This window comes from uncultured Bradyrhizobium sp. (genome assembly GCF_936928535.1).
In the GTDB taxonomy this organism is placed as follows: Bacteria; Pseudomonadota; Alphaproteobacteria; order Rhizobiales; family Xanthobacteraceae; genus Bradyrhizobium.
Map to the genome: position 1 here is coordinate 1 of NZ_CAKZHY010000142.1, position 43667 is coordinate 43667.

Annotated in this window: 45 protein-coding genes; 25 read left to right on the forward strand and 20 right to left on the reverse strand. The window is 64.2% G+C overall.

The genetic code is table 11. The features are described from left to right. Positions 1–62: 62 nt before the first annotated feature. A complete protein-coding gene (locus Q0687_RS27780) occupies positions 63–977 on the reverse strand; it encodes a DMT family transporter (protein ID WP_298884211.1) in 915 nt (304 codons plus the stop codon). 119 nt (positions 978–1096) lie between these two features. On the opposite strand from Q0687_RS27780, the gene Q0687_RS27785 reads away from it, so the two are divergent. After that, complete coding sequence (locus Q0687_RS27785; protein ID WP_298884214.1) at positions 1097–1576, forward strand: MaoC family dehydratase; 480 nt, start codon at positions 1097–1099, stop codon at positions 1574–1576. Positions 1577–1603: 27 nt separating this feature from the next. Here the strand turns inward: Q0687_RS27785 and Q0687_RS27790 are convergent, their stop codons facing one another. Next, the gene (locus Q0687_RS27790) at positions 1604–2602 is read right to left on the reverse strand and encodes an ABC transporter substrate-binding protein (protein WP_298884216.1); all 999 of its coding nucleotides are present in this window, start codon (positions 2600–2602) and stop codon (positions 1604–1606) included. Positions 2603–2758: 156 nt separating this feature from the next. Between Q0687_RS27790 and obgE the strand changes: the two genes are divergently transcribed. After that, positions 2759–3799 (forward strand): GTPase ObgE, encoded by a 1041-nt coding sequence (obgE, locus tag Q0687_RS27795; protein ID WP_298884218.1) that lies wholly within the window; start codon positions 2759–2761, stop codon positions 3797–3799. A gap of 145 nt (positions 3800–3944) precedes the next feature. Then, positions 3945–5579: an alkaline phosphatase family protein gene (locus tag Q0687_RS27800; protein WP_298884219.1), complete on the forward strand. Its 1635-nt coding sequence runs from the start codon at positions 3945–3947 to the stop codon at positions 5577–5579. 132 nt (positions 5580–5711) lie between these two features. Here the strand turns inward: Q0687_RS27800 and Q0687_RS27805 are convergent, their stop codons facing one another. Next, positions 5712–6677, reverse strand: a complete 966-nt coding sequence (locus Q0687_RS27805; protein WP_298884221.1) for a Bug family tripartite tricarboxylate transporter substrate binding protein — start codon at positions 6675–6677, stop codon at positions 5712–5714. A 185-nt stretch (positions 6678–6862) separates the two neighbouring features. On the opposite strand from Q0687_RS27805, the gene proB reads away from it, so the two are divergent. From proB to Q0687_RS27855, 10 genes are all read left to right on the forward strand, one after another. After that, a complete protein-coding gene (gene proB, locus Q0687_RS27810) occupies positions 6863–7984 on the forward strand; it encodes a glutamate 5-kinase (protein WP_298884224.1) in 1122 nt (373 codons plus the stop codon). A gap of 229 nt (positions 7985–8213) precedes the next feature. Continuing rightward, the gene (locus tag Q0687_RS27815; RefSeq protein WP_298884230.1) at positions 8214–9509 is read left to right on the forward strand and encodes a glutamate-5-semialdehyde dehydrogenase; all 1296 of its coding nucleotides are present in this window, start codon (positions 8214–8216) and stop codon (positions 9507–9509) included. A 23-nt stretch (positions 9510–9532) separates the two neighbouring features. Continuing rightward, positions 9533–10177, forward strand: a complete 645-nt coding sequence (locus tag Q0687_RS27820) for a nicotinate-nucleotide adenylyltransferase (RefSeq protein WP_298884233.1) — start codon at positions 9533–9535, stop codon at positions 10175–10177. A gap of 213 nt (positions 10178–10390) precedes the next feature. Continuing rightward, the gene (gene rsfS, locus Q0687_RS27825; RefSeq protein ID WP_298884235.1) at positions 10391–10747 is read left to right on the forward strand and encodes a ribosome silencing factor; all 357 of its coding nucleotides are present in this window, start codon (positions 10391–10393) and stop codon (positions 10745–10747) included. A gap of 106 nt (positions 10748–10853) precedes the next feature. Further along, entirely contained in the window at positions 10854–11336 is a 483-nt protein-coding gene (rlmH, locus tag Q0687_RS27830; protein ID WP_298884239.1) for a 23S rRNA (pseudouridine(1915)-N(3))-methyltransferase RlmH, read from the forward strand. 31 nt (positions 11337–11367) lie between these two features. Further along, entirely contained in the window at positions 11368–12735 is a 1368-nt protein-coding gene (locus tag Q0687_RS27835; RefSeq protein WP_298884241.1) for a peptidoglycan DD-metalloendopeptidase family protein, read from the forward strand. Beyond that, the gene (locus Q0687_RS27840; protein WP_298884244.1) at positions 12732–14096 is read left to right on the forward strand and encodes a S41 family peptidase; all 1365 of its coding nucleotides are present in this window, start codon (positions 12732–12734) and stop codon (positions 14094–14096) included. Before Q0687_RS27835 ends, Q0687_RS27840 begins: the two co-directional genes overlap by 4 nt. A gap of 141 nt (positions 14097–14237) precedes the next feature. Then, a complete protein-coding gene (locus Q0687_RS27845) occupies positions 14238–15458 on the forward strand; it encodes a divergent polysaccharide deacetylase family protein (RefSeq protein ID WP_298884246.1) in 1221 nt (406 codons plus the stop codon). Positions 15459–15523: 65 nt separating this feature from the next. Next, a complete protein-coding gene (locus Q0687_RS27850) occupies positions 15524–16027 on the forward strand; it encodes an RNA pyrophosphohydrolase (protein ID WP_298884249.1) in 504 nt (167 codons plus the stop codon). A 107-nt stretch (positions 16028–16134) separates the two neighbouring features. Beyond that, complete coding sequence (locus tag Q0687_RS27855; protein WP_298884252.1) at positions 16135–16635, forward strand: RNA pyrophosphohydrolase; 501 nt, start codon at positions 16135–16137, stop codon at positions 16633–16635. Positions 16636–16696: 61 nt separating this feature from the next. Here the strand turns inward: Q0687_RS27855 and Q0687_RS27860 are convergent, their stop codons facing one another. The 6 genes from Q0687_RS27860 to Q0687_RS27885 all read right to left on the reverse strand — a co-directional run bounded on the left by Q0687_RS27860 (position 16697) and on the right by Q0687_RS27885 (position 23684). Continuing rightward, positions 16697–18388, reverse strand: coding sequence for an adenylate/guanylate cyclase domain-containing protein (locus Q0687_RS27860; RefSeq protein WP_298884255.1), 1692 nt, complete (start codon positions 18386–18388; stop codon positions 16697–16699). Positions 18389–18529: 141 nt separating this feature from the next. Next, the gene (locus tag Q0687_RS27865; RefSeq protein WP_298884259.1) at positions 18530–18937 is read right to left on the reverse strand and encodes a F0F1 ATP synthase subunit epsilon; all 408 of its coding nucleotides are present in this window, start codon (positions 18935–18937) and stop codon (positions 18530–18532) included. Between the two features lie 90 nt (positions 18938–19027). Beyond that, complete coding sequence (gene atpD / locus Q0687_RS27870) at positions 19028–20461, reverse strand: F0F1 ATP synthase subunit beta (protein WP_298884261.1); 1434 nt, start codon at positions 20459–20461, stop codon at positions 19028–19030. 86 nt (positions 20462–20547) lie between these two features. Next, complete coding sequence (locus Q0687_RS27875) at positions 20548–21420, reverse strand: F0F1 ATP synthase subunit gamma (RefSeq protein WP_298884264.1); 873 nt, start codon at positions 21418–21420, stop codon at positions 20548–20550. Between the two features lie 174 nt (positions 21421–21594). Continuing rightward, positions 21595–23124: a F0F1 ATP synthase subunit alpha gene (gene atpA / locus Q0687_RS27880; protein WP_298884266.1), complete on the reverse strand. Its 1530-nt coding sequence runs from the start codon at positions 23122–23124 to the stop codon at positions 21595–21597. Beyond that, complete coding sequence (locus Q0687_RS27885; RefSeq protein ID WP_298884271.1) at positions 23124–23684, reverse strand: F0F1 ATP synthase subunit delta; 561 nt, start codon at positions 23682–23684, stop codon at positions 23124–23126. The genes atpA and Q0687_RS27885 overlap by 1 nt, the downstream gene beginning before the upstream one ends. A 658-nt stretch (positions 23685–24342) precedes the next feature. Here Q0687_RS27885 and Q0687_RS27890 point away from each other — a divergent pair. Beyond that, positions 24343–24849 carry a septal ring lytic transglycosylase RlpA family protein gene (locus Q0687_RS27890; RefSeq protein WP_298884273.1) on the forward strand — a complete coding sequence of 169 codons (507 nt, stop codon included), beginning with the start codon at positions 24343–24345 and terminating at the stop codon, positions 24847–24849. Between the two features lie 231 nt (positions 24850–25080). Here the strand turns inward: Q0687_RS27890 and Q0687_RS27895 are convergent, their stop codons facing one another. After that, a complete protein-coding gene (locus tag Q0687_RS27895; RefSeq protein ID WP_298884275.1) occupies positions 25081–27291 on the reverse strand; it encodes a primosomal protein N' in 2211 nt (736 codons plus the stop codon). A gap of 124 nt (positions 27292–27415) precedes the next feature. Between Q0687_RS27895 and Q0687_RS27900 the strand changes: the two genes are divergently transcribed. Then, positions 27416–28381: a tyrosine recombinase XerC gene (locus tag Q0687_RS27900; protein WP_298884277.1), complete on the forward strand. Its 966-nt coding sequence runs from the start codon at positions 27416–27418 to the stop codon at positions 28379–28381. Positions 28382–28505: 124 nt separating this feature from the next. Further along, positions 28506–29099 carry a DUF4337 domain-containing protein gene (locus tag Q0687_RS27905; RefSeq protein ID WP_298884279.1) on the forward strand — a complete coding sequence of 198 codons (594 nt, stop codon included), beginning with the start codon at positions 28506–28508 and terminating at the stop codon, positions 29097–29099. Between the two features lie 202 nt (positions 29100–29301). Here Q0687_RS27905 and Q0687_RS27910 read toward each other — a convergent pair whose 3' ends face one another. Together Q0687_RS27910 and Q0687_RS27915 are read right to left on the reverse strand one after the other, a co-directional pair. Then, positions 29302–30126 (reverse strand): aspartate dehydrogenase, encoded by an 825-nt coding sequence (locus Q0687_RS27910; protein ID WP_298884280.1) that lies wholly within the window; start codon positions 30124–30126, stop codon positions 29302–29304. Between the two features lie 38 nt (positions 30127–30164). Further along, positions 30165–31082 (reverse strand): LysR family transcriptional regulator, encoded by a 918-nt coding sequence (locus Q0687_RS27915; RefSeq protein ID WP_298884282.1) that lies wholly within the window; start codon positions 31080–31082, stop codon positions 30165–30167. 289 nt (positions 31083–31371) lie between these two features. Here Q0687_RS27915 and Q0687_RS27920 point away from each other — a divergent pair, with 289 nt between their 5' ends. Beyond that, complete coding sequence (locus Q0687_RS27920; protein ID WP_298884285.1) at positions 31372–32445, forward strand: tartrate dehydrogenase; 1074 nt, start codon at positions 31372–31374, stop codon at positions 32443–32445. A 164-nt stretch (positions 32446–32609) separates the two neighbouring features. Here Q0687_RS27920 and Q0687_RS27925 read toward each other — a convergent pair whose 3' ends face one another. Then, on the reverse strand, positions 32610–33563 hold the full coding sequence (locus tag Q0687_RS27925; protein WP_298884288.1) for a LysM peptidoglycan-binding domain-containing protein: 954 nt from the start codon (positions 33561–33563) through the stop codon (positions 32610–32612). A gap of 263 nt (positions 33564–33826) precedes the next feature. Between Q0687_RS27925 and Q0687_RS27930 the strand changes: the two genes are divergently transcribed. From Q0687_RS27930 to Q0687_RS27940, 3 genes are all read left to right on the forward strand, one after another. Beyond that, entirely contained in the window at positions 33827–34708 is an 882-nt protein-coding gene (locus Q0687_RS27930; protein ID WP_298884291.1) for an NmrA family NAD(P)-binding protein, read from the forward strand. A gap of 42 nt (positions 34709–34750) precedes the next feature. Then, positions 34751–35464, forward strand: a complete 714-nt coding sequence (locus tag Q0687_RS27935; RefSeq protein ID WP_298884294.1) for an SDR family oxidoreductase — start codon at positions 34751–34753, stop codon at positions 35462–35464. An 89-nt stretch (positions 35465–35553) separates the two neighbouring features. Continuing rightward, complete coding sequence (locus tag Q0687_RS27940) at positions 35554–36012, forward strand: MarR family winged helix-turn-helix transcriptional regulator (protein ID WP_298884338.1); 459 nt, start codon at positions 35554–35556, stop codon at positions 36010–36012. A gap of 141 nt (positions 36013–36153) precedes the next feature. On the opposite strand, the gene Q0687_RS27945 is transcribed toward Q0687_RS27940, so the two are convergent. Continuing rightward, positions 36154–36777 (reverse strand): ABATE domain-containing protein, encoded by a 624-nt coding sequence (locus tag Q0687_RS27945; RefSeq protein ID WP_298884297.1) that lies wholly within the window; start codon positions 36775–36777, stop codon positions 36154–36156. A 117-nt stretch (positions 36778–36894) separates the two neighbouring features. On the opposite strand from Q0687_RS27945, the gene Q0687_RS27950 reads away from it, so the two are divergent. Both Q0687_RS27950 and Q0687_RS27955 read left to right on the forward strand, forming a co-directional pair. After that, positions 36895–37590 carry an alpha/beta hydrolase gene (locus Q0687_RS27950; protein ID WP_298884300.1) on the forward strand — a complete coding sequence of 232 codons (696 nt, stop codon included), beginning with the start codon at positions 36895–36897 and terminating at the stop codon, positions 37588–37590. Positions 37591–37661: 71 nt separating this feature from the next. After that, entirely contained in the window at positions 37662–38513 is an 852-nt protein-coding gene (locus Q0687_RS27955) for an alpha/beta hydrolase (protein WP_298884302.1), read from the forward strand. A 107-nt stretch (positions 38514–38620) separates the two neighbouring features. Here Q0687_RS27955 and Q0687_RS27960 read toward each other — a convergent pair whose 3' ends face one another. Next, a complete protein-coding gene (locus Q0687_RS27960) occupies positions 38621–39340 on the reverse strand; it encodes a hypothetical protein (protein ID WP_298884304.1) in 720 nt (239 codons plus the stop codon). 277 nt (positions 39341–39617) lie between these two features. Between Q0687_RS27960 and Q0687_RS27965 the strand changes: the two genes are divergently transcribed. The 3 genes from Q0687_RS27965 (at position 39618) to Q0687_RS27975 (ending at position 41738) form a co-directional block, all read left to right on the forward strand. After that, a complete protein-coding gene (locus tag Q0687_RS27965) occupies positions 39618–40544 on the forward strand; it encodes an ABC transporter ATP-binding protein (protein WP_298884307.1) in 927 nt (308 codons plus the stop codon). Further along, positions 40541–41302 (forward strand): ABC transporter permease, encoded by a 762-nt coding sequence (locus Q0687_RS27970; protein ID WP_112716691.1) that lies wholly within the window; start codon positions 40541–40543, stop codon positions 41300–41302. The genes Q0687_RS27965 and Q0687_RS27970 overlap by 4 nt, the downstream gene beginning before the upstream one ends. 292 nt (positions 41303–41594) lie before the next feature. Continuing rightward, the gene (locus Q0687_RS27975; RefSeq protein ID WP_162708682.1) at positions 41595–41738 is read left to right on the forward strand and encodes a hypothetical protein; all 144 of its coding nucleotides are present in this window, start codon (positions 41595–41597) and stop codon (positions 41736–41738) included. Between the two features lie 13 nt (positions 41739–41751). Here Q0687_RS27975 and Q0687_RS27980 read toward each other — a convergent pair whose 3' ends face one another. The 5 genes from Q0687_RS27980 to Q0687_RS28000 form a co-directional block, all read right to left on the reverse strand. After that, on the reverse strand, positions 41752–41910 hold the full coding sequence (locus Q0687_RS27980; RefSeq protein WP_298884323.1) for a hypothetical protein: 159 nt from the start codon (positions 41908–41910) through the stop codon (positions 41752–41754). A 40-nt stretch (positions 41911–41950) separates the two neighbouring features. Beyond that, positions 41951–42400: a hypothetical protein gene (locus Q0687_RS27985; RefSeq protein WP_298884325.1), complete on the reverse strand. Its 450-nt coding sequence runs from the start codon at positions 42398–42400 to the stop codon at positions 41951–41953. Positions 42401–42432: 32 nt separating this feature from the next. After that, on the reverse strand, positions 42433–42642 hold the full coding sequence (locus Q0687_RS27990) for a hypothetical protein (RefSeq protein ID WP_130278143.1): 210 nt from the start codon (positions 42640–42642) through the stop codon (positions 42433–42435). Positions 42643–42714: 72 nt separating this feature from the next. Beyond that, entirely contained in the window at positions 42715–43416 is a 702-nt protein-coding gene (locus Q0687_RS27995) for a TIGR02281 family clan AA aspartic protease (protein WP_298884330.1), read from the reverse strand. Beyond that, positions 43413–43622 (reverse strand): DUF1289 domain-containing protein, encoded by a 210-nt coding sequence (locus Q0687_RS28000; RefSeq protein WP_298884333.1) that lies wholly within the window; start codon positions 43620–43622, stop codon positions 43413–43415. Before Q0687_RS28000 ends, Q0687_RS27995 begins: the two co-directional genes overlap by 4 nt. Positions 43623–43667 lie beyond the last annotated feature (45 nt).

Here is a 43667-nt window from a genome sequence, read left to right on the forward strand (position 1 = left end):
GCTCTTGTGCCACGGGGGCCGTCCACATATGGGTCCCGGCCTTCGCCGGGACGACGGTGGGGCTACACCGGCGGAGTCACATCTCCGCCGGTGCGGCCAAGATCGCGCTCACGCAGATAGATGTAGAAGCCGGCGCCGATGATGATCGCGGCGCCGACGATGGTCGCGATGGAGGGCACATCGCCGAACACGACGAAGCCGAAGATCACCGCCCAGACGATCATCGAATATTGATACGGCACCACCACGCTCGCCGGCGCGAGCTTGAGCGAGCGGTTGACGCAGAACAGCGCCGTCACCGAGATGCATCCCGCCAGCGCGAAGAACACCAGGCTGCCTGGGGTCGGCGGCACCCAGTGGAAGGCCGACAGCACGGCGCCAAGCGAGAACGTGCCGATGAATTGCGAGGACGCCATCACGATGTCGGGCGTTTTGCGCAGGCTGCGGGTGATCAGCATCAGGGTTGCGAAGGAAAGACTTCCGCCGAGCGCGATCAGCGCCGGCAGGCTCACCGTCTGCGCCGAGGGCCTGAGCGCGATCAGCACACCGCAGAACCCGATCAAAATCGCCGTCCAGCGCCGCCAGCCGACCTTCTCGCCCAGAAAGATCGCCGACATCGCGGTGACGAAGATGGGGCCGGCAAGATAATAGGTGATGACGTCAGCGAGCGGCAGATAGACCGCCGCAAGGAAGAAGGCCGCGACCTCCAGCGTCGACAGCACGACACGAAACAGCTGCAGGCGCGGCCGCTCCAGATGCAGGAACTGATGACGCTGCCGCCAGATCAGCGGCGACAGCAACAGCAGCGCCGCGCAGGCGCGCAGGAACAGGAGCTGCCCGACCGAATAAGTCCCGACCAGGAATTTGCCCGTGGCGTCACCGAACGAGAACATGAAGATCGACAGCACCATCAAGCCGATGCCGGCGAGCCGTGCCGAGCGGTCGTCATAGGCGGAGATATTCTTGAAGAAGGGCATCGAACGCCGTTTTAATGAGGCGGGCGCGCGCGACAAGCCCGCGCAAGCCGATTGAGCGGATTGTCGCACTCTTCGCGCCGCGGTAGCGATAGTCACTTCACCGAGAAAAGAGCATCGACATGACCGACTTCGACCCGGCCCAGCACCGCATGATGTCAGCGCAACGCTGGTTTGAGGATTTCGTGGTCGGCGAACGCTTCGTGCTGCCGAGCCGGACCCAGACGACGGCGGTGTTCGCGGCGTTTCAGACCGCGAGCGGCGACACTCACCCGGTGCACTACGATGTGGAATATTGCCGCGCCCGCGGCATGCCGCATCTGCTCGCCCACGGCTTCCAGACGCTGATCCACACCGCGCCCGGCGCGGGCCTGTTTCCGTTCATGGTCGAGGAGTCCCTGGTCGGCTTCCTGGAGCAGTCGAGCCGGTTCCTCAAGCCCGTCTTCGCCGACGACACCATTTATCCGGCCCTCGAGGTGATCGAACTCGTGCCGGGCCGAACCACCGGCACCGTGACGCTTCGGAGCACGGTGTTCAACCAGCGCAAGGAGCTGGTGCTGGAAGGCATGCAGAAATTCCTGATCCGGCGCCGGCCGGCGTAAGGATCACGCGAACGAACCCACGCGGCTTCATTCGACCACCCGATCCGCGCTCGCGAGCAGGGTTGCAGGCACATCGAGCGACAGCGCCTTGGCTGCCTTGAGGTTCAATGCCAGCTCGAATTTGGAGGCCTGATAGAACGGGATCTCGCCGGGCGATGTGCCGCGCAGGATCGCATCGATGTTGTTGGCCGCGCGCTTGTTCAATTCGACAAGGTCGAACGAATAGGTCATGAGACCACCGACATCGACGAAATCGGCCAGAGGGTAGATCGCAGGAAGCGCAATCGAAGCGATCTTGGCGGTGATGATGGCGCGCTTGGTCATGACATCAGGACTGTCGCCGACCATGATGGCGTCGGCCCCATCGGAACCGATCCGGTCGATGAGATCCTGATAGCTCGCCTCGGTCGTTGGGAAGTCGACCAGAAACGGAGTGACCTCGACGCCCGCGGCAGATGCAGCCGCGCGGACGCTCGGACCTTGAGGGCCCTCCCATGCCCCGCGCAGGGTGATGAAGGCGAGCCGGCCAAGCTTCGGAGACATCTCGCGCAACAGCGCGATGCGCTTGCCGTGGATCGACGGACCGGTATCGACGCTGACGCCAGTGAAATTCCCGCCCGGCCGCGCGAGACTGGCGGCAAGCCCCTGCGCCACCGGATCGGCCGTCAGCGCCACGACCGGGATCGTCGAGGTCGCCCGCTTGAACAGCAATGCGCCGAGGCCGACAACATAAATCACGTCGGGATTGCTGCGGACCACCTCCTCGACCAAAGCCGGAGCACCGGCGCCGGCCTTCTCCGCGCCCCAGCGTTCGACGATGAGATTGTCATCGACGATCTGGCCGAGCCGCCGCAACTCGGCGAACAGCGCCCGGTAATAGCGGTTCTCGCTGTCCTCCTGCATCTGCGCCGACGGTTCCGAAGGACTGTAGATCGCAAGGCGCTTCCTGCTGGCGGCGGGCTGCGCACCGGCGCGCGACAATAACGCGGCCGCAATCGTGCCCCCGATGAACTCCCGTCGCCGCATCCGAACGCCACTCCCCAATTTGGCCCCGCTATATCACATCAGGCCGACGCGAGAGCGTGCCGGCTGGTTAAGCACGGGACGAAATCGCTTAAATTTCGGCCGATTTGCGGGCAAACCCGGGTTGCCGCGGGTGTCCGGCTGGCCTACCTATGGCCCATGAAATTCCTTGACGAAGCAAAGGTCTATATCCGCTCCGGTGACGGCGGGAACGGCTGCGTGGCGTTCCGCCGCGAGAAGTTCATTGAGTTCGGCGGTCCCTCCGGCGGCAATGGCGGCCGCGGCGGCAATGTGATCATCGAGGTGGCCGATGGCCTCAACACGCTGATCGACTACCGCTACCAACAGCACTTCAAGGCGCAGAAGGGCGAGAACGGCCAAGGCTCGGACCGCCATGGCGCCAACGGCAAGAACATCGTGCTGAAGGTCCCCCTGGGCACGCAGATCTTCGACGAAGACCGCGAGACGCTGATCCACGACTTCACCAATGTCGGCGAAAAGTTCGTGCTGGCTGAGGGCGGCAATGGCGGCTTCGGCAACGCTCATTTCAAATCCTCGACCAATCGCGCGCCGCGCAACGCCAATCCCGGCCAGGTGGGCGAAGAGCGCTGGATCTGGCTGCGGCTGAAGCTGATCGCGGACGCCGGCCTCGTCGGCATGCCCAATGCCGGCAAGTCGACGTTCCTGTCCAAGGTCAGCGCCGCGCGGCCGAAGATCGCGGACTATCCCTTCACCACCCTGCATCCGCAGCTCGGTGTCGTGAATGCCGACGGCCGCGAATTCGTGCTCGCCGACATTCCCGGCCTGATCGAGGGCGCACATGAAGGCACCGGCCTCGGCGACCGCTTCCTCGGTCATGTCGAGCGCTGCCGCGTGCTGCTGCATCTGGTCGACGCCACCTGCGAACATGCGGGCAAGGCCTACAAGACCGTCCGCAAGGAGCTCGACGCCTATGGTGGTCAGCTCACCGACAAGATCGAGATCGTCGCGCTCAATAAGATCGACGCCGTCGAGCCGGACGAGCTGAAGAAGCAGAAAGACCGGCTGAAGCGCGCGGCGAAGAAGACGCCGCTGCTGCTCTCCGGCGCCACGGGCCAGGGCGTCAAGGAAGCGTTGCGCGCGCTGGTCGAGGTGATCGGTGAAGCCCCTGTTTCGGCCAAGGCCAAGAGCGCGGCCGAAGCGGAGCCCTGGTCGGCTTAGTTGTCGTCCCGGCCTAGTGCGCAATTGCGCACGGGGGGCCGGGACGACGCTTGAGAGTGTGGCGCAACCTCACGCATCTCCTGCAGTTGCCATCGCGCCCTCGATAGCGCAGCATCAGGCAATCAAGAAACGACAGGGATGACGCATGGCGCGCGCGAAGAACGTTCTCTGGATCATGTGCGACCAGCTTCGCTATGATTATCTCGGCTGCACCGGCCATCCCACGCTGAAGACGCCGAACATCGACGCCATGGCGAAGCGCGGCGTGCTGTTCACGAAGGCGTATGTGCAATCGCCGATCTGCGGCCCGTCGCGGATGTCGTTCTACACCGGCCGCTACATGCGCTCGCACGGCTCGCATTGGAATGGCTGGCCCTTACGCGTCGGCGAGCCCACGCTCGGCGATCACCTCAACAAGATCGGCGTGCGCAACGTGCTGGTCGGCAAGACCCATATGGCGCCCGATCTCGAAGGCATGAAGGCGCTCGGCATTCCGCCGGAATCCGTCATTGGCGTGCATGTCGCCGAATGCGGCTTCGAGCCCTATGAGCGTGACGACGGATTGCATCCGACCGGCCGGCCACGCCCGAAATACGACGAATATCTGCGCCGGCAGGGATTTGAGGCAACCAATCCCTGGGAGCATTGGGCCAACTCAGGCGCGGACGAAGACGGCTCGCTGCAGAACGGCTGGCTGCTGGTGCACGCCGACAAGGCCGCGCGCGTGCCTGACGAGCATTCCGAGACACCCTATATGACGCGGCGCGCGATGGACTTCATCAGCGAAGCCGAGACCGACGGCCGGCCGTGGTGCCTGCATCTGTCCTACATCAAGCCGCACTGGCCCTACATCGCGCCAGAACCCTACGCCAGCATGTATTCGACCGAGGACATGATCCCGGTGATCCGTTCCGAGCGTGAGCGGCAGAATCCGCATCCGGTGTTCGGCGCCTATATGGACATGCGCTACTCTCGCAACATGGCGCGCGACGAGGCGCGTGAGAAGGTGATCCCGACCTATATGGGCCTGATCACCCAGATCGACGACCAGATGGGCGTGCTGATGAAGTTCTTAGGTGAACGCGGCCTCCTGGAAACAACCATGATCGTGTTCACCTCGGATCACGGCGATTATCTCGGCGATCACTGGATGGGCGAGAAGGACCTGTTCCACGAACAGTCTGCAAGAATTCCCCTGATCATCATCGATCCATCGAAAGAGGCCGACGCCACGCGCGGCACGCGCAGCGATGCACTGGTCGAAGGCATCGATCTCGCACCGACCTTCGTCGATTATTTCGGCGGCAAGGTGCCGGGCCACATTCTCGAAGGACGTTCGCTGCTGCCGCTGCTGCGCGGCGAGAGGCCATCGGATTGGCGCAAGGTGGCGTTCTCCGAATATGACTATTCGATGCAGGATGTCAGGCTGAAGCTGAACCAGCCGATCGAGCGCTGCCGCCTGTTCATGGTGTTCGACGGCCGCTGGAAATACATCCACGCCTCCGGCTTCCGCCCGATGCTGTACGACCTCGAGACCGACCCGGACGAATATGTCGATCGCGGCGATGATCCAGAATGCGCTGCGATCATCGCGCGATTGCAGGCCGAGCTGTTTGACTGGGCGCTGCATCCGAACGACCACATCACCACGCCGCGCGAGAAGATCGCGAATTATGCGGACAATCAGTTGCAGGTGAAGGGCGGAATCCTGATCGGCATCTGGGACGAGAAAGAGCTCGCCGCGATCAAGGATGGGATAGCGCAGCGCGCGAAGATGTGAGTGAGCGGAGCGCGGCGCTCTCAGTTCGTCATGGCCGGGCCTGACCTGGCTTGACCCGGGCATTCACGTCGATGCACGTGGATGGCGGGGACATGCCCGGCCATGACGGCGAGTGTGGAGCACAAGCGAAGCCTAATTCTCGATCTTGTATCCCGTTGCCTTCACGATCGGCTGCCAGAACGCCGTGTTCGCCGCGAGCTCCTTTGTCAGTCCGTCCGCGCTGCTGCCGACCGGTATCAGCCCGATCGCCGTGAGCTTCTCCTTCACGTCAGGCTTGGCAAGCGCAGCGCTCACAGCCGCACCCAATTTGCTGGCAAATTCCGGCGGGCTACCGGCGGGAAGCCACATGCCGTACCAGGCGTCCGCCACGAGATCGATGCCGCTCTCCTTCAGCGTGGGCACCTCAGGCGCGAACGGCGAACGTTCCGCGCTCGAGACCCCGATGATCTTCACGTTCTTGGCGCGGTGCTGCGGCAGCGCATCTGCCAACGTCACGATCCCGAAAGAGATGTGGCCGCCGACGAGGTCGTTGAGGATCGGTGCGCTGCCGCGATAGGGCACGCGGGTCAGGGGAATGCCGAGGTCCTTTTCGAGCTTCGAGCCGGCGAAGTGGGGAATGGTACCGTTGCTCGGCACGCCGAACGAGGTCTTGTCGGGATGCGCCTTCAGCCACGCGACGAATCCCTTGAAGTCGGCGACATCCATGGCCGGGCCGACAACCAGCGCGAACTCGAACCGCGCCAGCAGCGACACCGGCATGAAATCCTTCGCCGTGTCGAAGCTCGGCGTCGTCTCCACCATCGGCAGCAGATACATGGTCGGCCCTGTCGTCACCAGCACCATGCTGCCGTCGGGGCTTGCGCCCTTCACCGATTTGATGCCGATCAGGCCGTCACCGCCGGTGCGGTTCTCGACCACCATGGTCCGTTGCAGCATCGGCGCGATCTCCTGGGCGATCAGCCTGCACAGCGTATCGCCGCCGGCGCCCGCCGCGAACGGGAAGATGATTTTGCTCAGCCCGGCCTGCGCTTGAGCTTCACCCGCCTGCGCAAGGAGCGGCAGGCCGAGACATCCGGCCATGAATTTGCGGCGATCCATTGGTTTCCTCGTTCAGCCCGTTATTGATTGGGGGCATTAGAGCCCGGCTGGCCGGCAAGACAAGACCGACCTTCGCCTTTACCAGGCCTGCCGCCTTGCGCCGGCCATCGTCCTGCTGCAAAAGCAGGCCTGATCGGCGCGGCCCGTCGCTCCGCCGTCTCCCAGAACAATTCGTCGCACGCAACATGGCCAGCCCCGAACTCAGTCAATTCCGCCGCATCGTCGTCAAGGTCGGCTCCGCGCTGCTGGTCGATTCCGACAGGGGCGAGGTGCGGGCGTCCTGGCTGGCCGCGCTCGCCGACGACATGGCGAAGCTGCACAAGGAGGGCCGCGACGTCCTCGTGGTGTCCTCGGGCTCGATCGCGCTCGGCCGCAGCCGCCTCAAATTGCCGCGCGGGCCACTGAAGCTGGAGGAGAGCCAGGCCGCGGCCGCCGTCGGCCAGATCGCGCTGGCGCGGATCTGGTCGGAAGTGCTCGGGGCACACGACATCGGCGCGGGCCAGATCCTGGTCACGCTGCAGGACACCGAGGAGCGCCGTCGCTATCTCAATGCGCGCTCCACCATCGGCAAGCTGCTGGAGTGGCGCGCGATTCCCGTGATCAACGAGAACGACACGGTCGCGACCACCGAGATCCGCTACGGCGATAATGACCGCCTCGCCGCGCGCGTCGCCACCATGGCGAGTGCCGATCTCCTGGTGCTGCTCTCCGACATCGACGGGCTCTACGACGCCCCGCCGAAGAACAATCCGAACGCCAAGCTCATTCCTGTGGTCGAAAGCATCTCCTCCGAGATCGAGGCTGTCGCCGGAGATGCCGAGTCCGAACTGTCGCGCGGCGGCATGCGCACCAAGGTCGAGGCGGCCAAGATCGCCACGACCGGCGGCACGCATATGCTGATTGCGTCAGGCAAGATCGAGCACCCCCTGCAGGCGATCGCCGATGGCGGCCGCTGCACCTGGTTCCTGACGCCGGCCAACCCCGTCACCTCGCGCAAGCGCTGGATCGCGGGCTCACTGGAGCCGAAGGGGACGCTGACGATCGATGCAGGCGCAGTGACGGCGCTGCGCGCCGGCGCCAGCCTGCTGCCCGCCGGCGTCATCAAGGTCGAGGGCCAGTTCGCCCGCGGCGATGCCGTGATCGTCCGTGGCCCCGACACCAGCGAGGTCGGCCGCGGCCTGATCGCCTATGACGCCGAGGTCGCCGAAAAGATCAAAGGTCGCTCCTCCCCTGATGTGATGACCATCCTCGGCATCAGCGGGCGATCGGAGATGATCCACCGCGATGATCTGGTGGTGGGCGGGTAGCCGGCCCCACAGTCATTCCGGGGCGGTGCGCTAGCACCGAACCCGGAATCTCGAGATTCCGGGTCTGGTCCTTTGCACCGTCCAGGAATGACGACGCAGTTGGGAGCGGGAGTAAGCCACTGACCCACCCCCGAAGTCGCCAATCGAAGCCCAGCCATACCCTACCCGCCCTTCGCAAAAGCGGGATTTCCGTGCTAGGACACCGCCTTAGCAGAAGGTTTGAACCCCTATGGCCGCCCCCCTCAAAGCCGTTGACGGCAATGCCGATCTTCAGGCGCTGATGTCCGATCTCGCCACCCGTGCCCGCGCTGCCGCGCGCGTGCTGGCGCTGGCGTCGCCGGAGCAGAAGAACCGGGCGCTGGAGGCCATGGAGCGGGCGATCCGCGCGAATTCTGCCGCGATCCTCGCCGCCAATGCCGAAGATGTCGCGGAAGCGCGCGCCTCCGGCAATGCCACCTCGTCCTTCATCGACCGCCTGACGCTGACCGAGGGGCGCGTCGGAGGCATGGCCGACGGCATCGCCATCGTGCGCGACATCGCCGATCCCGTCGGCATCGTCACCGAGAGCTGGCAGCGGCCAAACGGCATGACCATCGAGCGCGTGCGCGTGCCGCTCGGCGTCGTCGGCGTGATCTTCGAGAGCCGGCCGAATGTCGCCGCCGATGCCGGCGTGCTCTGCCTGAAGTCGGGTAATGCCGTGATCCTGCGCGGCGGCTCCGACAGTTTCCGCTCCTGCCGCGCGATCCATGAATGCCTGGTGCAGGGCCTGCGCGAAGCCGGACTGCCCGAGGCCGCGATCACGCTGGTGCCGACGCGCGACCGCGCGGCGGTCGGCATGATGCTCTCAGGTCTCAACGGATCGATTGACGTGATCGTGCCGCGCGGGGGAAAAAGTCTCGTCGCGCGCGTCGAGCAGGAGGCGCGCGTGCCCGTGTTCGCGCATCTCGAGGGCGTCAATCACGTCTATGTCGACGGCAGTGCCGACCTCGCCATGGCGAAGGAGATCGTGCTCAACGCCAAGATGCGCCGCACCGGCGTCTGCGGCGCAGCCGAAACGCTGCTGGTCGATCGCGCTGCGGCCGGCAAGGCTCTGAAGCCGCTGATCGAGATGCTGCTCGAGGCGGGCTGCGAAGTGCGCGGTGACGATACCGTGCAGAAGACTGACGCACGCGTAAAGGCCGCCAGCGAAGACGATTGGGACACCGAATATCTCGACGCGATCATCGCGGCGAAGGTGGTCGACGGCGTCGACGGCGCAATCGCACACATCGGGGATCACGGCTCGCACCACACCGATGCGATCGTGAGCGAGAACAATGCCGCCGCGAAGAAATTCCTCAGCGAAGTCGATTCCGCGATCGTGCTGCATAACGCCTCGACGCAGTTCGCCGATGGCGGCGAGTTCGGCTTCGGCGCCGAGATCGGCATCGCCACCGGACGCTTCCATGCCCGCGGTCCTGTCGGTGCCGAGCAGCTGACCAGCTTCAAGTACCGCGTTCATGGCACGGGGCAGACGCGGCCGTAAGGCATGGCGCGGGGCGTGGGGCATTGAGTAACAATTTCGTCGCGCCACGTTTCTTCGCGCAGGCCATACCGCCCTACACGGAAGGCATGCGCATCGGCCTGCTCGGCGGCTCATTCAATCCCCCGCATCAGGCCCATCGCGCGATCAGTCAGTTCGCGCTGAAGCGCCTCCAGCTCGACCGCGTCTGGTGGCTGGTGACCCCAGGGAATCCGCTCAAGGAGAACGGCAATCTGCATGAGCTCGGAGAGCGCATGCAGGCGGCGCGCGATGTCGCCAACGATTCCAGGATCGAGGTGAGCTGTCTCGAATCCGTCATTCGTACCCGCTATACTATCGACACGATCAACACCTTGCGCCGCCGTCTCAGTGGCTTGCGCTTTGTCTGGATTATGGGCGCCGACAACCTCGCTCAATTCCATCGTTGGCAGCATTGGCGGCGCATCGCCGACCAGGTGCCGATTGCGGTTATCGATCGCCCGCCACAGAGTTTTCGCGCCCTCGCTTCGCCCGCCGCCCAGGCGCTCGCGCGCTATCGCGTGCCGGAGAATGAGGCAGCCTTGCTTGCGGATCGGCCGGCGCCGGCCTGGGTCTTCCTGACCGGATTGAAGCTCAACCTCTCCTCGACGGGCTTAAGGAACCCGGACGGGAGCTGGAAAGGTACGAAGTGAGACTGAGTGTGGGGATTTACGGGCTCTCTGGCATATTGAAACCCTTAACCCCACATGATGTAGTGTAACCAGCGAAGGCCGGATTCGGTCTTCGCGATACAGTGAAAGGAATGGTCCCTGGCCACGTCTGTATTGTCCAAGTCGACTTCATCGAAGTCTGTTTTACCCAAGGCTACGAAACCGACGCGTAAAACATCGACCAAAGCTGCGGCCTTGAAGGCGCAACCCGACGCCGACAAGACGCTGAGCCTGATCCTCTCCCGCCTCGAGGACATGAAGGCGGAAGAGACGGTCACCATCGACCTTCGCGGCAAATCGGCATACTCCGACTACATGATCGTCACCACGGGCCGTGTGAACCGGCACGTTGGCGCGATCGCGGAGAACGTGACGAAGAGCCTCAAGGAAACCGGCATCAAGAACATCCATGTCGAGGGCATGCCCAATTGCGACTGGGTGCTGATCGATTCCGGCGATGTGATCGTGCACGTGTTCAGACCCGAGGTCCGTGAGTTCTACAATCTCGAGAGATTGTACACGCAGGGCCCAGGGGCGGCGAAGGCGATCTAGGCTCGACTTGGTCGGCCTGTCTGGCCGATTTCGAATCGGCTGTCGCGCATGCTAGCGTCGTGCGCGCGCGGGATGCGCGCGGTCATGAAAGCACGACTCTGAACTCATGCGTGTTGCAGTCATTGCGGTGGGCCGGCTGAAGCAGGGTCCCGAACGGGAGCTTGCCGACCGCTATTTCGAGCGGTTCGAAGAGGCCGGCCGCAAGCTCGGATTTCGCGAGCTGACCATCCACGAAATCCCCGAGAGCCGCGCACGCGACACCGCCACGCGCATAACCGAAGAGGCCGCGGCAATCTCGGCGCTCATTCCGGAAAAATCGATTCTGGTGGCGATGGACGAGCGCGGGCAAAATCTCGATTCCACCGTATTCGCACGGAATCTCGGACGCTGGCGCGACGAGGGCGCGGGTCATACTATCTTCGTGATCGGAGGGGCGGACGGACTTTCGCCCGAATTGCGCCGTAAGGCCAAGCTCGCGATCGCGTTCGGCTCTGCGACCTGGCCGCATCAAATGGTCCGCGTCATGCTTCTGGAACAGTTGTATCGGGCCGCCACCATTCTGGCCGGCCACCCCTATCATCGCGCGTGATTCGCGCCACAACGAGCACCTTGCCCGACTGATGCGAGCGCCTGTCCTCAATTTGCTGCTGATCGCGAGCGTTTCGGGCGCAAGCTTCGCGCAAGGTTACGCAAGCCTCGCGCAAGCCCAGACGGCGGCACCGGCGCCCCAGACCGCGGCCATCTCACCCGACGCGATCAAGCAGCGCGAGCAGGAGCTGGAAGCCGCGCGCGCGAGCCAGAAGAGCGCGGCGGAGGCGCAGGCCAAGCTGAAGGCCGAGATCGCCTCGCTCGGCCAGGACCGCACCCAGCTCAATCAGCAATTGATCGACACCGCCGCCAATGTCCGCACCGTCGAGACCAAGATCGACGAGGCCGAGGCGCGACTGAAGACACTGAACGGCCGCGAGCAGCAGGCGCGCGCTTCGCTCGATTCGCGCCGCGCCGACATCGTCGAGGTGCTGGCGGCATTGCAGCGCGCCGGACGGCGCACGCCGCCGGCGCTGCTGGTGCGGCCCGAAGATGCGCTGCAATCGCTGCGCACGGCGATGCTGCTCGGCGCCGTCGTGCCGGAATTGCGCAGCCGCGCGGAAAAGATCGCCGGCGAGCTTGGCGAACTCGTCGCCTTGCGCAAGACCATCGCGAGCGAACGCGACCAGCTCGCCTCCGACCGCGACAGGATCCGCAGCGACCAGACCCGGCTCACCGCGCTGGTCGACGAGCGGCAACGCCAGCAGGCCTCGCGCGAAAAGGACCTCGATGCCGAGAATTCGCGCGCCATCACGCTGTCAAAGCAGGTCGGCGATCTCCAGGGGCTGATCGCCAAGATGGAGCAGGACCTGCAAAGCGCCGCCAAGGCGGCCGAGAAGGCCGCCGAGGCCGCCAGGCAGGCCGAGGCCAAGGCAGCCAAGGAGGCCGCAGCGAACGCGGCCAACACCAAACCCGGCCCGGCCGTATTCAAGGACCGCTCCCGGACCAGCCCGGCCATCCTGTTTGCCTCGGCCAAGGGGCTCCTGCCGTTGCCGGTTAACGGTAACAAGATCAGGGACTTTGGCGGTTCCGACGGAGTCGGCGGGGTCCAGAAGGGTATTTCGCTGGCCACCAAGCCCGGCTCCCAGGTCACGACGCCCTGCGACGGCTGGGTGGTCTATGCCGGCCCGTTCCGGAGCTATGGACAACTCTTGATCCTCAATGCCGGGGGCGGGTATCATGTCCTGATCGCCGGGATGGAGCGCATTTCGGTAAACATCGGACAGTTTGTGCTCACGGGGGAGCCGGTCGCGACCATGGGGTCGACATCTCAAGTCGCCTCCATTCTCGCCACCAACGCGAGTCAACCTGTGCTGTATGTCGAGTTCCGCAAAGACGGCACTCCAATCGATCCAGGCCCATGGTGGGCCGCAAATGAAGGCGAGAAGGTTCGCGGATGATGCGCAAGACTTCAGTTATCCTCCTCAGCGCGGCCACCGGTGCGGCGCTGACGCTGTTCGTGACCCAGCCGCGCGCGGTGTTCATGGGCTCAAGCGCGCGAGCTGCGACCGCTGACACCTATCGCCAGCTCAACCTGTTCGGCGACGTGTTCGAGCGCGTGCGCTCCGACTATGTCGAGAAGCCCGACGACACCAAGCTGATCGAATCCGCCATCAGCGGCATGCTCTCGGGTCTCGATCCGCATTCGAGCTACATGGACGCCAAGAGCTTCCGCGACATGCAGGTGCAGACTCGCGGCGAGTTCGGCGGCCTCGGCATCGAGGTCACGATGGAAGACGGCCTGATCAAGGTGGTCTCGCCGATCGACGACACGCCCGCCTCGCGCGCCGGCGTCATGGCCAACGACATCATCACCAATCTCGACGATGAAGCGGTGCAGGGCCTGACCCTGAACCAGGCCGTCGAGAAGATGCGCGGGCCCGTCAACACCAAGATCAAGCTCAAGATCATCCGGAAGGGCCAGGACAATCCGATCGACGTCACGCTGGTGCGCGACAACATCCGCGTACGTTCGGTGCGCGCGCGCGTCGAGGCCGACGACATCGCCTATATCCGCATCACCACCTTCAACGAGCAGACCACCGAAGGCCTGAAGAAGGAGGTCGCCAACCTCTCGAGCCAGATCGGCGACAAGCTCAAGGGCTACATCATCGATCTGCGCAACAATCCGGGCGGCCTGCTCGAAGAGGCCGTCACCGTGTCCGACTCGTTCCTGGAGAAGGGCGAGATCGTCTCGACCCGCGGCCGCAATGCCGAGGAGACCCAGCGCCGCACCGCGCATGCGGGCGACCTCACCAAGGGCAAGCCTGTCATCGTGCTCGTCAACGGCGGTTCGGCCTCGGCTTCGGAAATCGTCGCCGGCGCGCTGCAGGACCACAAGCGCGCGACCATCGTCGGCACGCGTTCGTTCGGCAAGGGCTCGGTGCAGACCATCATCCCGCTCGGAAGCGGCAACGGCGCGCTGCGCCTCACCACGGCGCGCTACTACACGCCGTCGGGCAAGTCGATCCAGGCCAAGGGTATCGTGCCCGATATCGAAGTGCTGCAGGACGTCCCGGATGAGCTGAAGTCGCGCACCGACACCAAGGGCGAAGCGTCCTTGCGCGGCCACCTCAAGAACGACGGCGACGAGAAGACCGGTTCGCAGTCCTACGTCCCGCCGGATGCCAAGGACGACAAGGCGCTCAAGATGGCCGACGACCTGCTCCACGGCATCAAGAACAGCGCCTCCGCAGCGCCGGCGCCTGGCAGCGACAACAAGGCCGCGCCCGCCGCGGACAAGCCGAAAGCGGCGAACTAGAGCGTTTCATCCGATCGGGCGAAAGGGCGGCTCCAGGAGCCGCCCTTTTTGCTTGGGAACTCTTGATCCCCCGGCCTATCCCGGCCTGCCGCCACTTGACCTCGGCGTGGTATCGTCGGCTTGAGTGATTCGGGATCTCGCATGACTGAAACGGCCGATGATCTGAGCGCCCCGCTCGGACAGGACAAGCCGCGCCGGAAACGGCGGCTGCGGCTGCCGTTCACCGTCATGCAACTGCTGGCGGTGATGCTCGGCCTGTTCCTCGTCACCTTTGCCGGTTTTGCCATCTTCAACAAGGACCCGCTCGGCGGCGAGCCGATGACGCGGATCGCGATTCGCGATCCCAAGGGCGCTGACAAGGCGACCGAGGAAAAGCCCGCCGCCGGCCACAGCGAAGACAGCAAGCACGCAACCAAGGAAGCGCCGAAAGAGAGCGCCTCCGGCGACCAAAAGACCGTCACCATGATCGACGGCTCGACCGGCGCACGCCATGACGTGGTGATCGGCGCGGGCGATGCTGCCGACAAGGGCGAGGCGGCTTCCGCGCCGCCGCCCGTCATGAACGGGATCGATTCAAAGCTGCTGGAGAAATCCCGCTACGGCATGATCCCCGCGATGTCAGGCGACCTCAAGCCATTCAACGTCTATGCAGGCGAGGCCGACCGCGCCAAGGCCGCGAAAATGCCCGTGGTGGCGATCGTGATCGGCGGCCTCGGCGTCGGCGCGGCCAAGACGACCGACGCGATCATGAAGCTGCCGGGCGCCGTGACGCTGGCCTTCACGCCTTATGGATCCGATCCCGGAAAGCTTGCCGAGCGCGCCCGGGCCCAGCGCCACGAGATTTTCCTGCAGATCCCGATGGAGCCCTACGACTTCCCGGACAACGATCCCGGCCCGCAGACGCTGCTGACCTCGCTCACGTCAGACCAGAACATCGACCGCCTGTACTGGCACCTCAGCCGGATGCAGGGCTATGCCGGCCTCGCCAATTTCATGGGCGCCCGCTTCATCGCGACGGATGCGGCGATGCAGCCGATCATCCGCGAGGCCTCCAGACGTGGGCTCGGATTCTTCGATGACGGCTCCTCGCCCCGCAGCATCGCCTCGCAGGCGGCCGGAAGCTTCGCGGTGCCGTTCGGCAGGGGCGACATCGCGCTCGACGCGGTGCCGACGCCGGCCGAGATCGACCGCGCCCTGAACAAGCTGGAATCGACGGCACGGGAACGCGGCGTCGCCATCGGCACGGCCTCGGCCCTGCCGGTTTCGATCGAGCGGGTCAGTGCCTGGATCAAGACATTGAACGACCATGGTATCCTATTGGTGCCATTGACAACCGCGATGCTGAAATCAAAATCCAGCTAAATCAAAGAATTGGTACGGCACGGCGCCCGATAGCCCGGCCGGCAGCACGCGAGAGGTTTGGCGGCATGGCGCGTTATGAGGATCTGCCCTACCGAACCTGCGTCGGGGTGATGTTGCTCAACACGGAAGGACTGGTGTTCATCGGTCGCAGAGCCGGTGGTATCGAGCATGTCGACGACAGCCATGTCTGGCAGATGCCGCAGGGCGGGGTCGATCCCGGCGAGGACAATTGGGAAGCCGCCAAGCGCGAGCTCTATGAAGAGACCAGCGTGCGCTCGATCGAGCGGCTCGGCGAGGTGCCGGAGTGGCTGATCTACGATATCCCGCGCACGGTCGCGGGACGCGCCTGGAAAGGCCGCTACCGCGGCCAGCGCCAGAAATGGTTCGCGGTGCGCTTCACCGGCAAGGACAGCGAGATCAACGTCGCCAATCCCGGCGGCGGCCACAAGGCCGAATTCGTCAGCTGGCGCTGGGAGCCGATGAAGAACCTCCCCAAGTTGATCATCCCGTTCAAGCGTCCGGTCTATGAGCGCGTGGTGCAGGAATTTTCTGCGCTCGCGGATGACTAAATGATTTGCCGTCGCTCCGGAGCGATGCGACAGCATCGCATCCGGAACCTCGAGATTCCGGGTTCGCGCTTCGCGCGCCCCGGAATGACGACGAGAGATATTTCCACATGACCAACGAAAAGCCCTACCGTCCCAATGTCGGGATCGCGCTGTTCGATGCCGACGGCCGCGTGCTGGTCGGGCATCGCTTCAAGGGCGACGGCCCCGAGATCATCCTGCCCGGGCTCGATTGGCAGATGCCGCAAGGTGGCGTCGATGCGGGCGAGAACCTGCGCGATGCGGCGATGCGCGAGCTCTGGGAGGAAACCAATGTCGTCAGCGCCACCTATCTCGGCGAGACCGATTGGTACACTTACGAATTCCCGCCCTATGACGGACCGCAGACGCATCGGCTGGCGAAATTCCGCGGCCAGCGCCAGAAATGGTTCGCGCTACGCTTCACCGGCAAGGAGGACGAGATCGATCCGCTGACGCCGCGCAACGGCCAGCCTGCCGAGTTCGACGCGTGGCGCTGGGAGCGGCTCGACCGCGTCGCCGACATCGTCGTGCCGTTCCGCCGCGAGGTCTATCGCGCGGTGGCGGAGCAGTTCGCGACCTTCGCTGGCTGAGACGACGAAAACAACCCCATGCACAGTAGAACGGGGGGTGAGATGATTGGAGAATTTCGCGCTAATTGATCGGCCCGACCGTGAACGGCCCGACCGCGATCACGTGGCATTCGCTGTCGTGCTTGGCGCAGTCGGCGAGCGCGCCGTTGATCGCAGTCTGCTCATCGGCCGCCTTCAAGCCGAGGCCGGGGCGGCCGGCGGTGCCGACCGCAACCGCATTCCAGCCCGCGGCGTCGCCGAGCTTGCGCACGACCTCCTCGCGCGCATCGGCCACGATCGAGGGATTGGTCGCGGCGTGGAACAAGCCGTTGGGCCTGAGCAGGGTCGGGATCGGCACGACGAAGGCATCGTCAACCGCCACGATCATGCAAGCCGCGCCCGCGAACGCGCCGCAGGACTCCAGCGATCGCCGCGCTGCATCGTCCACCGACGTCCCTCCCAGCCCCATGAAATATTGTCCGCCCGGACCAAGCGCGACCGTGCGCGACTTTGCCGCCGACGCGTAGATGTTTTCGAGCCGGGTCCTGGCCTGTTCGCGCACCAACGGAACGTCTTTCGGCGCGAACGCACGCTCCGTGACCGGGTCATGCCGAAACCAGGGCTTTGGCGGTATCGGCGGATTGCCATGGCTGTAGACCACCTTGTTGCCGACCGCATAGAGCTCGCATCGCCGCGGATTTTGCACAGATTCAGCGCGCTTCTGGCATTGATCGATCGCGGCGTTGCGCGCGGCCTCCTCGGTCTGCTGATTGAGCGCGGAGCCGCTGATGCCGCCGATGTTCAGAGCGTAAGCCTTGTAATCGCCGGCGGGCGTATATTCGTTGCTGAGGAAGCCACGCTGGCGCTCGCCGATGAACGGCACCGCCTCCACCACGATCTTGCCGTCTGAGGCCGCCGGCGGCGACGGGATTGGCGTCGGTGTCGCTGCAGCCGTTTGGGTCGGCGTCGATGTCGGCATCGGCGAAGCTGCCGGCGCCTTTGTCGCCATCGTGGGCGTCGGGCTGGGTGACGGCGCAGTCACCGGGCCAGGCGCGGGTGCAGCGGCCGTGGAGGTTGCCGGGCTGGACGTTGCCGGGCTGGAGGTGACCTGTGCGGTCTCGAGTTTGGTGAAATAGAGGAAGCCGCCGACGCCAATGGCGACGACGGAGACCACGCCGACCACCAGCGGCCACATCCAGTTCGGCGCAGGCGCAGCCTTGACGACTTTCTTCACCTGCGGCGTCGCGTAGGTGCCGTCCTCGCGCCGCATCGCGACCATGTAGGCGTGCACCGGCGTCGGAATGTTCTTCACTTCCTGTGCGCCGATATCGGCGAACTGCACCGACAGCTTGTTGGCAACCTGCTCATGCACGGCCCGGGAGACGCAGATGCCGCCGACTTCAGCGAGGCCTTCGAGCCGGGCTGCGATGTTGACGCCATCGCCAAGCAGATCGCCGTCGCGCTCGACGACGTCGCCGATGGTGATGCCGATGCGGAACGACATCTGCCGGCTCGGCGGATAGGCCATGTTCCGGGTTCGCAAGCTCTCCTGGATGTCGATCGCGCAGCGCACCGCTTCCACCGCGCTCGGGAATTCCGCGAGCACGGCATCACCGGCGGTGTTGAAGATGCGACCGCTTGCCTTGGCGATGAAGTCGTCGATGACCAAGCGATAGGAGGCCAGACGCCGCAGCGTCTCTTCCTCGTCTTCCGCAACGAGCCTCGAGTAGCCGGCAATATCGGCTGCGAAAATCGCTGCGATCTTGCGTTTCATCTGCACCCAGCCCTGGAACAAATTCGCGGGCGCAGAATGCCGCTATCAGCGGCGCGGTGCAACAAAATCAGCGCCCGCCACTGATAGTGGCGAGCGTTGATTTTGTTGCGATTTGTTGAACGTCCGGCGACTTACGCCGGACTAATGCATCGCGGTCGAATTGACCTGCTGCTGAATGCTCTTGTAGTGGTCGAGCCGCTCGATGGCCTGATCGAGCTCGTTGCCTTCGTGCTCCTTCAGCCCCTCTTCCATCTCCGAGACGGTCTCGGCGAACTGGGCGCGGTCGAGCTCGGCCAGCGAGGTCGCGACGTCGGCGAGCACAGTCAGGCCCTTTTCAGAGACTTCGGCGAGACCGCCGAGCACGATGATCTTCTCGTGCTTGCCGCCCGTGGTGATGGTGAGGATGCCGGGGCGGATCGCAGCGACAACAGGCGCATGACCAGCCAGCACGCCGAAGTCACCTTCAACGCCGGGAATGTCGACCTGATCGACCTCGCCCGAGAAGGCGAGCTTTTCCGGAGAGACGAGATCGAAGTGGAAGGTGGCCATGGAAAGAACCTGCGAATAGCGAGTGGCGAATAGCGAGTGGCGGTCGGGAGCTGCGGACTATCCGCTACTCCCTATTTCGCCATTCGCCTCTTAAGCCGCTTCAGCGGCCAGCTTCTTGCCCTTTTCGACCGCCTCTTCGATGGTGCCGACCATGTAGAAGGCGGCTTCCGGCAGGTGGTCATACTTGCCTTCCACCAGGCCCTTGAAGCCCTTGATGGTGTCGGCCAGGTCGACGAACTTGCCCGGCGAGCCCGTGAAGATTTCAGCGACGTGGAACGGCTGCGACATGAAGCGCTCGATCTTGCGAGCGCGGGCCACCGCCAGCTTGTCCTCTTCCGAAAGCTCGTCCATGCCGAGAATGGCGATGATGTCCTGGAGCGCCTTGTAGCGCTGCAGCACCTGCTGGACCTGACGGGCGACCGCGTAGTGCTCCTCGCCGACGACAAGCGGGGAGAGCATGCGCGAGGTCGAGTCGAGCGGGTCCACCGCCGGATAGATGCCCTTTTCAGCGATCGAGCGCGACAGCGTGGTGGTGGCGTCAAGATGCGCGAACGAGGTCGCGGGCGCCGGGTCGGTCAAGTCGTCGGCCGGAACGTAGATGGCCTGCACCGAGGTGATCGAGCCCTTCTGCGTGGTGGTGATGCGCTCCTGCAGCGCGCCCATGTCGGTGGCGAGCGTCGGCTGATAACCCACCGCCGAAGGAATACGGCCGAGCAGCGCCGACACTTCCGAGCCGGCCTGGGTGAAGCGGAAGATGTTGTCGACGAAGAACAGCACGTCCTGGCCCTTGTCGCGGAAATCTTCCGCGATGGTCAGACCCGTGAGCGCGACGCGGGCGCGGGCGCCGGGCGGCTCGTTCATCTGGCCGAACACCAGCGCGCACTTCGACTTCACGCTCGGATCCGGGTTCTTGGGATCGGCGTTGACCTTGGATTCGATGAACTCGTGATAGAGGTCGTTGCCCTCGCGGGTACGCTCGCCGACGCCTGCGAACACGGAGTAACCACCGTGCGCCTTCGCGACGTTGTTGATCAGCTCCTGAATCAGCACGGTCTTGCCGACGCCGGCGCCGCCGAACAGGCCGATCTTGCCGCCCTTGGCATACGGAGCAAGCAGGTCGACGACCTTGATGCCGGTGACGAGAATTTCAGCCTCGGTCGACTGGTCGGTGTAGGTCGGCGCTTCCTGATGGATCGCGCGCAGCCCTTCGGTCTTGACGGGACCCGCTTCGTCGATCGGCTCGCCGATGACGTTGATGATGCGGCCGAGCGTGCCTTCGCCGACGGGAACGCGGATCGGCGAACCGGTGTCGGTCACTTCCTGGCCGCGGACCAGACCTTCGGTGGTGTCCATCGAGATGGTGCGGACGGTCGACTCACCGAGATGCTGGGCGACTTCGAGCACCAGGCGGTTGCCGCCGTTCTTGGTCTCAAGCGCGTTGAGAATGGCCGGGAGGTGGCCTTCGAACTGCACGTCGACGACGGCCCCGATGACCTGGGTGACGCGACCGGACTGGGCTGCCATTGAATGTCTCCTTCGATCCGAATTTTTAGACCACGGTCAGCTTGTCGACCGGGATGCTGCGTTTGACGGGTACTGACGCGCCTTGATCAGACGGCCTCGGCACCCGAGATGATTTCGATCAGTTCCTTGGTGATCTGCGCCTGACGCGTGCGGTTGTAGACCAGCGTCTGCTTGCGGATCATCTCACCGGCGTTGCGCGTCGCATTGTCCATCGCGCTCATCTGGGCGCCGTAGAACGAGGCGTTGTTCTCGAGCAGCGCGCGGAAGATCTGGACCGCGAGGTTGCGCGGCAGAAGACGGGTAAGAATCTCGTCCTCTTCCGGCTCGTATTCATAAGACGTCGCGCTGGCGGCAGCGCCCTCCTCGACCACCAGCGGGATGATCTGCTGGGCGGTGGGGATCTGCGCGATCACGGACTTGAAGCGCGAATAGAACAGCGTGCAGACGTCGAACTCGCCGGCCTCGAAGCGCGCCAGAACCTTTTTGGCGATGTCCTCGGCGTTGACGAAGCCGAGCTGACGCACGCTGCGCAGGTCGAGATGCTCGACGATCTGCTTGTCGAACAGGCGGCGGAGCTGCTCGTAACCCTTGCGGCCGACGCAGAAGAATTTCACTTCCTTGCCCTGGTTCATCAGGGCCAGCGCACGCTCGCGGGCGAGACGTACGATCGACGAGTTGAACGCGCCTGACAGGCCGCGCTCTCCGGTGCAGACCAGCAGCAGGTGAACCTGATCGCGGCCGGTACCGGCCAGCAGCGCCGGCGCGCCGGGCGAACCGGCCGCGGCGCTGGCGATGTTGGAGATCACCGCGCTCATCTTCTCGGCATAAGGACGTGCAGCTTCCGCGGCAGTCTGCGCGCGGCGCAGCTTGGAGGCCGCGACCATCTGCATGGCCTTGGTGATCTTTTGCGTCGCCTTGGTCGAGGCGATGCGGACGCGCATGTCTTTAAGTGACGCCATTCTTCGTTCACCCCGGCGATCAGCCTATGGCTGGACCGCGACCCTATCCTGTCGTCATGCCCGGGCTTGTCCCGGGCATCCACGTCTTCGTCTTCCACGCGGTAGCACGTGGATGGCCGGGACCTTAATTGCGAAGACGCGCTTCGCGCTCTAGCCCGGCCATGACGTTCTTTTTTACGCGAAGCTCTTCGCGAAACCTTCGACCACCGACTTCAACTTGGCAGCGGTGTCGTCGGAGAGGTCGCGGCTGTCGCGGATCGAATTGAGAATGTCGACGTGCTTGCCGCGCAGCAGCGAGAGCAGACCGTCCTCGAAGGCGCGCACCTTGTTGATCGGCAGCGGATCGAGATAGCCGTTGGTGCCGGCCCAGATCACGCAGACCTGCTCTTCCATCTTCAGCGGCGAGAACTGCGGCTGCTTCAGCAGTTCGGTCAGACGCGAGCCACGGTTGAGGAGGCGCTGGGTGGAGGCGTCGAGGTCGGAGCCGAACTGCGCGAACGCCGCCATTTCGCGGTACTGCGCGAGCTCGCCCTTGATCTTGCCGGCGACCTTCTTGGTGGCCTTGGTCTGCGCCGACGAACCGACGCGCGACACCGACAGACCGACGTTCACCGCAGGACGGATGCCCTGGAAGAACAGGTCGGTTTCCAGGAAGATCTGGCCGTCGGTGATCGAGATGACGTTGGTCGGGATGTAGGCCGACACGTCGTTGGCCTGGGTTTCGATGACCGGCAGCGCCGTCAGCGAGCCCGAGCCCTGGTCCTTGTTCAGCTTCGCCGCGCGCTCGAGCAGGCGGGAATGCAGATAGAACACGTCACCGGGATAGGCTTCGCGGCCCGGCGGGCGGCGCAGCAGCAGCGACATCTGGCGGTAGGCGACGGCCTGCTTGGACAGATCGTCATAGATGATGACCGCGTGCATGCCGTTGTCGCGGAAGTACTCGCCCATGGTGCAGCCGGTGAACGGCGCGATGTACTGCATCGGTGCCGGATCCGACGCGGTGGCGGCGACGATGATCGAATATTCGAGCGCGCCCTGCTCTTCCAGCACCTTCACGAACTGGGCGACGGTCGAACGCTTCTGGCCGACCGCGACGTAGACGCAGTACAGCTTGATGTTCTCGTCGGGCTGCGCGTTGAGCGGCTTCTGGTTCAGGATGGTGTCGAGCGCGATCGCGGTCTTGCCGGTCTGACGGTCGCCGATGATCAGCTCGCGCTGGCCGCGGCCGATCGGGATCAGGGCGTCGATCGCCTTGAGGCCGGTCGCCATCGGCTCGCTCACCGACTTGCGCGGAATGATGCCGGGCGCCTTGACGTCGACGCGCATGCGCTTGTCGGCCTGGATCGGCCCCTTGCCGTCGATGGGATTGCCGAGCGCGTCGACGACGCGGCCGAGCAGGCCCTTGCCGACAGGCGCGTCCACGATGGCGCGGGTGCGCTTGACGGTCTGGCCTTCCTTGATCTCGCGGTCGGCGCCGAAAATAACGACACCGACGTTGTCGGTTTCGAGGTTCAGCGCCATGCCGCGGGTGCCGTTCTCGAACTCGACCATTTCACCGGCCTGGACGTTGTCCAGACCGTAGACGCGGGCGATACCGTCGCCGACGGACAGCACCTGTCCGACTTCGGAGACTTCAGCTTCCTGGCCGAAATTCTTGATCTGGTCCTTGAGGATCGCGGAAATTTCCGCGGCGCGGATGTCCATCAGCCTGCCTCTTTCATCGCGTGCTTGATCGAATTGAGTTTGGTGCGAAGCGAACTATCGATCATGCGGCTGCCAAGCTTCACGACGAGGCCACCGATGATCGAGGGATCGATCTTCACGTTGAGCGCGACGTCCTTGCCGGTCACCGACTTCAGGGCAACCTTGAGAGCGTCGAGATTCTTGTCCGAGAGCGCTTCCGCGACCGTGACATCCGCGGTCGCCTCGCCCTTGAACTTGGCGACGAGGGCGCGGTAGGCGCGGATGACGTCAGCCACCGCGAACAGGCGGCGGTTGGCGGTCAGCACTTTGAGGAAATTGGCGGAGATGCCGGCGATACCGGTCTTGTCCAGCACGGCCGAGAGGGCCCTGGACTGGGCCTCGGCCGCAAAAACCGGACTGCGAACGAGGCGCTTCAGATCGGCGCTTTCATTCAGCAGACCCTCGAACCTCTCGAGGTCGGCCTTGACCTCGTCGACCACTTTCTGGTCGCGGGCCAGTTCAAACAAGGCCGTTGCATAACGGCCCGACACACCGGAAACGGACGTATCTTCTGCAGCCACAGACGCGCTCTTTGTGCTGTCAAATTCGCAAGGGAAAAACCGTCGCCACAAAGCGGCGCCTAGCGATCCAAGCCCTTGGAATTCAAGCGGGACTTCGATTTTCGGCCGACACGGGACGTGCCGGGTCCGTTAAAATCGCGGCTTTGCTAACATAGCAGGCGCGCACGTGCAACATGACGCCAGATTAAAGGCACGAGGTTCTGTCGCCAGTTCGTCGCACTTCGGCGACACCTCATCGCGATCGCTGCGCCGACTTGGCCTAGCCTTCCTTGCCATGGAATTGCCGCGAGCCTCTCGTCGGCAACCTGCCCCTTCGTTCCTGCCCTCAGCGCATAGCCGCCATGAACACAGATCGCTGAGGCGTGACTCCAGCTTTGCCGATCGCGACCGGCGAATACTTACCCAATTCTAAATGCGAAGAGTAACAACTTCGCTTTTCAGTATTCGTAAGTAATTAATCAGTTAATGAATCGTTAAAGCAAAAGATTACGGAACATCGGCCGAATATCGATTCAGATCACAAGATATTTCATGACGACATGGATCGGATTTACTGCCCAATTCATGCCTCATTAGGAATCGAAACGCCAACCCGCTCGCAAACTGATGGGGGCTCCACTTGCCACATATGTGGCATTACTAGCGTAGGGACCACTAAATGCTGTCTTTGAAGACGCTGGGCACTATGACCCGGCCGCGTACGGCGATCGCTTTCGTCGCTGCAACTCTCCTCGTCGGTGGAACTGCCACTGAAGCTTCCGCCAAATCCAGGCATCACCACCGGGCCTCTCACCACCACCGCCACCACGCCCAGGCTGACACGAACGCGAATTCCGGTTGGCTCAACGCCAATGCGTCGATGACGCCGTCGTCGGGCACCGGCCACAGCTTCTCCGGCATGGCCTCCTATTACGGCAACGAATCCGGCAGCCGCACCGCCTCGGGCGCGCGCTTCAACCAGAACGCAATGACCGCGGCGCACCGGACCCTGCCGTTCGGCACCAAGGTCCGTGTGACCCATGGCGGCCAGAGCGTCATCGTCACCATCAACGACCGCGGCCCGTTCGTGCGCGGCCGCGTGCTCGACCTCTCCACGGGCGCAGCCCGCGCCATCGGCCTCACCGGTGCCGGCGTCGGCCGCGTCACCGCGGAAGTCGTCTCTTAACGGCGCGACCAGCGCCTCAGCCACACGCGCAGTTTTCATCATCGTCCAGAAGGACGTGAGCAGTTTGATGCGCGCGTGAAACAAGCCCGCGGTCTTGGGGGACCGCGGGCTTTTTGTTTGGGCCGTCATTCCGGGGCACGCGCAGCGTGAACCCGGAATCCATCGGGCCTCAGAGTCGGTGGATGAATGGATTCCGGGCTCGCGCTTCGCGCGCCCCGGAATGACAGAGACTTACAAAAAGCTCTGCGGGTCGACATCCACTTCGAGCTTCTGGTTACCCTTCGGCTTCGGGCACACTGCGAGCCAGTTGCGCAAATAATCCGAGAGATCGAAACCGCGCGCCGATTTCACCAAAATGCGGAAGCGGTAGCGGCCCTTGATGACGGCGAGCGGGGCTTCCGCGGGGCCGAGCACGACCACGCGCTCGTCGCGCGGCGCGCGTGCCACGATCTGGCGGCCGAGGCCTTCGGCGCTCGGACGATCGCCGGCGGAGATGATGAGGCTCGCAAGGCGGCCGAACGGCGGATAGAGCGTGCGCTCGCGCAAATCGATCTCGCTGTCGTAGAAGGCCTCGCGGTCGCAGGCGATCAGCGCCTTCATCACGGGATGATCGGGCTGATGCGTCTGCAGATAGCCGACGCCGCGGCCCTGCTCGCGCCCGGCGCGGCCGATCACCTGGTTGAGCAATTGCCAGGTGCGCTCCGCCGCGCGCGGATCGCCATTGGAAAGGCCAAGATCCGCATCGACCACACCGACCAGATTGAGCCGCGGGAAATTGTGGCCTTTGGCGACGAGCTGCGTGCCGATGATGATGTCGACGCGGCCTTCGGCGATCTCGTTGAGCTCGCTGCGCATCGTCTCGATCGAGGTGATGAGATCGCTCGACAGCACCATGATGCGGGCATCCGGGAACAGCGCAGCCGCCTCTTCCTGCAGGCGCTCGACGCCGGGGCCGACCGCCACAAGTGATTCCTCGGCTGCGCAATGCGGGCAGGTCGGCGGCCGCGGCATCGAGAAGCCGCAATGGTGACAGACCAGGCGCTGGCGAAAGCGATGATCGACCAGCCAGGCATCGCAGATGGTGCAGGCGAAGCGATGACCGCAAGCACGGCACAGTGTCAGCGGCGCATAGCCGCGGCGGTTGAGAAACAGCAGCGCCTGCTCGCGCTTCTCGATCGCCTTTCTGATCTCGCCAGCCAGCCGCGGCGAGATATAGCGGCCGCGCGCAGGCGGCTCCCGGCGCAAGTCGATGGCTTCAATATGCGGCATGTGCTGGCCGCCGAAGCGCGAGGGCAGCGCGATGCGCTGGTAGCGGTTTTTGCGCGCGTTGACTTCGGACTCGACCGAGGGTGTGGCCGAGGCCAGCACGATCGGGATTTTTGCGATATGCGCGCGCACCACCGCCATGTCGCGGGCGTGATAATGCACGCCCTCGTCCTGCTTGTAGGCCTGGTCGTGCTCTTCATCGACCACGATGAGGCCGAGATTGGCGTAGGGCAGAAACAGCGCCGAGCGCGCGCCGACGACAACAGGCGCAGTGCCCTCCGAGATCGCCGCCCAATTGCGCGCGCGGGTGCGGGGCGTCAGCTCGGAGTGCCACTCGATCGGCCGCACGCCAAAGCGCTGTGCGAAACGGTCGAGGAACTGGCCGGTCAGCGCGATCTCCGGCATCAGGATCAGCGACTGCTTGCCGCGACGGATGGTTTCCGCGACCGCCTCGAAATAGACCTCGGTCTTGCCGGAGCCAGTGACGCCGTCGAGCAGCGCGACGTGGAAGGTGCCGTTGGCGGCAAGCGCACGCATCGCATCCACGCCGGCGCGCTGCAGCGGCGAAAAGTCCGGCCGGCCGAAGTCCGGATCGGGTGCCGGCGGCGGTGGCGGCGGCGGCATCGGCTCGACCGTGAGCGTGCCTTCGTCGACGAGCCCGTCGATCACGCCGGCCGAGACGCCGGCTTCCTTCGCCGCTTCGGACTTGCCATGCAGCAGCCGGTCCGACAGCACTTCAAGCAGGCGCTGCCGCGCCGGCGTCAGCCGCCGGGGAAGATCGCCGACCAGGCGCACGCCGGCGCGCGTCCGCTCGGGGCCGAGGTTCTCGCCCATGCGCAGGCACATGCGCAGCACCATGCCGCGCGGACTCAGCGTGTAATTGGCGACCCAGTCGACGACCGCGCGCAGCTCGGGTTTCAGCGGCGGAATATCGAGCTTCTCGTTGACCTCCTTGAGGCGGTTGTGCAGGCGCGGATCGGGATTGGCGTTTTCCGCCCAGACCACGGCGAGCACCTCGCGGGGCCCGAGCGGCACACCGACGAGATCGCCGGCCTTCAGCTCCATCCCGCGCGGCACCTTGTAGGAATAGGTCTGGTCGAGCGCGACCGGCACCAGCACGTCGACCATGCGGGTCGCGTTGGCGGGGGCGGTGGTACTGCGCGACGAATGATCCATCGATGGTCTTTGGGAGGAGAATCGGAACCCGGAGGGCTTCAAGGCTAGCCGCGCAAGGCGGCCTTAGCGAACGATAAACGAGTGTGATGCGATATACTGTGCGGAATCATTTCGTCCAGAGCGCATGAGCAAAGCAGCCGCCCCACACATCGAGCTCGCCAGCGCCGATCCCTCGATCGCGCAGGAGATGGCGCGCTGGCTGGCGCATCTCGGCGCCGAACGGCGGCTGTCGCCGAAGACGCTGGAAGCCTATGCCCGCGACTTGCGGCAGTGCCTGGATTTCCTTTGCGCGCATTGGGGCGAGCGCGTGACGCTGAAGCGTTTCGCGAGCCTGGAGGCCACCGACATCCGCGCCTTCATGGCGATGCGGCGCGCCGACGATATTGCGGGACGTTCACTGATGCGCGCGCTGGCGGGCTTGCGCTCGTTCGGCCGCTTTCTCGAGCGCGAAGGCAAGGGCAAGGTCGGCGCCCTCTCTGCGATCCGCGCGCCGAAGGTGGCCAAGACGCTGCCGAAGCCGCTGCCGATGGCATCGGCAAAACGCCTGGCGGATGCCGACGAGCGCGCCGGCGAGGACCGCGAAACCTGGATTCTGGCGCGCGACGCCGCCGTGATGGCGCTGCTCTATGGATCAGGCCTGCGCATCTCCGAGGCGTTGGGGCTGAAGCGTCGCGAGGTGCCGCGGCCCGGCGAAGGCGACGTGCTCGTCGTCACCGGCAAAGGCAACAAGACGCGCATGGTGCCGGTGCTGCAAAACGTGCTGGCGCTGGTACAGGAATATGTCGGGATGTGCCCGCATGCGCTGCCGCCGGAAGGACCGATCTTCGTCGGCGCGCGCGGCGGGCCGCTGAGCCCGCGCATCATCCAGCTCGCGATGGAGCGTCTGCGCGGCGCACTCGGGTTGCCCGACAGCGCCACGCCGCACGCGCTGCGGCATTCCTTCGCCACGCATCTGCTGTCGCGCGGCGGCGATCTACGCGCCATCCAGGAATTGCTCGGCCATTCCTCGCTCTCGACCACGCAGATCTATACCGGCATCGATTCCGAGCGGTTGCTGGAAGTCTATGCGAGCGCGCATCCGCGGCGCTGAAGAGCCGTTGAAGAGCCGCTGAAGATCTCGGTGATTCCTGACATCAAGCTGTCATCGCGCGCATGCCTCTTGCGCCGTACCCGCGGTTCGGTCAATCGTGGGGAACCGAGACAGGGAGGGACTCATGAGCGCACACGAGAGCATGGAGCACGCCGAGCATGCCGAGCACGCATCCGGCGAGAACAAGAAGATCGCCCTTCTGATTGCTGTGCTGGCGCTGTTCCTGGCGATCTCGGAGACGCTCGGCAAGGGTGCCCAGACCGAGTCGATCAGCAAGAATGTCGAGGCCTCCAACCTCTGGGCGTTCTTCCAGGCCAAGAGCATCCGCCGCACCGTCGTCCAGACCGCCGCCGACCAGGGCAAGCTGACGCTCGGCGCTGCCACCGACGACGCGATGAAAGCCACGGTGCAGAAGCAGATCGACGACTGGCAGAAGACCGCGGCGCGCTACCGCTCCGAGCCCGAGACCGGCGAAGGCACCGAGCAGCTCGCCGAGAAGGCCAAGGAAGCCGAGCACCAGCGCGACGAGGCGACCGCGAAATACCATCACTTCGAGCTGGCCTCCGCCGCGTTCCAGATCGGCATCGTGCTGGCATCGGCGACCATCATCACCGGCATGCTGCCGCTCGCCTGGATCGCGGGACTGCTGACACTCGCGGGCCTCGGCATGACCGTGCTCGGCGCATGGGCGCCGCATCTGCTGCATTTGCACGGGTGAGGAATTCGGCGCTAGTCCCGTCATCCTGAGGTGCGAGTGGCGCGATGCAAAGCATCGCGCCAGGAGCCTCGAAGGATGGACGGCCACGATGTAACCGCACGGAGAAAGTCGGGCCGTCGCCCTTCGAGGCTCGCCGAAGAGGCGAGCACCTCAGGGTGACGGTGATAGAGCGCACCGCCATCCCCGCACAGCAACCTCACCCTCACGTCCCGACCGCCAACGTGGCGCGCTGCTTGCGCAGCAGCGCGATCACGGACAGCGCGGTGATCATCCCGGTCTTGGGATTTTCGGACGGGATGTTTTCGATCCCCATCGAGAATCGCGCTGAATCCGCCTCGACCTCGATACGATGAACGTTGCGCGTCACGGTGGGGTCCGCCCAGACCTGCATCTGGGTGCGATCCGGACCGATACCGGCCAGCGACAGCGCAACGGCGACATTGACGTTCGCGGGAAAGCCCTTCGCCGCATCGCGCGCGCTGCCTTCGAACAGCTTCAGCGGCTCGCGCAGTTTGTCGATGTCGATGTTGTTCTGAACGATGAACGGGGCGCCCCTCAAGCCATCGATCGGCTTGCGCGTCACCATCTTCACCGAATGAATGGTGCCGACCGCGGCGGCGTTGACCGCGTCCAGCCCGATCAGCGCGCCCGTCGGCACGAGAATGCGACCGCCATTGGCGCGCGCGAGATCGACCAGGTCAAAATTGTCGAGCAGCCCACCGACGCTGACGACGACGGCGGCTCTACCGCGCCTCACCGCGGGCTCGACGATCGCGCGCAACTGGCTGCTCGGCGCGCATTCGATCACGATGTCAGTGGCCTCGCCGAGCCGGTCGATCGGCAGGATTTGCGGCTGATGGCGCAGGCCGGCCAGAAACGCCTGATGCTTGGCGGGATCGCGCACGGCCACGGCCGACAGCGTCAGCCCCTCGATGCCCTGATCGAGCGCGGTCGCGATCTTGGTACCGATCGAGCCCAGCCCCGCGATGGCCACCCGCAATTCGTTCGAAGCGTTCTGTCCGCTCATCGCATCTCACCTTTCGTCCAAACCTACGTCATAGCCGCTCACGCCTCCCGCGCATAGAAGCGCAGGCGCGCCTCCAGCACTGCCAGCATGGCATCGCGGGCCGGATCGCGCGAGCCGCGCAGCCAGGCTGCCGCCAGCGGCAGCCGGCCGACCGGACCGCTCTGCCTCGGCCGCAGCGGCACGAAGCGTACGCCTGATACCGCCATGCGCGTGGTCCAGCGCGGCACGATCGCTACGCCGAGCTTCGTTGCCACGAGGTTGATGATGGTCTGCTTCTCGTCGGCAACCTGCAGGATGCGCGGCGTCAACCCAGCCTGCTCGAACAGTTTTGTCGTGAGGTCGTGGCTGTACGGCCGCGAGCGACGATCCGGCACCAGCAACAACTCATCGGCGATATCGGCCAGCGTGACCGATTTGCGTGCGGCGAGCGCATGGCGTTGCGGAAAGGCCACGATCGCGGTCTCCTGAAGCAGAGGAAGGAACTCCAGCCGCTTGTCCGCCCGGTCGGACGGACGGACGAAGGCGAGATCGAGCGCGCCGGTCAGAATCTTTGGCAATAGCCGGATAGTCTTGTCCTCGAGAAGCTGCACCGAGATTTCAGGATGCTTGGTGCGGAAGTCGCGCAACAACAGCGGCAGCAGCCCGGAGGCGGCGCTGTCGATGGCGCCGATTCGCAGCCGCCGTGCAGCGCGTGTACGCGAGCGGTTGCGCAAATTGGTCTCGACCGCCTCGACTTTGGCAAGGATGGCGCGAGCGTCGCGCAGCAGCGTCGTGCCGTCCTCGGTGAGCGAGACGGTGCGGGTCGTGCGCGCAAACAGCCGTGTTCCCAGATCCTCTTCCAGCAACCTGATCTGGCGCCCGAGCGCGGACGGCAGCATCTGGAGATGCTGCGCCGCGCGGCCGAAATGCAGCTGCTCGGCCGCCGCCACGAAGCACCGGAGCTGATGCAATTCCATTCAATGTCCTCTCGTCTCGCCTGGGGAGATCGTCATGCCCGCGCTTGTCGCGGGCATCCACCTTCTTCCTGCCGCGTGGCAAGACGTGGATGGCTGGGCCTTCGCCTCGCCGAAGCGGCTTCGGCCGCGCAGGCGTGACAAGCCCGGCCATGACGTAGTGGGCGACTTCCTCACGAGGATTATATCATTTTTTTGTATAAACCAGCGCCAATTGAGTCTGCCTCCCGGCCCCGCCTAGACTCGCTTCCGACGGACCCATCCCTCTGACATCTCTAACGGAGCACTTCCCATGCGTACCCATTCGATCGCAGCCATTCCCGCCGACGGCATCGGCCCCGAGGTGATCTCGGCCGGCGTCCGCGTGCTCGAGGCGCTGGCCAAGCGCAGCGGCGACATCGCCTTCAACGTCAAGACGTTCGACTGGGGCTCGGATTATTACAAGAAGCATGGCGTGATGATGCCCGCCGACGGTCTCACCGAACTGAAGAAGTTCGACGCGATCTATTTCGGCGCTGTCGGCGCGCCTGATGTGCCCGATCACATCACGCTGTGGGGCTTGCGCCTGCCGATCTGCCAGGGCTTTGACCAATACGCCAATGTGCGGCCGACCAAGATCCTGCCGGGTGTGGCCTCGCCGCTGCGCAATGTCGGCGTCGGCGATCTCGACTGGGTGATCGTGCGCGAGAACTCGGAAGGCGAATATGCCGGCATGGGCGGCCGTGCGCACAAGGGCCTGCCGGAAGAGGTGGGCACGGAAGTGGCGGTGTTCACCCGCGTCGGCGTCACGCGCATCATGCGCTATGCATTTCAGCTCGCGCAGTCGCGTCCGCGCAAATTCCTGACCGTGGTGACCAAGTCGAACGCGCAGCGCCATGGCATGGTGATGTGGGACGAGATCGCCGCCGAGGTCGCGACCGAATTCCCCGACGTGACCTGGGACAAGATGCTGGTCGATGCCATGACCGTGCGCATGACGCTGCATCCGAAGAGCCTCGACACCATCGTGGCGACCAATTTGCACGCCGACATCCTTTCCGATCTCGCCGGTGCGCTCGCGGGCAGTATCGGCGTCGCACCGACCGGCAACATCGATCCGCAGCGCCGCTTTCCCTCGATGTTCGAGCCGATCCACGGCTCGGCCTTCGACATCACCGGCAAGGGCATCGCCAACCCCGTCGCGACATTCTGGACCGGCGTGCAGATGCTGGAGCATCTCGGCGAGAAGGATGCCGCCGCGCGTTTGATGAAGGCCGTCGAGCAAGTCTGCGCGGCCGGCGTGCTGACGCCCGATGTCGGCGGCAAGGCGACGACGAGGGAAGTGACCGATGCCGTGATCGACGCGATCCACGGCTCGAATGTCTGAGTGAGTTTACTCCCTCGCCCCGTTCTTGCGGAGAGAGGGTTGGGTGAGGGGCCTCTCTCCGCACGTGAGATTGTCGAGAGACCTGTACCCCCTCACCCGGATCGCAAGAGCGATCCGACCTCTCCCCACAAGCGGCCGCAAGCGGGGAGAGGTAAAACGAAAGCCTACTTCCGCTTCGCAGGCGCCGCTGGCGGCGGCACCGCCATCGCGGCTGCGACATCGGGCGGCGTCAGATGCCTGGGAACGACGATCGATTGTCCCGGCGTGAGCGTCGCGTTCTCGGCAAGCGAGTTGCTCTGCGCGATGGTCCAGACCGGCACGCGATGCGCCGCTGCAATGCTCTCCATCGTATCGCCGGCGCGGACCGGTATGCGCACCCCGCTGTCCCACAATTCGACCAGCGTGTCGCCGGGGACCTGATAACGCAGCGGCACCGCATCGGCCTCGGTCTGCACCGCCTGAATGCGCGGCAACTGCGTCACCATCTCGACGATCTGGCGGTGGATGTCGTCCGACTTCTCGATGTTGATGTGCGAGACGCGCTTGTTCAGTTTCAGATCGTAGCTCGCGTAATGGCCGTGGAAGCCGGGCACCGCCACCACATCGCCGCCGCCGAGCACGCTGTCGGACAGGAAGATGTTGATGAAGCGCTCGACATTGAGCGGCACGTCATCGGTCGCGTGCGCGGGATCGATGGTGATGACGAGGCTGATCGGGATGTTCTCCTTGGCCGCCATCTCGGAAATGAGCACCGAGCACAGCCCGCCCATCGAATGGCCCATCAGCACGATCGGTGCCGGGCTCTCCTTGTAGCTGGCGATGGCGCGGTTGCCGATCAGCCGGCACAAGGTGAATTCGTAGACGTCGGCGGAGAAGCCAGCCGCTGTCAGCTTCTCGCTGAGCCGGTCGATGCCAGTCGAGAAGATCGGCCCCATGGCGCCGCGAAACAGATAGATCTTCGGCGGCGGCAGCGGCTCGACCGGCGGCGCAGGGGGCGGCGGCGCAATCGCCGGGCTCGCAGCCGGCTTCGGCTTGGCGGGCGAAGCTGCGGCCAGACCGGGGTTCAAGGCGAGCAGCACAAGAGCTGCCAGCACCACAAGTCGCCTTGGATCAATCATCAAGTCCCGCAGTCCTACCACAGGAGGCAAGGGCCTCCATTGCGGCGCTTAGTGACCAGCGATTGAGCGGAATTTGGGGCACAGATCAAGCCGTTGCGGCCATTTCCTTGACCCTGGCCCAGGTCGTGGCGGGGTGCGCGGCACACGACGATGTGAACCGCCCGCCTGCTCCAACCGGAAGAAGCATCTTGATTTAAGAGCACATGCACGTACTTTGATCGACATAAGAGCATATGCTCTCAGATCGGCAGAGGAGCGGTATCGTGAGCGAAGCAAGCATTCTGGTCAGTGGTGCAACCGGACGCACTGGAGGAGCCGCGGTCGACGAACTGCTGAAGATGGGCAAGACGGTGCGCGCCTATGTGCGCACGGACGGCGAGCGCGCGGCTGCGCTGAGGCAGCGCGGCGTCGAGATCGCGATCGGCGATTTCACCGATATCGACGCCATTCGCGCCGCCATGGAGGGCATCCGATCCGCCTATTTCCTTCATCCGATCGCGCCGGGAATCATCAGCGCAGCCGCCTGTTTCGCCCAGGCCGCGAAGGAAGCCGGCGTCAGCGCGATCGTGAACATGTCGCAGATTTCGGCATACCGGGAATCGGCGAGCCATGCGGCACAGGACCACTGGATTTCGGAGCGCGTATTCGACTGGTCAGGGGTCGCGGCGACGCATCTGCGCCCGACCTTCTTTGCCGACTGGCTGGTCTACCCGCATTTCGGCAAGGAGATCTGGGCAAAGAAGAAGATCGAATTTCCGTTTGAGAACGGACGCCACGCGCCGATCGCCAGCAACGATCAGGGTCGTGTTATCGCCCACCTCCTGGCCAAGCCGCAAGGGCACGAAGGCAAGGTCTATCCGCTGTACGGTCCGGTGGAGATCAACCACACCGAGATTGCCGCCGAGATGAGCGAAGTGCTCGGCGCGAGGATCGACTACGCGCCGACGTCGATCGCGGCGTTCAAGGAGAGGATGGAGAAGCTCTACAAGTTTCCTCCGTTCCTGGTGCAGCACCTGGTCGAAGTCGCCCAGAATTACCGCGACGGAATCTTCTCGGGCACCAACGATGTCGTCCAGACGATCACGGGAACGCCGCCGCTCACGGTCCGGCAATTCATCGCGCAAAACCGCGCGGTGTTCACCTGAACACAACCAACTTTTTTCCCCTGAACGCAAAGGAACATCGTCATGGACATCAAGAACGCAACCGTCTTCATCACTGGCGCCAATCGCGGCCTGGGTCTCGCCTTTGCACGCGAGGCGCGTCGCCGCGGAGCCGCGAAAGTCTACGCAGGCATGCGCAAGACCGGCGGATTCAATGAACCCGGCATCATCCCGGTCAAGATCGACGTGACCGATCCGGCATCGATCGCGGCCGCCGCCGAACTCGCGGCCGATACGACGGTGCTGATCAACAACGCCGGCATCGCCGCTTTGATCGACAACCCCTTGTCGGCCGACGTCGCGGCACAATCGGCCCGCATGTTCGACACCAACTATTACGGTGTCGTGCGCGTCACGCAGGCCTTCGAGCCGGGATTGTCGACGAAGCCGAAGGCCGCGATCATCAACGTGCTCTCCGACATCGTCTGGCTGCCGCGGCCGATCCTGGCGCCCTACGCCGCATCGAAGGCGGCGGCCTGGAGCTATACCAACCAGCTTCGCTTTCACCTGCGCGAGCGCGGCGTCCAGGTTCTTGGGTTGCATGTCGGGTTCATCGATACTGACCTGACCAACGGCCTTGACGTGCCGAAAGCGAATCCCGCAGACGTGGTGAGCCAGACCTATGACGCGCTTGCCGCGGGCAAGAGCGAAGTGATGGCCGACACGGGGACGGTGGCGCTGAAGAGCACGCTTGCAGCCGAAGAGCCCGGTTACATCACCCCGCCACAGGGGTTTTGAGGAAGGGTTTTGAGAATATCGCTGCGCCCGCGCCGCGCCTATATTCGCGGCGCGGGCCGTCGATGAGAATCGACGACGACAGGGAGACGATGCCGGTGACCAGGCCTCTTGGGATCAATCAATGCAACTGCTTCGCCCTGAGGAAGGCCAACCGGCAGATCTCGCGCTTCTACGATGCGCATCTCGAGCCGATCGGCCTGCGCATCACCCAATTCCTCACCCTCTCGGCCCTGAACGAGCTCGGAAGCGCGGGGGTCAATATGCTCGCCGAGCAGCTCGACATCGAACGTACCGCGATGGGCAAGATGGTCGGCTTCCTGGAGCGTGACGGTCTCGTCAAAGTGCGGCCCTCGCCGACCGACGGGCGAAGCCGCCTGGTCGAGCTCTCCGAAGCGGGGCGGCGTCTTCACGACAAGGCCGCCCCGCTTTGGCAGCGCGCCCAGCGGGAGTTCGAGCAGTTGAACGGCGCGAAAAATGTCGCCGTGCTGCGGGGAGCCTTGCGCGACATGGCCGTCGGCGACCTCAAGCCTGGCTCATCCGAGGACTGAAACGGCGCTATCCGAGGACGCGATCACAATTGATGCCGGCGGGCGCCGAGCGAGAAGCCGACACACTTGAAGTGGGCATCGAGTGAAGAGGCCCGGTCAACAAGACCGGATCTCGCCCTTCCCATCATCGCTGCCATCGATTTACTGCTTGCTCTTGAGCCGGCTCCGATGCGCGGCCTGCTTGGCGCGATTGCCGCAGACCGCCATGATGCACCATCGCCGTGCGCGCCTGCGCGTGTGGTCGGCGAACAGCATCGTGCAGTTATGGCCCTCGCACGCTTTCACGTCCGAAAAGTCTTCGTCGCAGACGAATTTCGCCATCGCCTCACCGATCGGCAACATCAGCGACTCCGGTGATCGCCAGCGCCGCGTCGTCCGCAGCATGAGCCCATGATGGCCGTCGTCGTGCCGCGGCTCGATCCGGCGGAAGATCTCGTCCTGTTCCAGAAGATTGTTGAGCGGACCGAGCTCCTTCAGGGCCGTCGCTGCGAGCGGCCGACCCGCGTGCGTGCGGACAAAGCTCCTGAACCATTCGCGCAAGGCCCGCGCCTGATCCGCGACCTTGTCCAACTCACCAGGCCTGGCGCGTGCGCTCAGCGCCTCCAGTTCGTCCGTGGGCACCAGCTTCGCCTGCGCCAGCCAATCGATCAGCCCGTCGCCATCGGCGATCCAGTCGACGGGCGTATCGACCGGCGTCGCGATCGAATTCAGGAAATCGAGACCAAGCGAGTCCGCGATGAATATGGCAGGCGGTCTGTTTTGCACGTGTGGCTCCCCAGCCGGAAACAGCGCTAACGTAACCTATAAAAAGCCGATTGACAAGTTACGAGACGCATGTGTAACCTATTTAAGTCGATTAGACAGGTTACAATGGATACAGCGATGGCCAAGAGCGACGTCACGGTGGTCCTGGCCCACTGCGCGTGGGCGGACGGGTCGAGTTGGGCGCGGGTCATCACGGCGCTTGCTGCCGAGGGCATCAAGGCGCGGGCGGCGCCGCTGCCGCTGACCTCGCTTGCGGACGATGTCGCCGCACTCAACCGCAGATTGGATCGCACCGCCGGCCCGATTGTGCTTGCCGGACATGCCTATGCCGGTGCCGTGATCGCGCTCGCACGCCCCGAGCGCCTGAAGGCGCTTGTCTATGTGGCGGCGCTGGCGCCTGACGAAGGCGAGAAGGTTGCGGACGTGTTCTACCGCCTGCCCTCGCACCCACAGGCCCCTAAGCTCGCGCCTGACGATAACGGCCTGATCTGGTTGCCCGAGGACGCCTTCGCCGCAGCCTTCGCCCAGAACGCCACCGCGGAAGATCATGCAGTGCTGGCTGCCGTGCAGCGGCCGATCTCGGTGAACTGCATCACGGTCCCGGCGGGCCGCCCGCTCTGGAACAACCTTCCGAGCTGGTTCTTGATTGCCGAGCAGGATCGCATGATCGTTCCGGAGACGCAGCGCTTCGTGGCGGAGCGCATGAAGGCGAACATCCGCACGCTCGCGGTCGATCACACACCTGGTGTCACCGCACCCAGGGCCGTCGCCGACATCATTCGGGACGCGGTGCATGCCGCGGATGGCAAGTAGCACGCCACCGCCCGAGCGTCGGATCTCATCTCACCAAGACAGCACAGCAATCACCAGTGACGGAGACTATCATGACCTCCACCAGATATCGCACAGCCGACGTCGACGGCTTCAAGGTGTTCTATCGCGAAGCGGGCCGCGCCGGCGCGCCGAAGCTTCTGCTGCTGCACGGCTTCCCGAGCGCAGGTCACATGTTCCGCGACCTGATCCCGCTGCTGGCCGACAAGTTTCACATCGTCGCGCCCGACCTGCCCGGCTTCGGCCAGTCCGACATTCCCTCGCGCGAGCGCTTTAGCTACACGTTCGACAACATCGCACGGGTGATCGAGCGCTTCACCGAGGTGATCGGCTTCGACCGTTTCGCAGTCTACGTCTTCGACTACGGCGCGCCGACCGGCTTCCGGCTTGCGCTCAGCCATCCCGAACGGATCACGGCGATCATCTCTCAGAACGGCAATGCCTATGAGGACGGCCTCAGCGATGGCTGGACTCCGATCAAGGCCTATTGGCAGGATCCCTCACCCGCCAATCGCGAGGCACTGCGCGGCTTCCTCACACCGGATGCGACACGCTGGCAGTATACGCACGGCGTCCCCGATCCGACGGCCGTATCGCCGGATGGCCAGAACCTCGACAATTTCTACCTGGCACGCCCTGGCTCGGACGATGTGCAGCTCGACCTGTTCGGCGACTACAAGAGCAATGTCGCGCTCTATCCGGCCTTCCAGGAGTATTTCCGCAAGCACAAGCCGCCTCTTCTCGCCGTCTGGGGCAAGAACGATCCGTTCTTCATCCCGCCCGGCGCAGAAGCGTACCGGCGCGACAATCCGAACGCCGTGGTGAAATTCCTCGACACCGGACATTTCGCGCTGGAGACCCATGCACGCGAGATCGCGGATGCCATCCGCGGCTTCCTGAGCTAGCGAGAGCGGTCCGCTGCGGCGGACGGGCAGCGCGGACAAGACAATGCCGCCGTCGACAATCAAGTCGGCGGCGGCACGGTCAGATCAGCATTTGCTGGCGCCAGGTCTCAGTTCCTCGCAGGCGCCGTTGCGGCCGCCGCGCGCGCTGCTCGCGGAGCCGCCGCGGGTTCGGCAATCTGAACAGCCGGACCGCGCGAGCGGGCGATCGCGGCGTCGATCTCGGCGATGACGCGGCGCTGAATTGCCTCGTTCTTGTCGATGGTGATGTGGCCGACGCCGCTGCCGCGCACGTCGACATTGTCGAGCTTGCCGCGCAGGCCGGCCGCGGCGCGCACCGGCTCGCCCGGACCGTCGCCGATATAGATGTTGATGTAGCGATCGGCGCCGGTCGAGAGCTTGGTCTTGAACACGGAGTCGAGGCCGATCGCGAGCTTCACTGGCACGCCGAGATGATTGAGCTTGGCGATCATGTCGGGCAGCGCGGTCGCGCCCGAGGAATGACCGACCAGGACGATGGTCTTGATGCGGCCCGCCCTGTATTCGGTCGCGGCCTCATCGGCGAGCGAGGACCAGGACACGAAGTTCGCGACCGTCACCGGGATGCCCTGCGCCTGAAGGCGGGCGCCGATCGTGTCGAGCCCGAGCGAGAAGATGTTGAGCACGCCGCGGAGCAGATAGACGTGCGTCGTCGCAGCCGCCTGGCTCGGCGCCGCCCTGGCAGGGGCCGGGCTCATGGCAACAACTGACAGCAGGAGCAGGCAGATCGCCCACACGCGGAGGGCGGGCAACTGGCTTGCACCGGCGGTGTGACGGCCGTTCAGTCTCATTGATGTTTTCCCTGGGGACATCCGCTTTGCGATTGGCCGGAATCGTAGCAACGGCCTGCTCGCAGACGCAACTAAGAGCCGCGTGAACGGCCATCTTCGCTGCAATCCGTGACCATCGCGCAACACCTGACCGAAACCTACCACCAAATGGCCGGTTTTGAGACCATTTTTCCCCAGGCGATTGCGACCGGCCAAAGCCATTCCTATTTCGGGGGTCCGCCGGACGGCCCGCCAGGTGCAGTTCCGGTGCATCCCCCACCCCCCCTCAGCGGCCCTCATGTCCTCCATCATTTCCGTCGCCAACCTGTCGAAGACCTATGGGTCCGGCTTCAAGGCGCTCAAGAACGTCAATCTCGACATCAAGCGCGGCGAGATCTTTGCGCTGCTCGGGCCGAACGGCGCGGGCAAGACCACGCTGATCTCGATCATCTGCGGCATCGCCAATCCGAGCGAAGGCAAGGTCCTCGTCGGCGGCGAGAACATACAGACCTCCTACCGCAAGGCCCGCTCGCTGATCGGCCTGGTGCCGCAGGAATTGCATACCGACGCCTTCGAGAGCGTGTGGGCGACAGTGAGCTTCTCCCGCGGCCTGTTCGGCAAGCCGAAGAACCCCGATCATATCGAGAAGGTGCTCAAGGACCTCTCGCTCTGGGACAAGAAGGACAACACGCTGCGCCAGCTTTCGGGCGGCATGAAGCGGCGCGTGCTGATCGCCAAGGCGCTGAGTCACGAGCCGGAAATCCTGTTCCTCGACGAGCCGACCGCCGGCGTCGACGTGACGCTGCGCAAGGATATGTGGCGCGTCGTCGAGCAGCTGCGCGAATCCGGCGTGACGATCATCCTGACGACGCATTACATCGAAGAGGCCGAGGAGATCGCCGATCGCGTCGGCGTCATCAATGGCGGCAAGCTGCTGCTCGTCGAAGAGAAGGCGGCGCTGATGGCCAAGCTCGGCCGCAAGCAGCTGATCCTCGAACTCGCCGAGCCGCTCGACAAACTGCCGGAGCATTTTGCCGGAAACGGCCTGTCGCTCGAACAGGGCGGCACGCGGCTGGTCTATAATTTCGACGCGCATAACGAGCAGGAAAGCATAGCAGCGCTCCTGACCCGGCTTTCGGCCGACAACATCCATTTCAAGGATCTCTCGACGCGGCAGAGCTCGCTCGAGGATATCTTCGTGGCACTCGTGGGAGGCGCCAAGTGAATATCGAAGCCATCAAGTCCATCTATTTCTTCGAGATGGCCCGCACGCGCCGCACGCTGCTGCAGAGCGTCGTGTCTCCCGTCATCTCCACCTCGCTCTATTTCATCGTCTTCGGTGCAGCCGTCGGCTCGCGGATCCAGACGGTGGAGGGCGTCTCCTACGGGGCCTTCATCACGCCCGGCCTGATCATGCTGACGCTGCTCGGCCAGTGCATCAGCAACGGTTCCTTCGGCATCTATTTCCCGAAATTCACCGGGACGATCTACGAAGTGCTGTCGGCGCCCGTGGCGATGACCGAGATCCTGCTCGGCTATGTCGGGGCCGCTGCGACCAAGGGGTTGCTGATCGGGCTGATCATTCTGCTGACGGCCAATGCCTTCGTGGAGGTGCGCATTGAGCATCCCTTCATGATGATCCTGTTCTTCCTGCTGACCGCCATCACCTTCAGCCTGTTCGGCTTCATGATCGGCATCTGGGCGGGTAATTTCGAGCAGCTGAACCTGATCCCGATGCTGGTCGTGCCGCCGCTCACCTTCCTCGGCGGCAGCTTCTACTCGATCAACATGCTGCCGCCCTTCTGGCAGGCAGTCAGCCATTTCAACCCGGTGCTCTATCTCGTCAGCGGCTTTCGCTGGAGTTTCTACGGGATCGCCGATGTCAATCCGCTGATCAGCCTGTCGATGATCACGCTGTTCCTGGCGATCTGCCTTGGCACGCTTGGGTGGATGTTCAAGACCGGTTACCGGCTTCGCAACTGAGGTGCAATTGCACGCAGGTGTTGAATTCGTACATCGACACGTATCGCCGTGATGCAAATGTGCAATGCATGGCTGTGCAATAGCTGAAATCTCAAGGAAGATTTTACCTATGGTGGCGTGATTTCGCGTTTACGTGTGGAAATCTTGCCTTGTCACGCTTCCGTCACGCGACAACCTTATCGTTAGTGTGCTTAATTAGCTTTGCGAAGCGAGGGGATCGCTAGCGTCTCCTTCACTTCTGTCTTCGGACGGCGGTGAAGATTCTACCGCCACTAGAATACGGACGCCGAGAATGATCAGACTGCAAATTTTGTTCGCTGTCGCGTTCATGGTCGCGATGTGCTCGCTGGCCTTTGCCGTCAGCTACAACCATTCGAAGGTGAGCGACAGCCACACGGGAAGCACCGGCTTTCTCTGGCTCTCGGCCTCGAGCTGATGCTTGCCGCCTTTTAACGTGCATATCTCTCGAGGATCGCGCCACCGAAGGCCGGCAGCAATCCGAAGATCAGAAGCTGCAGCGTGCCTTCGATCACGACAAGCCAGTTCAGCAGGAAAGCTGCCGCCAGACCCGCGGCGCAGCCGATAATGAACGTGCCGTATCCCCGCATGTCGCTGTCCTTACCGGCTGCCTGATATGGCCAACAGAACTCAGTTTTGCGTCGGGCGGATATTGCCGACGCCGATTTCGCCTTCGAGCACGCCGCGCTGCAGATCGCTGCGGCCATGCTCGATCTCGATGACGCTGTAAAGCTTGTCGTTGCGGAAGGCGCTGGCATTGATCGTCGTGACATCCTCGGCGGGCGCGGAATCGATCTCCATGAAATCGAGCTCCCGGCTTGCCGCCACGATCCGCACATCGCCTGCCGTGCGGGCCGCGACGATCACTTCGCCTTGTGACGGCGTGTTCTGCCAGTTGGTGTCGGTGGGGGCTGCGATCGGCACCAGCCGATAGACGTTCAGCTCCTCGTCGCCTGTTGCATGCCCGTGCTCTCGGGCGGCATCTTCCATCTGCGCCTGGCTTTCGACGGATTGTCCGAAATGGGTGCGGCTGACGCCATTGAAGGCATCCTTGCCGCCGGTTCTGACGGTATTCGACATGGTGATCTCCTATTCTTCGCGCTGGCAGCCGCTCACTTGGCGTTGATGGTCGGCAGAAAGAGTTCGACCTGCCTGCGGCTATCCGTGTCGAGCGTTTCGACGCGCGCCTTCCAGAAAGCAGCCGCCTCCGGGGTGTCGGCTTCCCAGCTGCGGGTGGACACGATGTTATCGTCCACCACCGCCCGGCGATGCCCGCCGAGACGCATATATTCGTCGGCAATGTCCTTGGTCCGGTTGTCCATGACGGCCTCCTTTCAAGGTTTGAACCCCGTTGGAGCGTGCAAGTTCCATGGATGTGCCGATAAAGGCGGGGCTCAATCCCGCAGGCGCAGCTCGTCGGTCTGCATCTGCATCGAGCCCAGCGTCTCCAGGAAGCTCATGCCGAGGAGGCTCTGGTCGAGTTTGCCGTCTTCGGCGACGCTGGCGGCGACGCCGGTGCGGGTGATGGGGCCGATGGAGACGCGGTCGAGGGTGACGGGGGCGGCGCGGGTGCGGCCGTTGGCGGTCATCACCGTCATCGAGTATTCGAGATTCTCGGGGATGATGCCGATGCGTTCGGCGTCGGCATGTGAGAGCGCGACCATGCTGGCGCCGGTATCGACCAGCATCTGGATCGTCTGGCCGTTGACGGCGACGTCGGCTTCGAAATGGCCGTTCAGCAGCTTGTGGAGGATGACCTCGCTGCCGCCTTCGCTGGTGGTAACGACCACGGCGCGGCCGGGCACGAGGCCGGCGAGCAACCGGTTGCCGACGCCCTGCAGATCCTGCCGGTAGAGATAGACGGTGGCGAGCGCCAGGATGATGACCAGCCAGATCATCAGATTGCGCATCGTCTCGCCGATATTGCGCCGGCTTGCCCATAGGCCGGCGGACAGCATCAGCGCGATCGGCAGCAGATAGATCATGCGGCCGAAATCATCGGCTTCCATGCCCATGATCCGGTCATTGCCGTTGTTGAAGAGAAGGATTGCAAGACCGATGCCGATGATCAGCAGGAAGACCGTCAGGCGGGTCATGCAGAGTGCCTCGCGTTGGTATTTTGCCGGCTATCGTTCTGCGTGGGGCCATCGAAGAGGCGGGCGGGGAGAACAGCCATCAGCCGGGCGCGCTCCGCATCGGAATAGCTCATCCAGCCGCCGATTTCCTGAATCGTGCGGCCGCAGCCCATGCAAAAGCCGGTTGCGGGGTCCATCGAGCATACGTTGATGCAGGGTGTTTGCATGAGCGATATATCGTTGTTTCACAAGGCCATGGCAAGGGCGCAGAA

Bases quoted from the DNA above. Each gene is read 5' to 3' on its own strand.
- Q0687_RS27915 (WP_298884282.1), bottom strand. From the start codon at position 31,082: ATGGAATTGCATCAGCTCCGGTGCTTCGTGGCGGCGGCCGAGCAGCTG.
- Q0687_RS27835 (WP_298884241.1), top strand. From the start codon at position 11,368: ATGCGAGCGCCTGTCCTCAATTTGCTGCTGATCGCGAGCGTTTCGGGC.
- Q0687_RS27905 (WP_298884279.1), top strand. From the start codon at position 28,506: ATGAGCGCACACGAGAGCATGGAGCACGCCGAGCATGCCGAGCACGCA.
- atpD (WP_298884261.1), bottom strand. From the start codon at position 20,461: ATGGCAGCCCAGTCCGGTCGCGTCACCCAGGTCATCGGGGCCGTCGTC.
- Q0687_RS27845 (WP_298884246.1), top strand. From the start codon at position 14,238: ATGACTGAAACGGCCGATGATCTGAGCGCCCCGCTCGGACAGGACAAG.
- Q0687_RS27785 (WP_298884214.1), top strand. From the start codon at position 1,097: ATGACCGACTTCGACCCGGCCCAGCACCGCATGATGTCAGCGCAACGC.
- Q0687_RS27965 (WP_298884307.1), top strand. From the start codon at position 39,618: ATGTCCTCCATCATTTCCGTCGCCAACCTGTCGAAGACCTATGGGTCC.
- Q0687_RS27920 (WP_298884285.1), top strand. From the start codon at position 31,372: ATGCGTACCCATTCGATCGCAGCCATTCCCGCCGACGGCATCGGCCCC.
- Q0687_RS27865 (WP_298884259.1), bottom strand. From the start codon at position 18,937: ATGGCCACCTTCCACTTCGATCTCGTCTCTCCGGAAAAGCTCGCCTTC.
- proB (WP_298884224.1), top strand. From the start codon at position 6,863: ATGGCCAGCCCCGAACTCAGTCAATTCCGCCGCATCGTCGTCAAGGTC.
- Q0687_RS27935 (WP_298884294.1), top strand. From the start codon at position 34,751: ATGGACATCAAGAACGCAACCGTCTTCATCACTGGCGCCAATCGCGGC.
- Q0687_RS27840 (WP_298884244.1), top strand. From the start codon at position 12,732: ATGATGCGCAAGACTTCAGTTATCCTCCTCAGCGCGGCCACCGGTGCG.
- Q0687_RS27960 (WP_298884304.1), bottom strand. From the start codon at position 39,340: ATGAGACTGAACGGCCGTCACACCGCCGGTGCAAGCCAGTTGCCCGCC.
- Q0687_RS27990 (WP_130278143.1), bottom strand. From the start codon at position 42,642: ATGGACAACCGGACCAAGGACATTGCCGACGAATATATGCGTCTCGGC.
- obgE (WP_298884218.1), top strand. From the start codon at position 2,759: ATGAAATTCCTTGACGAAGCAAAGGTCTATATCCGCTCCGGTGACGGC.
- Q0687_RS27780 (WP_298884211.1), bottom strand. From the start codon at position 977: ATGCCCTTCTTCAAGAATATCTCCGCCTATGACGACCGCTCGGCACGG.
- Q0687_RS27790 (WP_298884216.1), bottom strand. From the start codon at position 2,602: ATGCGGCGACGGGAGTTCATCGGGGGCACGATTGCGGCCGCGTTATTG.
- Q0687_RS27985 (WP_298884325.1), bottom strand. From the start codon at position 42,400: ATGTCGAATACCGTCAGAACCGGCGGCAAGGATGCCTTCAATGGCGTC.
- Q0687_RS27975 (WP_162708682.1), top strand. From the start codon at position 41,595: ATGATCAGACTGCAAATTTTGTTCGCTGTCGCGTTCATGGTCGCGATG.
- Q0687_RS27995 (WP_298884330.1), bottom strand. From the start codon at position 43,416: ATGACCCGCCTGACGGTCTTCCTGCTGATCATCGGCATCGGTCTTGCA.
- Q0687_RS27895 (WP_298884275.1), bottom strand. From the start codon at position 27,291: ATGGATCATTCGTCGCGCAGTACCACCGCCCCCGCCAACGCGACCCGC.
- Q0687_RS27900 (WP_298884277.1), top strand. From the start codon at position 27,416: ATGAGCAAAGCAGCCGCCCCACACATCGAGCTCGCCAGCGCCGATCCC.
- atpA (WP_298884266.1), bottom strand. From the start codon at position 23,124: ATGGACATCCGCGCCGCGGAAATTTCCGCGATCCTCAAGGACCAGATC.
- Q0687_RS27800 (WP_298884219.1), top strand. From the start codon at position 3,945: ATGGCGCGCGCGAAGAACGTTCTCTGGATCATGTGCGACCAGCTTCGC.
- Q0687_RS27955 (WP_298884302.1), top strand. From the start codon at position 37,662: ATGACCTCCACCAGATATCGCACAGCCGACGTCGACGGCTTCAAGGTG.
- Q0687_RS27815 (WP_298884230.1), top strand. From the start codon at position 8,214: ATGGCCGCCCCCCTCAAAGCCGTTGACGGCAATGCCGATCTTCAGGCG.
- Q0687_RS27805 (WP_298884221.1), bottom strand. From the start codon at position 6,677: ATGGATCGCCGCAAATTCATGGCCGGATGTCTCGGCCTGCCGCTCCTT.
- Q0687_RS27850 (WP_298884249.1), top strand. From the start codon at position 15,524: ATGGCGCGTTATGAGGATCTGCCCTACCGAACCTGCGTCGGGGTGATG.
- Q0687_RS27910 (WP_298884280.1), bottom strand. From the start codon at position 30,126: ATGAGCGGACAGAACGCTTCGAACGAATTGCGGGTGGCCATCGCGGGG.
- Q0687_RS28000 (WP_298884333.1), bottom strand. From the start codon at position 43,622: ATGCAAACACCCTGCATCAACGTATGCTCGATGGACCCCGCAACCGGC.
- Q0687_RS27950 (WP_298884300.1), top strand. From the start codon at position 36,895: ATGGCCAAGAGCGACGTCACGGTGGTCCTGGCCCACTGCGCGTGGGCG.
- rlmH (WP_298884239.1), top strand. From the start codon at position 10,854: ATGCGTGTTGCAGTCATTGCGGTGGGCCGGCTGAAGCAGGGTCCCGAA.
- Q0687_RS27860 (WP_298884255.1), bottom strand. From the start codon at position 18,388: ATGAAACGCAAGATCGCAGCGATTTTCGCAGCCGATATTGCCGGCTAC.
- Q0687_RS27980 (WP_298884323.1), bottom strand. From the start codon at position 41,910: ATGCGGGGATACGGCACGTTCATTATCGGCTGCGCCGCGGGTCTGGCG.
- Q0687_RS27875 (WP_298884264.1), bottom strand. From the start codon at position 21,420: ATGGCGTCACTTAAAGACATGCGCGTCCGCATCGCCTCGACCAAGGCG.
- Q0687_RS27890 (WP_298884273.1), top strand. From the start codon at position 24,343: ATGCTGTCTTTGAAGACGCTGGGCACTATGACCCGGCCGCGTACGGCG.
- Q0687_RS27940 (WP_298884338.1), top strand. From the start codon at position 35,554: ATGCCGGTGACCAGGCCTCTTGGGATCAATCAATGCAACTGCTTCGCC.
- Q0687_RS27855 (WP_298884252.1), top strand. From the start codon at position 16,135: ATGACCAACGAAAAGCCCTACCGTCCCAATGTCGGGATCGCGCTGTTC.
- Q0687_RS27925 (WP_298884288.1), bottom strand. From the start codon at position 33,563: ATGATTGATCCAAGGCGACTTGTGGTGCTGGCAGCTCTTGTGCTGCTC.